51 protein-coding genes and 1 pseudogene (1 of these 52 running past the window's edge) are annotated in these 56807 nt (G+C 62.3%); 19 read left to right on the forward strand and 33 right to left on the reverse strand.

The genetic code is table 11. The features are described from left to right. Positions 1 to 286 precede the first annotated feature (286 nt). Positions 287 to 1213 (forward strand): prolipoprotein diacylglyceryl transferase, encoded by a 927-nt coding sequence (lgt, locus tag CV023_RS09225; protein WP_230745196.1) that lies wholly within the window; start codon positions 287 to 289, stop codon positions 1211 to 1213. Positions 1214 to 1299: 86 nt separating this feature from the next. Here lgt and CV023_RS09230 read toward each other — a convergent pair whose 3' ends face one another. The 4 genes from CV023_RS09230 to CV023_RS09245 all read right to left on the reverse strand — a co-directional run bounded on the left by CV023_RS09230 (position 1300) and on the right by CV023_RS09245 (position 5239). Continuing rightward, positions 1300 to 2172 (reverse strand): siderophore-interacting protein, encoded by an 873-nt coding sequence (locus CV023_RS09230; protein ID WP_230745197.1) that lies wholly within the window; start codon positions 2170 to 2172, stop codon positions 1300 to 1302. A 32-nt stretch (positions 2173 to 2204) separates the two neighbouring features. Further along, a complete protein-coding gene (locus CV023_RS09235) occupies positions 2205 to 3155 on the reverse strand; it encodes an ABC transporter substrate-binding protein (RefSeq protein ID WP_230745198.1) in 951 nt (316 codons plus the stop codon). A 214-nt stretch (positions 3156 to 3369) separates the two neighbouring features. Then, positions 3370 to 4566: a pyridoxal phosphate-dependent aminotransferase gene (locus tag CV023_RS09240; RefSeq protein ID WP_230745199.1), complete on the reverse strand. Its 1197-nt coding sequence runs from the start codon at positions 4564 to 4566 to the stop codon at positions 3370 to 3372. A gap of 316 nt (positions 4567 to 4882) precedes the next feature. Continuing rightward, positions 4883 to 5239, reverse strand: a complete 357-nt coding sequence (locus CV023_RS09245) for a cupin domain-containing protein (protein ID WP_230745200.1) — start codon at positions 5237 to 5239, stop codon at positions 4883 to 4885. Between the two features lie 119 nt (positions 5240 to 5358). Here CV023_RS09245 and CV023_RS09250 point away from each other — a divergent pair. Then, positions 5359 to 6813: pseudogene (locus tag CV023_RS09250) on the forward strand (NAD(P)/FAD-dependent oxidoreductase). A gap of 115 nt (positions 6814 to 6928) precedes the next feature. Next, positions 6929 to 8098, forward strand: a complete 1170-nt coding sequence (locus CV023_RS09255) for a pyridoxal phosphate-dependent aminotransferase (protein WP_230745201.1) — start codon at positions 6929 to 6931, stop codon at positions 8096 to 8098. A 22-nt stretch (positions 8099 to 8120) separates the two neighbouring features. On the opposite strand, the gene CV023_RS09260 is transcribed toward CV023_RS09255, so the two are convergent. From CV023_RS09260 to CV023_RS09275, 4 genes are all read right to left on the reverse strand, one after another. Continuing rightward, positions 8121 to 8813: a homing endonuclease associated repeat-containing protein gene (locus CV023_RS09260; protein ID WP_230745202.1), complete on the reverse strand. Its 693-nt coding sequence runs from the start codon at positions 8811 to 8813 to the stop codon at positions 8121 to 8123. A gap of 93 nt (positions 8814 to 8906) precedes the next feature. Next, positions 8907 to 9317, reverse strand: coding sequence for a hypothetical protein (locus CV023_RS09265; protein WP_230745203.1), 411 nt, complete (start codon positions 9315 to 9317; stop codon positions 8907 to 8909). A gap of 117 nt (positions 9318 to 9434) precedes the next feature. Continuing rightward, on the reverse strand, positions 9435 to 10094 hold the full coding sequence (locus CV023_RS09270) for a small multidrug efflux protein (RefSeq protein ID WP_230745204.1): 660 nt from the start codon (positions 10092 to 10094) through the stop codon (positions 9435 to 9437). A 146-nt stretch (positions 10095 to 10240) separates the two neighbouring features. Continuing rightward, a complete protein-coding gene (locus tag CV023_RS09275; RefSeq protein WP_230745205.1) occupies positions 10241 to 11014 on the reverse strand; it encodes a helix-turn-helix domain-containing protein in 774 nt (257 codons plus the stop codon). A gap of 95 nt (positions 11015 to 11109) precedes the next feature. Between CV023_RS09275 and CV023_RS09280 the strand changes: the two genes are divergently transcribed. Both CV023_RS09280 and CV023_RS09285 read left to right on the forward strand, forming a co-directional pair. Beyond that, positions 11110 to 11859: a haloacid dehalogenase type II gene (locus CV023_RS09280; protein WP_230745206.1), complete on the forward strand. Its 750-nt coding sequence runs from the start codon at positions 11110 to 11112 to the stop codon at positions 11857 to 11859. Between the two features lie 80 nt (positions 11860 to 11939). Then, positions 11940 to 12110, forward strand: a complete 171-nt coding sequence (locus CV023_RS09285; protein ID WP_230745207.1) for a hypothetical protein — start codon at positions 11940 to 11942, stop codon at positions 12108 to 12110. 23 nt (positions 12111 to 12133) lie between these two features. On the opposite strand, the gene CV023_RS09290 is transcribed toward CV023_RS09285, so the two are convergent. Next, on the reverse strand, positions 12134 to 12469 hold the full coding sequence (locus CV023_RS09290) for a biopolymer transporter Tol (protein ID WP_230745208.1): 336 nt from the start codon (positions 12467 to 12469) through the stop codon (positions 12134 to 12136). Between the two features lie 186 nt (positions 12470 to 12655). Between CV023_RS09290 and CV023_RS09295 the strand changes: the two genes are divergently transcribed. Then, complete coding sequence (locus CV023_RS09295; protein ID WP_230745209.1) at positions 12656 to 13120, forward strand: SRPBCC family protein; 465 nt, start codon at positions 12656 to 12658, stop codon at positions 13118 to 13120. 150 nt (positions 13121 to 13270) lie between these two features. Here the strand turns inward: CV023_RS09295 and CV023_RS09300 are convergent, their stop codons facing one another. The 4 genes from CV023_RS09300 to CV023_RS09315 form a co-directional block, all read right to left on the reverse strand. Continuing rightward, positions 13271 to 13723 (reverse strand): VOC family protein, encoded by a 453-nt coding sequence (locus tag CV023_RS09300; protein WP_230745210.1) that lies wholly within the window; start codon positions 13721 to 13723, stop codon positions 13271 to 13273. 36 nt (positions 13724 to 13759) lie between these two features. Continuing rightward, positions 13760 to 14128 carry a nuclear transport factor 2 family protein gene (locus CV023_RS09305; RefSeq protein WP_230745211.1) on the reverse strand — a complete coding sequence of 123 codons (369 nt, stop codon included), beginning with the start codon at positions 14126 to 14128 and terminating at the stop codon, positions 13760 to 13762. A 447-nt stretch (positions 14129 to 14575) separates the two neighbouring features. Continuing rightward, on the reverse strand, positions 14576 to 15253 hold the full coding sequence (locus CV023_RS09310; RefSeq protein WP_230745212.1) for a hypothetical protein: 678 nt from the start codon (positions 15251 to 15253) through the stop codon (positions 14576 to 14578). A gap of 62 nt (positions 15254 to 15315) precedes the next feature. Beyond that, entirely contained in the window at positions 15316 to 15957 is a 642-nt protein-coding gene (locus tag CV023_RS09315; protein ID WP_230745213.1) for a hypothetical protein, read from the reverse strand. 355 nt (positions 15958 to 16312) lie between these two features. Here CV023_RS09315 and CV023_RS09320 point away from each other — a divergent pair, with 355 nt between their 5' ends. Next, positions 16313 to 19492, forward strand: coding sequence for a DEAD/DEAH box helicase (locus tag CV023_RS09320; protein ID WP_230745214.1), 3180 nt, complete (start codon positions 16313 to 16315; stop codon positions 19490 to 19492). A 7-nt stretch (positions 19493 to 19499) separates the two neighbouring features. On the opposite strand, the gene CV023_RS09325 is transcribed toward CV023_RS09320, so the two are convergent. From CV023_RS09325 to CV023_RS09350, 6 genes are all read right to left on the reverse strand, one after another. Then, positions 19500 to 20669: a DUF4041 domain-containing protein gene (locus CV023_RS09325; protein WP_230745215.1), complete on the reverse strand. Its 1170-nt coding sequence runs from the start codon at positions 20667 to 20669 to the stop codon at positions 19500 to 19502. A 233-nt stretch (positions 20670 to 20902) separates the two neighbouring features. After that, positions 20903 to 22165 (reverse strand): hypothetical protein, encoded by a 1263-nt coding sequence (locus CV023_RS09330; protein WP_230745216.1) that lies wholly within the window; start codon positions 22163 to 22165, stop codon positions 20903 to 20905. Positions 22166 to 22618: 453 nt separating this feature from the next. Continuing rightward, on the reverse strand, positions 22619 to 23089 hold the full coding sequence (locus CV023_RS09335) for an XRE family transcriptional regulator (protein ID WP_230745217.1): 471 nt from the start codon (positions 23087 to 23089) through the stop codon (positions 22619 to 22621). Positions 23090 to 23273: 184 nt separating this feature from the next. Continuing rightward, positions 23274 to 24287, reverse strand: a complete 1014-nt coding sequence (locus CV023_RS09340; protein WP_230745218.1) for a cation diffusion facilitator family transporter — start codon at positions 24285 to 24287, stop codon at positions 23274 to 23276. Positions 24288 to 24333: 46 nt separating this feature from the next. Beyond that, positions 24334 to 24912, reverse strand: a complete 579-nt coding sequence (locus CV023_RS09345) for a YdeI/OmpD-associated family protein (RefSeq protein ID WP_230745219.1) — start codon at positions 24910 to 24912, stop codon at positions 24334 to 24336. After that, positions 24909 to 25871, reverse strand: a complete 963-nt coding sequence (locus CV023_RS09350; protein ID WP_230745220.1) for a helix-turn-helix transcriptional regulator — start codon at positions 25869 to 25871, stop codon at positions 24909 to 24911. Before CV023_RS09350 ends, CV023_RS09345 begins: the two co-directional genes overlap by 4 nt. Positions 25872 to 25991: 120 nt before the next feature. Here CV023_RS09350 and CV023_RS09355 point away from each other — a divergent pair, with 120 nt between their 5' ends. Then, on the forward strand, positions 25992 to 26450 hold the full coding sequence (locus tag CV023_RS09355; protein WP_230745221.1) for a VOC family protein: 459 nt from the start codon (positions 25992 to 25994) through the stop codon (positions 26448 to 26450). Here CV023_RS09355 and CV023_RS09360 read toward each other — a convergent pair. After that, the gene (locus CV023_RS09360; protein ID WP_230745222.1) at positions 26435 to 26755 is read right to left on the reverse strand and encodes a CHY zinc finger protein; all 321 of its coding nucleotides are present in this window, start codon (positions 26753 to 26755) and stop codon (positions 26435 to 26437) included. The two genes, CV023_RS09355 and CV023_RS09360, sit on opposite strands and share 16 nt — an antisense overlap. A 103-nt stretch (positions 26756 to 26858) precedes the next feature. Between CV023_RS09360 and CV023_RS09365 the strand changes: the two genes are divergently transcribed. Further along, on the forward strand, positions 26859 to 27905 hold the full coding sequence (locus tag CV023_RS09365) for a DUF2891 family protein (protein WP_230745223.1): 1047 nt from the start codon (positions 26859 to 26861) through the stop codon (positions 27903 to 27905). Positions 27906 to 27959: 54 nt separating this feature from the next. On the opposite strand, the gene CV023_RS09370 is transcribed toward CV023_RS09365, so the two are convergent. The 3 genes from CV023_RS09370 to CV023_RS09380 form a co-directional block, all read right to left on the reverse strand. Beyond that, the gene (locus CV023_RS09370; RefSeq protein ID WP_230745224.1) at positions 27960 to 29480 is read right to left on the reverse strand and encodes an aspartate ammonia-lyase; all 1521 of its coding nucleotides are present in this window, start codon (positions 29478 to 29480) and stop codon (positions 27960 to 27962) included. After that, entirely contained in the window at positions 29480 to 30772 is a 1293-nt protein-coding gene (locus CV023_RS09375) for a flavin-containing monooxygenase (RefSeq protein WP_230745225.1), read from the reverse strand. Before CV023_RS09375 ends, CV023_RS09370 begins: the two co-directional genes overlap by 1 nt. A 222-nt stretch (positions 30773 to 30994) precedes the next feature. Then, a complete protein-coding gene (locus CV023_RS09380) occupies positions 30995 to 31927 on the reverse strand; it encodes a LysR substrate-binding domain-containing protein (RefSeq protein WP_230745226.1) in 933 nt (310 codons plus the stop codon). Positions 31928 to 32083: 156 nt separating this feature from the next. Here CV023_RS09380 and CV023_RS09385 point away from each other — a divergent pair, with 156 nt between their 5' ends. The 5 genes from CV023_RS09385 to CV023_RS09405 all read left to right on the forward strand — a co-directional run bounded on the left by CV023_RS09385 (position 32084) and on the right by CV023_RS09405 (position 37408). Continuing rightward, complete coding sequence (locus CV023_RS09385) at positions 32084 to 32527, forward strand: RidA family protein (protein WP_230745227.1); 444 nt, start codon at positions 32084 to 32086, stop codon at positions 32525 to 32527. Beyond that, positions 32524 to 33207, forward strand: coding sequence for a DUF1028 domain-containing protein (locus CV023_RS09390; protein ID WP_230745228.1), 684 nt, complete (start codon positions 32524 to 32526; stop codon positions 33205 to 33207). Before CV023_RS09385 ends, CV023_RS09390 begins: the two co-directional genes overlap by 4 nt. Continuing rightward, positions 33204 to 34397, forward strand: coding sequence for a M20 family metallopeptidase (locus CV023_RS09395; RefSeq protein ID WP_230745229.1), 1194 nt, complete (start codon positions 33204 to 33206; stop codon positions 34395 to 34397). The genes CV023_RS09390 and CV023_RS09395 overlap by 4 nt, the downstream gene beginning before the upstream one ends. Positions 34398 to 34462: 65 nt before the next feature. Beyond that, positions 34463 to 35833, forward strand: coding sequence for an MFS transporter (locus CV023_RS09400; RefSeq protein WP_230745230.1), 1371 nt, complete (start codon positions 34463 to 34465; stop codon positions 35831 to 35833). A 66-nt stretch (positions 35834 to 35899) separates the two neighbouring features. Continuing rightward, on the forward strand, positions 35900 to 37408 hold the full coding sequence (locus CV023_RS09405; protein WP_230745231.1) for an aldehyde dehydrogenase family protein: 1509 nt from the start codon (positions 35900 to 35902) through the stop codon (positions 37406 to 37408). Between the two features lie 70 nt (positions 37409 to 37478). On the opposite strand, the gene CV023_RS09410 is transcribed toward CV023_RS09405, so the two are convergent. Both CV023_RS09410 and CV023_RS09415 read right to left on the reverse strand, forming a co-directional pair. Further along, a complete protein-coding gene (locus CV023_RS09410) occupies positions 37479 to 38039 on the reverse strand; it encodes a hypothetical protein (RefSeq protein ID WP_230745232.1) in 561 nt (186 codons plus the stop codon). A 106-nt stretch (positions 38040 to 38145) separates the two neighbouring features. Further along, the gene (locus tag CV023_RS09415; protein WP_230745233.1) at positions 38146 to 38757 is read right to left on the reverse strand and encodes a TetR/AcrR family transcriptional regulator; all 612 of its coding nucleotides are present in this window, start codon (positions 38755 to 38757) and stop codon (positions 38146 to 38148) included. Positions 38758 to 38903: 146 nt separating this feature from the next. Here CV023_RS09415 and CV023_RS09420 point away from each other — a divergent pair, with 146 nt between their 5' ends. The 3 genes from CV023_RS09420 to CV023_RS09430 all read left to right on the forward strand — a co-directional run bounded on the left by CV023_RS09420 (position 38904) and on the right by CV023_RS09430 (position 43238). Then, the gene (locus CV023_RS09420) at positions 38904 to 40463 is read left to right on the forward strand and encodes an APC family permease (protein ID WP_230745234.1); all 1560 of its coding nucleotides are present in this window, start codon (positions 38904 to 38906) and stop codon (positions 40461 to 40463) included. Positions 40464 to 40469: 6 nt separating this feature from the next. Continuing rightward, entirely contained in the window at positions 40470 to 42434 is a 1965-nt protein-coding gene (locus CV023_RS09425; RefSeq protein ID WP_230745235.1) for a primary-amine oxidase, read from the forward strand. Positions 42435 to 42584: 150 nt separating this feature from the next. Then, entirely contained in the window at positions 42585 to 43238 is a 654-nt protein-coding gene (locus CV023_RS09430) for a hypothetical protein (protein WP_230745236.1), read from the forward strand. Positions 43239 to 43323: 85 nt separating this feature from the next. On the opposite strand, the gene CV023_RS09435 is transcribed toward CV023_RS09430, so the two are convergent. Beyond that, positions 43324 to 43719, reverse strand: a complete 396-nt coding sequence (locus tag CV023_RS09435; RefSeq protein ID WP_230745237.1) for a RidA family protein — start codon at positions 43717 to 43719, stop codon at positions 43324 to 43326. A gap of 128 nt (positions 43720 to 43847) precedes the next feature. On the opposite strand from CV023_RS09435, the gene CV023_RS09440 reads away from it, so the two are divergent. Beyond that, positions 43848 to 44867 (forward strand): helix-turn-helix transcriptional regulator, encoded by a 1020-nt coding sequence (locus CV023_RS09440; protein WP_230745239.1) that lies wholly within the window; start codon positions 43848 to 43850, stop codon positions 44865 to 44867. Between the two features lie 190 nt (positions 44868 to 45057). Here CV023_RS09440 and CV023_RS09445 read toward each other — a convergent pair whose 3' ends face one another. Together CV023_RS09445 and CV023_RS09450 are read right to left on the reverse strand one after the other, a co-directional pair. Beyond that, a complete protein-coding gene (locus tag CV023_RS09445; RefSeq protein WP_230745240.1) occupies positions 45058 to 46731 on the reverse strand; it encodes an amidohydrolase in 1674 nt (557 codons plus the stop codon). A 42-nt stretch (positions 46732 to 46773) separates the two neighbouring features. Then, the gene (locus CV023_RS09450) at positions 46774 to 48273 is read right to left on the reverse strand and encodes a peptide MFS transporter (RefSeq protein WP_230745241.1); all 1500 of its coding nucleotides are present in this window, start codon (positions 48271 to 48273) and stop codon (positions 46774 to 46776) included. Positions 48274 to 48592: 319 nt separating this feature from the next. Between CV023_RS09450 and CV023_RS09455 the strand changes: the two genes are divergently transcribed. Continuing rightward, the gene (locus tag CV023_RS09455) at positions 48593 to 49855 is read left to right on the forward strand and encodes a DNA cytosine methyltransferase (protein ID WP_230745242.1); all 1263 of its coding nucleotides are present in this window, start codon (positions 48593 to 48595) and stop codon (positions 49853 to 49855) included. Between the two features lie 8 nt (positions 49856 to 49863). Here the strand turns inward: CV023_RS09455 and CV023_RS09460 are convergent, their stop codons facing one another. From CV023_RS09460 to CV023_RS09480, 5 genes are all read right to left on the reverse strand, one after another. After that, entirely contained in the window at positions 49864 to 50619 is a 756-nt protein-coding gene (locus tag CV023_RS09460) for a protein NO VEIN domain-containing protein (protein ID WP_230745243.1), read from the reverse strand. A gap of 91 nt (positions 50620 to 50710) precedes the next feature. Next, complete coding sequence (locus CV023_RS09465) at positions 50711 to 52363, reverse strand: DEAD/DEAH box helicase (RefSeq protein ID WP_230745244.1); 1653 nt, start codon at positions 52361 to 52363, stop codon at positions 50711 to 50713. Positions 52364 to 52533: 170 nt separating this feature from the next. Continuing rightward, a complete protein-coding gene (locus tag CV023_RS09470; RefSeq protein ID WP_230745245.1) occupies positions 52534 to 53745 on the reverse strand; it encodes a ParB N-terminal domain-containing protein in 1212 nt (403 codons plus the stop codon). 1161 nt (positions 53746 to 54906) lie between these two features. Beyond that, on the reverse strand, positions 54907 to 56118 hold the full coding sequence (locus CV023_RS09475) for a CoA transferase (protein WP_269067294.1): 1212 nt from the start codon (positions 56116 to 56118) through the stop codon (positions 54907 to 54909). 9 nt (positions 56119 to 56127) lie between these two features. Beyond that, positions 56128 to 56807, reverse strand: partial view of an FAS1-like dehydratase domain-containing protein gene (locus tag CV023_RS09480; protein WP_230745247.1) — the 3' portion only. The gene runs 178 nt beyond the window's last position; the window shows 680 of its 858 coding nt (coding positions 179-858); its start codon lies off the right edge, out of view; its stop codon occupies positions 56128 to 56130.

Below are 56807 nucleotides of genomic sequence, written 5' to 3' on the forward strand. Positions count from 1 at the left end.
GACATCATCGAGACCCTCTTCAACGATTAACACCACACCTAGAGTGTGAGGGGACAAGTGCGCCCACACCCAGCCCCGGCCCCACGCTCGACTCCGTACTCGGCGACGTTCTGGCTCAATGGAACTCTTACCGCGCCCCATCATGGACCACAGCAACTGAACTGCGCCGTCACCAGATCTTGAGTATCCAGCTCAGCAGCCGCCCACGCTATCAACACTGACTCTGCCGAATACGAACTTCTCAGGCGCATGCGGGATTTCCGGCCCGGAGAAATAGACTGGGCTCATGCCCGCAGTCCTGACTTCCGCCAGCGCGACTACGATGCCGTTCGACATCTCGGCCGCGATCCCCAGCCCGAGCGTCTCCAGCTTCCAACTGGGACCGCTGACGATCCACTTCTATGCCTTGTGCATCCTCGTCGGAATCGTCATCGCGATCATGCTCGCGAATCACCGGCTGACCAAGCGCGGAGTCGAACAGTGGCAGGTCCTCGACATCGCGACCCTGGCCGTTCCGATGGCCATCGTCTTCGCCCGGATCTACCACGTCATCACGCACTACACCGATTACTTCGGACCCGGTCGCAACCCCTGGAACATCTTCGAACCCGGCTCGGTGTGGGCAATCTGGGAGGGCGGGATCGCGATCTTCGGCTCGCTCATCGGCGGTACCCTCGGGGCCTGGATCATGTGCCGTAGGCGCGGCATCCGCCTCACCGCCCTGCTCGATGCGCTGGCACCGGGACTCATCCTCGCCCAGGCCTGCGGACGCTTCGGCAACTGGTTCAACCAGGAGCTCTTCGGACTGCCGACCACACTGCCCTGGGGCCTCGAGATCGATCCGGGCAATCCCGCGATCCCACCGGGCACACCGGTCGGAACCCTGTTCCACCCCACGTTCCTCTACGAGGTGATCTGGAACAGCCTCGGCGCCCTGGCCCTGCTCTTCCTGGGACGACACATCTTCTTCCAGTGGGGACGCCTGTTCGCTGCCTACCTGATCTGGTACGGCGCCGGGCGCATCGTGTGGGAGTCGATCCGTCTCGATCCGAGCTTCGTCGTCCTCGGCCTGCGCACGAACGTGTGGGGCGCGATCGGCGCGGTGGCCTTGGGCGTGATCATCATGATCGTGCAATGGAAACGGCACCCCGAACCGGAAGAATCACCGTTCCTCAAGGGCAGGGAACCGAAGCCGGAGGCGGTGGAGTCCTAGCCGGCACGAGCGCCGCACGCACTTCCGGCGACCCGACCTCCGCCCGACAGCGCAACAGCGATGCTCAACGCGCCGTCCGCGTGCACTCAGCCGGTCAAAGGCCCTCCCGCTCTCCAATACCCGAAGAACGCGATGCGACTCTTCGCGACTCCCAATTCCCTTGTCAGATAGCGCCTGATCCTCACGACCGCATCGGACTCCCCAGCGATCCAGATATACACATCGTCGTCCAGAGTCGCCAGATCCTGACGGGTTCCCCACTCCCGGATGAGTTCTTCCAGTCCGGAGCCAGGGCCCATGTTCGGTTGCCGCACCACGACGTTCGCCGAGGTGGGCAGCAGGTCACCGTCGAGCGGATCCGAGGATTCCGCCAGGATTTCGACCTTCACCCCTCCACCGAGGCTGCTGTGAATGTTCGCCATCGCCGGAAAAGCCGTCTCGTCACCGGCGAGCAGCAGTTTCGCGGCCTCTCCGGGAGACCAATCAAGCCCGTACCCGGTGTACCCATCGCGAGCATCGGGGCCGTTGATGACGAGCCGATCTCCCACCTCGGCGGACTGAGCCCATTGCGATGCGGGCCCCGGCGGATCGTGGATGAGCATGTCGACATCGACTTCACGCTTTGCCGGACGGATTCCCGAGGGCGTATAGGTCCGCAGCACGTTGCGTTCCTCGGCCGGCAGCTGCTTCCACAGCGCATACCAGTGCGAGGGATGCGGAGTCGGGTCAGCCAAGAGACCGAAGTCGGCGAACCTGCCGTCCGGGTGAGGAAAGACGAGTTTGATCCGCTGATCCAGGCCCCACGGGGCGAATTGCTCGAGTGTATCCCCGGTGAATGTGATGCGCACGAAGTTCGGAGTGACTCGGGCGACCGCGGAGACCTCGACCGGGAAGGCGGTATAGGCGCAGGGCCGTGGCACTCCCGCGGCTTGGGTCGAATCCGAGGGCGCAGCTGCCAATGCACTCGGCCCTCGAGGTCGGCTCGCCGCCGTCATCGAGCGTCGAGGTACTTCTCGATGTCGTCAAGGACCTTGTGTGCGCCCTTCGGTCCCACGCCGGAGACCCAATAGCTCGTGTCCACGGGTGTTACAGAGGGGAACGCGTCGGTGTTTCCGCCGACCACTTCGGGGATCGCGGCAGGATCATCGACATCTTCGGCGGTCACAAACACAGCGTCGGCCTTCGCATCGATGGCGTTCTCCGGGGAGAGATCAGCCTGCAGCCCGTCCGCCCAGTCCTGCTCGGGAATCGTGTATCCGACGCATTCGAGCAGACTTCCGGCGAACGATGCGGGGCCGTAGAGACTCAGCGTCGTCTCATCGCGCGGGCGGATCATCTGCGCGGTCTCGCCGTCGATGCCGTACGTGCTTTTGATGCTCTCGCAACGCTCATCGACCTCGGCGAGCAGCGCCTCGGTGTCCTCCTTTCGATCAAGAGCATCACCGATCAGCAGCGCATTGTCCTTCCACGAATCCGCATGACTGGCGATGAAGACCGTCGGCGCGATCGAATCGAGCTCCTCGAACAGCGCCGAGTGCCGAGACTCCGTGCCGAGAATGAGATCCGGATCGAGCGCAGCGATGGCTTCGAGATCGGGCTCGGGCACCGTCCCTACCGATTCGACGCCCTCGACCTCGAGATAGTCCGGGATGCCGTCGACATTGCTGGCCACCGCGGCGCCGAGCGGCGTGATCCCGAGCGCGACCGCCGTGTCGAGTTCGAGTGGTTCCAGGGTGACGACCTTGTCGGTCTTCGCAATAACCTCGGCAACTCCGCGAGCGTGCTCGACCGTGTGGGTGCCGCCGCCCTCCTCCGCCTTCTTCCCATCGCTGGGACCGCCGCAGGCAGCCAGGGAGGCGACGAAACCGACGACGGCGAGGCCGAGGGCCACTGTCTTGGAGCGTGCTGCGAGCGTTTTGGGGCGCACTTCGAGCGAGTTCATGGAGATCTTTCGTCTGGATGAACGGTCGAAACCAGCATCGACCAGGCCAGAGATGAGGTTACCCTGGCCTTACCCGAGATGCATCGTCCGTCTCATTCCCCGGATCTCGCCGAGGTGGCCGGCCGGCAGCGCCGAGGTGGGCCGCCGCCGGCGCCGAGGTGTCTGGCCGCCATCGCCGAGATAGTCGGTCACCAGCGACGTCACCCCAGCCGCCTCACCCCTGCTCGACCCATTCCTTGAGCTTGCCGAGGCCTTCCGTGATATCGGCTTCGTCGATGCCGGAGTATGCCAGGCGGATGTACGCCCGGTCCTCGGCCGTCTGGGGTGAGCCGAAGTGCTCACGAGTGCAGAAGGAGACGCCCGTCGCGTGCAGCGCCTCGGTGGAGAAATCCGCCAGGGTCACGATTCCCTTGGCCGTCATCGCCTCGGTGACATCGGGGAAGACGTAGAACGTCGAACCAGGCACGGCCACGCTCATGCCTGGGATGTCATTGAGCAGCCGACAGGTCGCATCACGACGCTTGCGCAGCACCTCGAGCATCCGTCCCACCGGTTCCTGTGGTCCCTGAAGTGCGGCGATGCCGGCCCACTGGACGTAATGGGTGGTGCAGGATTCGTCGTTGGTGTTCATCGTCGAGATCGCCTCGGCGACCTCACGGGGGGCCACCGCGCAGCCGAGCCGGGACCCGGTCATCGCGAACTTCTTCGAGAACGTGTAGAGGATGACGGTGCGTTCGCGCATCCCCGGCAGCGCCGCGATCGACTTCGACTTGCCCTTGTAGCGCATCTCGAAATAGGCCTCGTCCGAGAGCACCCAGAGGTCGAATTCCTGCGCGATCGCCGCGATCGCCGCGCGCTCGGCATCGGTGGATTCCGCCGAGATCGGGTTCTGCAGATCGTTGTAGATGATGGCCGTCGTGTTCTCGTCGATCGAAGCCCGCAAGTGGTCGAGATCGATCGCGAAACCGTCATCTGTGGGCACATAGCGATACGGCAGAGCGGTGCCGCCGAGGTAGTCGATCTGCGATTCGTAGATCGGGAACCCGGGATTCGGGTAGAGCACGCCCTGCCCGGGATCCATGACTGCCTGGAGGAATTTCGTGATCACCGGCTTGCCACCGGTGGTCACGACCACCTCGGCGGGGTCGATCGTCATCCCTCTCCGCGACCCGATGTCCTCAGCCAGGGCCGCGCGCAGCTCGGGGATGCCGGGGCCGGGGCAGTATCCGGTCTTCCCGTCGCGGATCGCCTTGTCCATCGCCTCGACGATGTGACCGGCCATGGGGAAGTTGAGATCGCCGAGGTGGAACGGATAGACCCGGTTCCCCTGAGCTTTCCAGTCAGCGGCGGCCTGGGCGACCCGGAATGCGGTTTCGGTGCCCAGATCGTTCAAGCGTCGAGCTGTCTTCATTGTCGACTCCTTCGTGCGAGGTGAAGCGCGTGGTGCGCGGGGTTCGGGGATTCGTGGTGCTGATTGGTCGGTGTGTGATGTTTCGGGTGGCGGTGCTGATGGTTCGGATGGATGATGATGTCTCGGACGGCGTTGCCTCAGCACGACGCCGAGGCGGTGCGGCGGCGTTTCCGGTGGTCAACGGTGTGATCACCGTGCCGTACTCACACAGTAGAGGAATTCGGCACCGAGGTTAAGACTCTCACCATCCACAATGCGGACGGCGGGTGTTCGGGCTAAATTCCACGACTCCGCCAGCGCCCAGCGCCAACGGAGCTCACTCCTCGTGGTTGGCGATGAAGAGCTTCCGCAGTGGTCCCTCGTCGATGTACCAGCGCGTCCTCATTCCCTCCTTGAGGCGGACCAAGGATCCAGGATGCAGCTCGACCGCTGAGCGTGCGGGCTCGTCGAACTCGATCCGGCCCCGTCCCGAGACGACGAGGAATACCTCGTCGCCTTCGACATCGCGCATAGCACCTGCGCTCATCTCCCACAGTCCGTAGTCGACGCTGCCGATGGTTCCGAGCTCGGCGAATCCTGTGGTGGTGTCCATCTGTTCCACCCGTTGCCAATCCTCGATCGGATCGTGGATCAGTGGGAAATCGTGGGTATCGATCGGCTCCGTTGCGCTCATGGGGACAGTGTATCCAGCCGGCAGACCTCGCCTTGCCGAACGGAAGTCCTCACCTGCCCAGTCAGTGCATCTGCGTCGGGCATTTACTTCTCCCCCAGCAGTGAGATAGAACTGATTCCATGCCCTATCTCAACGGCGAGTCCTCCCATTGGCTGGCCCTGTCGCCTCCCCACTCCTCGTCCCCTTCGCCCCTCCCCACCGAGAGACAGGACCTCGTCATCGTCGGCGGCGGCATGACCGGACTCTGGTCGGCCTACCATGCCCGCCAGGCTCACCCCGATTGGCAGATCACGATCGTCGAAGCCAAGCACATCGGCTACGGCGCCTCGGGCCGCAACGGCGGCTGGCTCTCGACGCTGCTTCCTGGCAACAGAGCCAAATACGCCGAGGCGGTCGAAAGGGCCCGGGCCACCGATCCGACCGGCCCGGTCGGCTCTGCGGGGCTGAGCGGGGTGGAGTCCGTCCGGTCCTTCCAATCCGCGCTCTTCGATTCGATTGACGAGGTACTCGAAGTCCTCGAACAGGAGGGCATCGACGCCCACCAGGTCCGCGGCGGACACATCGACATCGCCCAATCCGAGGCGGGCATGGCCTGACTGCGTGAACTCTTCGACGGCAACGAAGAATACGGCTATGGCCGCGAGGACATGCGATTCCTTGACGTGGAGGAGACCCGGGCTCATATCAACGTCGACAACGCTCAGGGCAGCCTGTTCTTTCCAGGTACAGCGCGCATCGACCCCGCGCTGCTCACCGAGGGACTCGCCCGCGTCCTGAAGAATCAGGGCGTGAGAATATGCGAGGACACCTCGGCAGGCCATATCGGCAAGGGCCAGGTCTCGACGAATCGCGGCCCGGTCAGCGGGGACACGATCTTCGTCTGCCTCGAGGGCTACTCGGACACCGTGACCGGCGACCTCCCGGGGCTGGAAGGACGTCAGGTCATCCCCGTCTTCTCATCGATGATCGCGACCGAACCGCTCTCCGCCGACGCGTGGGATGCCATCGGCTGGGAGGGCAGGGAATGCCTCGGCGACACCGCGCACACCTTCATCTACGCCCAGCGAACCGAGGACGATCGGATCGCCCTGGGCGGACGCGGAGCACCCTATGCGTTCGGCTCAGGTCTGCCCGGTGATGGCAGGGTCCCCGCCGAGGTGGTCGAACTGCTCCGCACCCGTCTGTCCTCGCTGTTCCCTGACCTCGAGGTCGAAGTCGCCCACGCATGGCGAGGGGCGCTCGGCGTCACCCGGGACTGGTGCGCGGGGATCTTCTTCGACGCCGATCAGCGCATCGGTGTGGCCCGCGGCTATGCCGGACACGGCGTGACGGCGACGCACCTGGCCGCGAAGACCCTGCTGGACCGGGCCTCCGGCCAGTCGACTCCGCTGACAGCCCTGCCGTGGAACGATCACTATTCCGGTCAGTGGGAACCCGAGCCGATCCGCTGGCTGGGCATCCGCTCGATGTATCGGATCTTCAACATCGCCGACGAGTGGGAGCGGGTCACGGGCGCCAAGCGGACCAGCCTGCTCGCCCGGTTCGGCTCACGTCTGGCAGGACTGCACGAGTGACAGGAGGGCACGAGCGACCGGCCTGCGCGGACAACCGAGGCGACACCCCCTCCCCGACACGACACTCTCTTCCCGACCAGACCCTGACACGCCCCCGACACGTCCAAGGAACACGATGACGAACACCCACCCCCGCGTCACGCAGATGGCCGCGAGCTACCCGGCCTCGGACATCAGGAAGATGTTCACCCTGGCACTCGACTACCCGAACGCGGTCAAGCTCACCGTCGGCGAACCCGACTTCAACACCCCTGAGCACGTCAAGGCCGCCGGCATTCAAGGCATCGAGGACAACCACACCCGCTATGTCGCCAATGCCGGCATCCCGGACCTGCGCTCGGCGATCGCACAGAAGTACACGGCTCGTTGGAACCGGCCGATCACCTCGGACAATGTCATGGTCTCCTTCGGTGCGATGGAGGCGCTGACCTTCGCGCTCGACGTCACGGTCGCTCCCGGCGAGGAGGTGATCATCCCCGATCCGAGCTTCCCGAACTACGTCGGCCAAGTCCACCGCCTCGGCGGGGTGTCCGTGCCGGTGGCCGTGACCGAGGACAACGACTTCAAACTTCGCGCCGCAGATATCGCTGCGGCCATCACCGACAAGACCGCGGCGATCATCATCAACAGCCCCTCGAATCCCCTGGGATCGGTGATGGATCGCAGCGATCTCGAGGCGCTCGTCGACCTGTCGGTCGAGCACGGGTTCACGATCATCTCCGACGAGGTCTACGACGAGATCGTCTTCGACGATGCCCAGTTCACCTCCATCGCCGAGATCCGCGAGGGGTTCGACCGTTTCCTCGTCGTCAACAGCTTCTCGAAGACCTATGCGATGACCGGGTGGCGTTGCGGGTTCCTCATCGGCCCCACAGATCTCATCGCACCGATGGCCTTCCTCCAGGAGGGCATCACCTCGTCGCTGCCCGGTTTCGTCCAGGACGCTGCGGTCGCCGCGATCACCGGTGCCCAGGATCCAGTCCAGGAGATGGTGGCCTCCTATGCCCAGCGGCGCGACCTCATCACGGACCGGATCTCCGCGATCGACGGACTGTCCCTGATCCGCCCTGAGGCGACGTTCTACTCCTTCGTCAATATCTCCGAGTGGGGACTGAGCTCGTGGGATCTGGCGATCCGGCTGCTCCAAGAGCAGGAGCTCGCGACGATTCCGGGCTCGGCGTTCGGACCGCAGGGCGAGGGATATCTGCGACTGACGTTCTCCGTGTCCCCTGAGACCATCAACGAGGCGTGCGATCGACTGGAGGCCTTCGCCGAGAGTCGGTGAAAGTCGACGAATCGACGATCGTTCATCTTGCCGAGGCGAGCGCCGAGTTCCAGCTTCCATAGAACTTCCGCACCGCGGCCGCCGAGGGCACCGCGCCCTTGTGCTCGGCGGCGTATTCGGTGTACGACTGATAGGTAGCCGCGGCTTCTCGCGATTCGCAGTCGGCGACGAATGCGGCGATCGCCCTGTCGTACGCCGCGGCATCGAAGCGCAGCTGACCGCGCGCCCGTCCGACCGAACTGATCGCCAGTCCGGCCGCCTTGAGGGCGTCGTTCCAGGATCCGAAGCGCTGCACTGCTGTCTGACTTGTCGGCGGCCAGACACTCGCGCCCTTGGTCGAGCGCGCCCCGATGCGGGTGAGCGCATCCGCTCGCCGCGCGTCGTACTTGGCTGCGGTCAGACTCGGCTTCTCGGATCGGCTGCGGATGAAGCCGATCGCCGAGCTCACCTCGGCCAGCGTCCGCGTCACCGCAGGCGAGTCATCCGGAAGTTGGGAAGCCAAAGCCAGCTCAACCTCGGCGAGGATCTCCTGGTCACGAGGATTGAGCTTCGATACCGCTGCGTCGGCCTTCGTCCCAGCCCCGGCCGACTTCGCATCGGTCCCTGACGCCTTCGCAGCGAACCCCGGTTCGAGGACTTCGGCGGCAAGATAGAGCAGCGCGCCGAGGACGGCCGGCGAGGAGGTGTGGGATCTGTCCGCAGTGTGGTCGTTCATCGTACCCATCCTACGTGGCCGGGCCTGCTCTCTGCGGCCTGACCGGTCCTCCGTGCCCGGCCCTGGCCACTGTGGCCGGGCCGACACCTCGTCTCAGGTCCCCCGCGTCCGCTGGGCCGACCGATCGATCATTGTGCTCAGGGCGAAGAAGAGCCCGCAGACGACTCCGGCCATGAGCAGTGACAGCACGACCGAGTCGACGATGAGCAGGTACCCGCCGCCGAGCACGGCCATCGACGCGAAGGCCGAGACCGCTCGACCCGTGAGCGTGGCGCCCAGATCGCTGCTGTCGAGGATGACGTCGATGAGTCGAGAGACGACGAACCAGGCGGCGAAGACTCCGATGGTCGCCAGAAGGGACTCGTCGAGGCTCAGCCGCATGGGCAGGTGCATCACCCAGCCGAGCAGCGTGGCGGAGAAGGGGACGAGGGTGGGAAGTCCCAGGGCCACCACGACGAGGGCCGAATAGCTGAGGACTTTTCGATGGCGGTAGGCGGTGGTCATGGGTCTTCCTCTCTGAGTTTCTGATGTGGCGGGACTGGCGGGAGCGGGAGTGGCGGGGGTGTGGGTGTGGCCGGGTGTGGGTGTGGCCGGGTGTGGGTGTGGCCGGGTGCGGGCTGCTCAGCCTGCGAAGAAGGCGAGCGCTCCGGTGGCGATGAGCGTCGTCAGCGTCGTCCAGGCCGCGATCGCGATGCCCTGCCACAGCAGGATCCACGAGGTCTTGACCCCCGCGCTGACGAGGATGGTCGAGGTGATCTGGGTGGGAATGGCCAGGGGCCCGAGCAGGCTGGCACCGGGAACCCCGAACCGGGTGAGGAAGCGCTTGAACTTGATCCGCCCCTTGGACTCGGGCTTGCCGTCTTGCCGAGGTTGGGCATCGAGATCGGCCTCGCCTAGGTGGTCGGTGCGGTCGAGGTCGACCCCGCCGAGGTGATGTGGGCCCGTGCCCGCGGTGTGCAGTTCGGCATCGGCCGAAGAGCCGGCGGCCACGGTCGCGGGGACGGCAGCCTCGGCGCTTGAGGTGCGTTTCTCATCGCGACGGGCGACGACTGCCTTACGCGCCCGGGCACCGAGGAGAACGATGACGGTCACGCAGATGAAGTTGCCGATGGCTCCGGCCAGGCCGGCGATGACGGGGTTGAGTCCCGCCCAGACGCCGATGACCGAGGAGATCTCGCCCTCGACGAAGGGGACCGCTCCGGCCATGGCGATGATGACGGGTTGAAGCAGGTCAGGAACATGCGAGGCAAGGCCCTGGAAGAATTCGATGATGCCGTTCATGGTGTCCTCCGAACGTAGACTTTTCGGATTCCCACTCGCTCGAGTCGGATCCGTCTGCTGACTACATTCAGTACAGACTGTGTTCTCGGAACAGGGTCAAGCCCGGATCAGCGAATCCAGGATTCACTCAGTTTTCGCGGCCGAATTCAGGGGCCTTCGGCCTGCTCCTTGGCCACCTGGGCCTGGATGAACTCCAGGAACCGCTCGCGATGTTCGTCGGGGATGTCGAGGTCGGGGAACATCTTGATGAAGGCTCGCTGGATGACATCGACCTGAGCGGCGTTGTAGAGCTCGAGGATTGAGCCGATGATCGCCGCTTGGCTCATCTCGGCATCGCCGCGCATCCCGTGCGTCGGTGCCAGCATCCACGGGTTCGACTCGAGCTGGTCCCTCATGTTCGGCGCGATCGCCTCGGCGAGACGCTCCCGGGTGGCTTCGTCGGCATCCTCGGCGAGGTCATCGATCTCCCGGTCGAAGGGAGTCGTCTGAGACATCACCGTCTTGAACTCGGACATCGTCTTCTCATCGTAGAGACGTGAGTAGAGAGACATGAGACTGCGGTCGGGTCCGGACATGGTGGCGGCGATGTCGATGAATCCGGAGGCCGTGTCGATGGGGGCACCGTGCTCGAGCAGCTGTGCGACCTCCTCGCGAGCACGCACCAGTTCGGCGATCTGCTCCTCGAGTTCTCTGTCGAGATGCTTGAGTGCCAGCTGCTGCTGTTCATGGTCATCGCGAACCGAGTCGATGTCGGAGAGCGGAATTCCCAGCTCTCGCATCCGACGAATCTGCAGGAGCCTGAGCAGGTGCGATGTCCCGTACTGCTTGTATCCATTGCTCATCCGCTCGGGCTCGGCGAGCAGCTCGAGCTTGTGATAGTGGCGGATCGTGTTGACCGTGGTCTCGGTCAGTTTCGCCAACTCGCTGGTGCTCCACCCCACTGGTCGTTCCTTCCAAGAGCTCGGATGAGAACCATTCTATTGGCCGCCCGCCGCCCGCGAACTAGGGTTAACCCATGGATGCAGAATTCGACCGGGGCGGTCGGGCCAGCGCGATCGACGCGGTCGAGGCCTTGGTCTTCGACATGTTCGGGACCGTCGTCGACTGGCGTAAGAGCGTGGCCGCCGATGTCGCAGACCTCCTCGAACAGTGGCTGCCCGGCGTCGATCCACACGAATTCGCCGATGCGTGGCGTGGCGAATACCAGCCGTCGATGGAGCGGGTCCGCAACGGCAGTCGGCCTTTCATCCCCCTCGACGTGCTCCATCGGGAGAACCTGGCGATCGTGCTCGACCGCCTCGGCGTGCCGGCGGGGACCGTGCCGTCCCCCGACCTCGCCGAGGCGAACCTCGCCTGGCATCGTCTCGATCCTTGGCTCGATGCGGTCCCCGGCCTGACCCGCCTGCGCCGTCGTTTCATCATCGCTCCGCTCTCGAACGCCAATGTGCGCTTGGCCCTCGACGTCGCCAAACGTGCCGGGCTGCCGTGGGATGCGATCCTCGGCGCCGAGGTGGCTGGGGCCTATAAGCCGGAACCGGCCGCCTATCTGCGCACGGCCGAGATCCTCGGTCTCGAGCCGGGCCAGGTGATGATGGTCGCGGCCCACAACTCCGATCTCGCTGCGGCACAGGACTGCGGGCTGCGCACCGCCTTCGTCCGTCGGCCGACCGAACATGGACCGGGCCAGACCAGCGATCTCGAGCCAGAAGGTGCGTGGGACCTGGTCGCGGAGGACTTCGAGGACCTAGCGAACCAGCTCCTCTGAGCGCGGCTCAGTTGAGACTTCTCGAAGTGAAACCTCCTGACCTGAAAAGCGCCATTACGGTCAGAGGCCTACACTTGAGTATGACTGAATTCCAGATCGGCGACACCGTCCAGATCATCGACGGCGCGATGAAGCACAGCGTGGGCACAGTCGTCTATCTCGACGTGCCGCGGGAGAAGTACCTCGTTCGCATCGGCGGCTCCACGCAGAACTACTACTCCGCCGATCAGATCGAACTGTTCACCGCCTGAACAGAGTCACTGGCCGAACACGGTCATCCGAGTCGCTCCAGTGCCTCCTCGGCGCGTTCGACTCGATCGGCCAGGGACATGTCCCACCAATAATCACCGCGCTCCCCGAGGCCGTGTTTGGCAGTGTTCACCCGGTCCCGCGCATGCCTGAGCTCCTCTTCGCTGCCGGATCCCTTGGCGGCCTTCACCGCATTTCGAGCTCTGCCGAGATGGCTCTTGAGTTCGTCGACGATCTGCTGGTCGAGCCCGGGATCGGTACGGCGCCAGCGCCGCCCTTTGACGACGATCCATCTGTCCTCATCGACTGCCGACTCGTCTTCACTGTCCGGCAATCGCCGAGGGTCGGGTTCTGCGTCCATTCCCCCACCTTATGCGTCTCCGGATCGATCTTGACCGACTTATCCGCTGATCGCGCTCGGAGTGCAGTCTCGGCGATCCGTGTGAATGACGTGGTGGGCACAGACAGAGGAGAGGCACAGGGTATAGCGTAGACCGCAGGAGCAGATGCTCCGCACATCCCCAACTGCTGAGGAAAGGCGTAAACGATGACAGAGACGAAAATCAGCGCCACGCGAACCATCGACGCAGCCAACGAAGACATCTTCGACGTGCTGTCGAACCCGGAACGTCACGCTGAGATCGACGGCTCGGACATGGTGGTCTCCGATGACAAGACCGACCGCATCACCGCCGTCGGACAGGTCTTCACGATGAACATGCACTGGGACAAGATGGGTGGGGACTACAAGACGGACAACCATGTCGTCGGCTACGACGAGAACAAACTCCTCGCGTGGACCACGGCGCCCAGCGGCCAGGAGCCCGACGGATGGGAATGGGTCTGGGAACTCACCCCGCAGGGCTCGGATTCCACCGAGGTGACGATCACCTATGACTGGAGTTCGGTCACCGATAAGGATGTGCTCAAGCAGGTGAGCTTCCCCGTGGTCAGCGAGGAGGATCTCGAATCCTCACTGGCCAACCTGGCTGCAGCAGTCTCCGACTCCTGAGGTCAAGCGGACAAGCACAACCGACACCGCGGTCGAACGCACGTGGCGAGCACCTTCGGGTGCTCGCCACGTGCGTTCAGCCTGAAACCGGTGGACTCCAGCGAGCGTGGCAGTCTTCAGACATACTCGGACAGGCAGACAACGCTTGGCTCAGGCCACGAAGATGCAGAAGGGGTGCCCGCTCGGGTCGGAGAATACATAGAGCGGTTCAACCGGATCGTCCGTGCGATCGAAGAGCACCGTCGCCCCCAAAACTACCGCCCGCCGTCGCTGTCGTTCGAGCTCTTCGGCATCGGAGACCGTGAAATCGAGGTGCAGCTGCATGGGCACCTTGTCGTCGGGCCACGTGGTGGGGGTGAGTTCGGCGACCTTCTGGACGGCGAGCTTGCGAACCCCGTTGCCGTCGGTGAGCACCAGCCAATCGGCGTCATCGGCGACACTGTCGGCCGCGCGCGACCCGCTTTCGCCGTCCACCTCGACGGTTTCCGGCGGCTCGTCACCGGGCCGGTAGACATAGCCGAGCAGGTGCCGGTAGAACTCGGCGAGCGTCCGAGGGTCGGTGGTGTCGATGACGGTGTGCAGCAGTTCGGGGTAGTCAGACATTGTCGGGCCATCCGCTCATCCGCGAGTCACGCGCCATCAGCTCAGACTCAAAGGCGTGAGCACGGCGATCTTCCATCCGCCATCGATCCGCACCAGCTGGTACATATTCCTCTCACCCAGCACAGCACCGTGATAGTCCCAGGTGACCTCAACCCAAATGCTGTGGTCAGCCGCGGCGGCTATCTCGAAGACGGCATCGGCCTCGGTGACCTTGACGTACTGGGCGAGGGCCCTGGCGAAGAAATCTACGGTCTGCGCAGCCTCGGTGACGACGATGCGCTGTCCCGGAAATTCTATGAGCGCGGGAACCGCGTAGTGCGCGGCGATCGCCTCGACGTCTCGGTCGAGCAGGGCTTTGGCATAGGCGGCGAAGAACTGGCTGACGACATCGCTGTTCTCATCCATAGTACCGAGGTTAGCGCTTCCCGCGGACGCAGAGAATGATCGAGGCAGATTCCCGGGATGTACGGATCTGCTGTCCGAGGCTCTCGCACAATCTCACTTCTGCATGGCTGGACGACGGGGCCGCATCGTCCGCCCGTCTGCGCGGAGCGGGCAACACGGCCCCATCGGCATTGCGGCAGGAAGCTAACTTCTCCTTTCCTGTCGTCCAGCTCTGTAACGCTGGACAGCAAGCACCAGTGCTCCAACCAGCAGCACGAACGACAGACCCCAGAACACGGCAGCGAAATCGTGCAGACCTGGGGCAAAGACGAGGGCCTGGCTGCCGATCGCGAGAAGCAGCAGTGCAACGATCCATCTGACTTTCAGCGGGAGTCTCATATCTCCTCCGGTTGTCGGACTTCTACGATGAAGGGCCAATCACAATACACCGCTCGATCACCCCGTTTATCAGGTGCTCAAGCACTTACCGACGCTTGCTCCACCGATTGCGGTGAAGCCTGCAACACAGACGATGCAACCCACGCCGACTGTCACGGCGCATGCAGAGGCGCAAGTACTGATGATGATCAGTGCGACTGCTGTTGAAACGCCCAGAGCGTTCAGGCAGTCGATGACATCAGGGTCTGCGCCTTGGGCTTCAATCGACTGAGCGTCAACTGCTTCACCGCTCGTGTCAACGGCATTCGTGCCTTGGGAATCTCCGTTGACCCAGGTGGTCACCTGCGCCTCTGATCCGGATGATTGGGTGGCTTTGACTTGCACCTGGTCCGCGAGTTCACCGGTTGCGGGATCGACCACGACACCTGCAAATGAGCCCTCGTCGTACCCTTCACCCGTGAGCTGAACAGCCACCATCAGTGATTCGCTGCCCTCGGGCTGCGATACCTTGGCTTTGTCCAAGTCGGCTCGGGCACCGTGCGGAAGACTCTCGAGTACAGGCGTGGCCGCGTCGATTGCTCTCTGCGCATCGTCGTCACCTGTTTCGAGCATGACCGTCTCCGGCGGCTGAGATGCACTCCCCTCGCTCGGGGATGCCATCGAGACAGTGGGATTGAGTACGGCGACGGACGCGACGAGGAAGGCTGCGATGGCAGTCGTCGCGGGTCGTTTGCTTCGGATCTTCATTGTCTTCTCCTCATCAACTGGCGATCGATGTTGTCTGTGAGTCTCTGTGAGCTGGTCAGCTGTCACTTCTGAGCCTGGTCGATGCAATAGCCGGCGGTGCCGCCGGTCACTCCGGCCGCAGCGGCAATGCAGGCGACGCATCCCAATCCCGCTGTCCCGACGCAGACGGCTCCACAGGCCACGCTGATTCCGGCGACAACCCATGAGGAGATTCCCGCCGAGGACAGGCAGTCATTGAGCTTGCTCCAGAAGCCGTCCGCCTGTGGACTCAGCTTGCCGGAGGAGGCGTCGTCGGACGTGACCTCACGATCCGCGGTCTTCGCGCCGTTGTTCCAGGCTTCGACATGGCCGGAGTTCTCAGACGTGGCCTTCATGACGATTTCTGCTGTTGCGAGCACGTCTCCGTCCGGAGAGACCACGGCACCGATGTTGGAGACACCCTCGACGTCACTCGCGAAGGAATAGTTGACGTAGACGTTTCCGTCGTCGAGCTCCCAGGCTTGAGCGCTGGAGGTATCGATCTCTTCGCCCGATTTCGACACTGACGTCAGATCGGCTTTGGCTGCCAGCGAGTCTGCCCGCTGCGCACTGAGCTGCTGGCCAAGTCTCTGAGCGGGTTGCGTCGAGTCCTGTGCCTGCACAGGACCCGCATTGAGACCGCCGCCGAACACTGCGGCGCACACCACGGCGAGAAGCAGGGTCAACCACCGTCTCATCCTGGTTCGTTGACCTTGTGGCATCGTTTGGTCCGGAGAGCTGCCATTGGTCGCAGTTGTCGCTGTCATTGTCATCTCGTGTCCTTTCCGCTTCATCACCTGCGGCTGCCGAGTTCGCCAACCTGCTCTCGACCCTAAGAAGCGAGTTGTGATGTAGACAACACATGTGAAGGAATTGATGAATACCTCAGCGCTCAGCTAATTCCCGGCATCCGCTGAATCCGCAAGGATCGGGCGACCTCATCATCGCGACATCCGTTATCATTTCGTGACATTCCGTTCAACCGGAGTTCGCTGTTGCGGTTTCGCCGCCGGTGTCAGTTGCCAGTGAGAGGATGGTGTGGTGTACGAGAACCGACCACACGCCGCCAGGAAGAACAAACAGAGCCTCGCCGCAGAGAAACGAACCGCCGCGACCGGCGGCACCGGCATCTCCACCGACTGGCGTGAGGCCTTCGCTCCCCTCGCCGAGGCGGTTCCCCAGCAGCACACGCCCGTGGCCTTGGGCTTCGAGCTCGTCGAGATCGTCGCCCGCACCTGGTTCGAGCCGAAGCACACGAATCTCCTCGACAGCCACGAGGTCACCCCCGGGGCGAATCCCGCCCTGGCGATTCGCCCTCTCCTGCTCAGCGAATCCGGCAACTGGGTGAAGAAGTCCCTGACCTGGCGCACCATCGACCGCATGGCCCGCCAGTTCGACGTCGACCCCCGCCACCAGGAATGGTTCAATCAACTCGCCGGGCTGCGCACCAGAGACAAGACCGACTTCACTCCCGACGGGGCGCCGTACAACCTCGGCGATTTCCACACTCCTCTGCTCTGGGAGCTCTTCGAACAGGGCCGGCACCTCGGGATCGAATTCGTCGGCGTCAATCAGGGCATGGACGTGCGCATCGGCCGCCGGGCGAAGGGCCTCATCGACGTCGGCCGAGTACAGGGTCAGCTGCGTGTACAGCCGCGGACGACGATCGACGAACGCGAGTTCGCTCCGGGCCTGGTCAAACCCATCTGGACGCACGGATTCTTCGGCGTCGACGTCCGATCCGGATTCAGTGTCACACTGGCGCCGGCGGAGAAGCCGACGACCACCTCGGCGCTGCTCGTGTTCTCCTCCCCCGGACCGATCACGATCCCAGCGGCGGAGACCGAGGAGTTCTTCGAGGAGTACTACCCCCAGCTGCGCACCAGCGCCGAGGTGGTCAGCAGCGACGACTCCGTGACGTTCCCGCAGTACCGCGAGCCCCGGCTCGTCCTCTTCCTCACCTACGCCGGCATCGATGACCTCAGCGTGCGCTGGTACTGGGAGTATTCGGGCCCGCGGCGCACCTATCCGATCGCCGCTCCCGGCAGAGCCGGCAATGCGGGGAGCTCGCCGGCCAAGACAGGGACCTCAGCAGGCAGAGTCGGCACCGCCTCGGCGAACGGACTCCGCGATCCCGAGCACGAAGCCGCCGTCCTCGGAGAGGTCAACCAAGTGCTGGCCGATACCTATGAGACCGGCTCGCGGCTGCGCTCCCCCATCGACACCGAACTGCGTGATGCCGACACTGCGGACTTCGTCGTCAACGTCCTTCCCGGGCTGACCGAGATCGCCCACCTCAAGGTCATCGAGCGCGGGAAGAAGCAGCCCTACCGGGAGCTCGGGGGCGAACCGAACGTCAAGATCACCACGGTCGAATCGGAGAAGAACGACTGGTTCGACCTCGGTTTCCAGATCACCGTCGACGGCCACGCGGTCCCGTTCGTCAAGCTCTACAAGGCTTTGGCTGCGGGGACGAAGAAGATCAAACTCGCCGACGACACCTTCCTGTCCCTGCATAAACCCGTCTTCGACCGTCTCAAAGCCCTCCTCGCCGAGGCGGACCTCATCCCCGAATGGGAACCCGAATCCCCGAAGATCTCGCGCCTGCACGTGGGCCTGTGGTCCGAGTTCGAAGACCTCGCCGACGAGTCCGAACCGGCTGTGACCTGGCGCGAATCCGCGCAGGCCCTGGCCGATCTCGAGCACCTGCCGGCAACCGAGGTGCCCGAGTTGGGCGGGGCCCGGATGCGGCCCTACCAAGTCCAGGGATTCCGCTGGTTGGCACTGCTCTACCGGTGCCGCCTCGGCGGAGTCCTCGCCGACGACATGGGTCTCGGGAAGACCTTGCAGACCCTCGCACTCATCCAGCACGCGCGGTCCGAACACGCGCAGGCCGAACACGCGACCTCCACACCGGGCGATTCGTCTTCGGCACCGACCGAGCCGCTGCCGCCCTTCCTCGTCGTCGCCCCCACCTCGGTGGTCCCGAACTGGGTGAAAGAAGCCGCGAAATTCACCCCCGACCTCGACGTCCGTGTCGTGACCGAGTCGACGAAGAAGAGGAAGACGACCCTCGCCGAGGTGGTCGCCGGAGCCGATGTCATCGTCCTCTCCTACGCGATGCTCAGGCTCGAGGAGGAGCCCATTTCAGAGTTGGAGTGGGCCGGCCTCATCCTCGACGAAGCCCAGTTCGTCAAGAACAGCTCTTCGCAGGCTCACCAGGCGGCGCTGGCGGTCAACGCTCCTTTCCGTCTGGCGCTGACCGGGACTCCGCTGGAGAATTCGCTGCGCGACCTGTGGTCGCTCTTCGCCATCACCGCGCCCGGTCTCTTCCCTTCGGCGCATCGCTTCGACGACGAGTACGTGCGGCCCATCGAAGGCGGGGAGAATCCGGGCCGGATGCTGCGATTGCAGCGACGGATCCGCCCGTTCATGATGCGCCGGTCGAAGGACCTCGTGGCCGCCGATCTGCCCGAGAAGCAGGAGCAGGTCATCACCGTCGAGCTCAGCGCCGCACACCGGAAGCTCTACGATCGGGTGCTGCAGAAGGAGCGGAAGAAGATCCTCGGCTTCATCGACAGCGACTACGACAAGCAGCGGTTCATCGTCTTCCGGTCTCTCACGCTGCTGCGCATGCTCGCGCTCGACCCGAGCATCGTCGATGCCGAACACGCTGAGGTTCCTTCGTCCAAGCTGACCGCGATGCTCGAACGCCTCGACGATGTCCTCGCCGAAGAGCACCGGTCGATCATCTTCAGCCAGTTCACCTCGTTCCTGTCCCATGTCGCCGCGGAGCTCGATCGCCGAGGCGTCCCCTATGTCGTCCTCGACGGTTCCACCCGCAATCGCGGGCGGGTCGTCGAGGAGTTCCGCACGGGGGTCGCGCCCGTGTTCCTCATCAGCCTCAAGGCCGGCGGGTTCGGTCTCAACCTCACCGAGGCTGACTACGTCTTCCTCATGGATCCGTGGTGGAACCCCGCCTCGGAGAATCAGGCCATCGACCGAGCGCATCGGATCGGGCAGACGAAGAACGTCATGGTCTACCGGTATGTCACCGAGGGCACGATCGAGGAGAAGGTGCTCGCCCTGCAGAAGCGCAAGGCCGAGCTCTTCGACTCACTCATGACCGAGGGCGGCACCTTCGCCGGCCGCGGACCCTCCGGCCAGGCGTTCAGCCAGACCGTCACGGCCGAGGACATCAAGGGGCTACTTGGAGGGTAGGTGCCCCCTATCCCCTTAGTTCGCGCGGACGTGCCGGCCACTTGGACCATGACTGTCTGAATTCCGCAGCCTCCGCGGTATCGGTGAATTCCAGCATGTTCCCGACACGCTCCATCAGAACTAGTCTTACCTCCTCAGGAGTCGCAAAGAAGAACTCTTTTCTGGGGTTCGCCTGGTTCAAAGCACGATCAGCGAAGAGTTTGTGGAGTTCGTTTTCAAGGGTCACTGCGTCCTCTGAGAAAAACAGAGTATGCGTATCAAATCGGAACGGGACAGAAGCGCCGCTCAGTTCGGAAATCCGCTCAGATGGCTCAAGCCTCCGCGTCAAACCGATCTTCACCACGCCTCGACCGAATGCGCCCTCATTCGAGATCACGTAGATGTAGCCAGCTCTGATATTTGCTGCCCGGAAGTCATTGTGCTCGATTGCTTCGTCAATGACCGCTAGGCGCTCATTCAATGCATCATCGGCCTGCCCCTGTTCCTGAAGAATACGTAAAGTATTCGTCAGGTGGGTCTTCTCTTTGTCGAGACGCTTGCGCTCTTCTTCAAGTTCCTGTTGAACCTTCCGCTCTTCCCGGAGACGCTGTCGTTCTTCCCTTGCCTCCTCGCGCTCTTCCTGCTTTTTCATCAGCCAGTCAGCGGTCAGCTCAACCTCGTGCACGCGAAGGTCGTGGTACTGGTCACCGATCTGCATCTCCATCAATGCACCCAGTTTGGTGATGGCATTTCGGGTTGCTTCGAGCCTCCGAAGTGCCGTTCGAAGATTTCCTGCCCTGAGTGATCGGATCACATTGTCAGCTTCGGCATTGTAGGCGCGCAGCATGAGCCTCCCCAGATCACTGGAGAGCTTCTTCCCCTGCGCCAAGGAATTGTTGAACGTAAACAGTTCTGAACGGGTTATCGCCCTTTTGCTCTTTACCAGGGCAGCAATTTGGCTTTCAATCTCGCGAAGCCGTTCTTTGTATGCAGCTGCTGACTCGAGTGGGTGATGATACCGGTAAATACCAACGTCTTGGAGCACCTCTTGGTCGTTCAGCTCAACTAGGTCGGTTGACCGCGAATGGAGTTGCTGCTTGAGCCCCAAGTTTTCGGCAGCGAGAGATTCCAATTCCGCCTGCAGGTCTGGCACCGAGACCGGAGGGCTACTTGGGCGCGGCGGAACTTGATCGCTCACCGGCTCTGACCCGATGTGCCTTGTCGTCTCACTACTTTCAGTACCTACGTGTGAATCTGCGGCATTATCGCTGGACTCGATTGAGGCACCCTGGTCTTCAGCGATCCATAGTTGCCAGCCTGGAGGCGGTGGCGGCCATGCAGGATCCGGAGCCCACGATGCGGGTGGCCACCATCCCTTCGGCGGCGCGGGCCAGCCTGGAGGGGGATTAAAAATCAATCCACCGTCATCTGTCATTTAGTTGCCCGTATGCCATCGACGTCAACAGGAACGAGACCCACAGGATTCTTAGAAACCGTAGCGCCGAGATACTCCAGGGTTGCCGCAGGAACTACTGCCGACAGTTCCAGGGAGTTGAAAGTTTCGCGGCCAGCTGCCACTGCCGCCAACGGCACAAACTCGTTTCTCCCGGTCGCTGGATTCAGGGTCTCAGTCGCCACCACAAGTGAGATGGCTTGGATCAGCTCTCGCCGGTCACCTTCGAATACTTCATGCAAGGTACGTAGCGCCAGCGAGTGGACTATCCCCGTGTACCGATCTTTGATGGCCTTCTGTGAAAGCGATGTCGTTGTAAGTTCGTCTGAGGTCTTCACATAGCGGTAGTTCTTGACAGTTTGGATCTCCGACGGACCAGGAATCAACACCTGCATGGTCAGCTCAGCAGTATTGGGGTCGAATTTGGACGAGTGTTCGACGTTGAACCCTTCGGGGTATGAAGAGTTCGTCAGGATGAGAGAGATGTACTCTTCGACTCGTTCAGGGACGCCGTAACTGAGTTCTGAGATGAACTCGTCCAATTCAGCGTTGAGTTTGTCGACTTCGTTCTGTCGGCTCTCGCACTCCTGCTTATACAACTGCAGAGCAGTCTCTAGCCGTGCAACTCTTGTTGCCTCTGCTTCTTCATATTCTCGCTCTTGCGCTTCCCGTCGCGCCGGCAGACTAGCAACTTCACGCTGCCAGCGATCAAAATCTGCCGAGTACTGTATCTCCACTTCCATCTGGGCCTTTGCATGCTTTTTCTTGCGCCCAAACAGTCCTTTTGGCTTCGGTACTTCAGCCCTTTCAGGCCATGCGGGGTCTGGGATTGGCGTTGGCCGTTGCAACGGCTGACGCAAGTCTTCGCGCTCGAACGGTGGATGTTCCACCTTCATTCGGAAGGTTTCAAGATCAATATAGTCATCGACGGGCAACGTCGCAGCTAGGATGCCGTCGAGCTCCGCGTAGGTTGCCGCCAGTTCGTCGTTGAGCCTTTCGACCTCTGCTTGACGTGAAGCCACATAAGCTGCGGCTGCTTCTCGCTCCAGTCGCTTCTTTTCAGCTGCTGTTGCCTTTGCAGCCGCAACTCTCGCACACTCTTGCTCTCGCTGCGCCTGTTCTAGTCGCCTATTCGCCGCGGCGCGTTCACGTTCTCGTGCACGCTGCCGCTGGTTCTCTTGCTGTGCTTGAATGCGCATCTGTCGCTGGACCTCAGCAACAAAGCCTCTGCGTCGAGCCATTGCCATTTCCTCCTACTGTAAGAGCCTCAGACTATCCAACTAGTCAGATTTCAGAAAATGGTTTCTAAATGACGGACTTACTATCGATACCTCGCGCCAAAGCCAGCACGAAATAGGTGGCCGACCAACTGACCACAACTTCTGAAGAGTGCCTCTTTCTTGCCGTTCCGACCCCACGCCGCAGCTATGTCTCCACGCTCCACGACGACGGTTGCGTAACCAGTCGGGGAGCAGACCACGGGACAGCTAGATTTCATCTCACCTAGGTTCGCGAAACCAGTGAAGGGGCTTCCGTTCTAAGTCGTAAAGCAGCTCGCAAGCCCTCTTAGTCACTATTCAGCAGGTTTCGATTCAATTGAAGAACCCTTCGGGTGTGCATCCTCCATGCACCGCAATGATTTGGCTGCCTCTGAGCGGCAGCGAGGCTCCATAAGGACTCATTTCGTGGAAGCCCTACAACGGAACGGCCTCCTCGGCTGCTGTCCATCCAGGAGGAAAGGGCTTCGTGTCGACGATGACGTCTGCGGGAAAACCGGTGATCTGGCGAACGCAATCAACGAAATTGGCGATGTCGAACGCGGTCGTTCCCTTGCCCGGAGTGACGAGAAGGTCAATATCACTGTCGAATCCGTCATCACCCAGGGCGACCGAACCGAATATCCGGACGTTGCGCAGATCCCGCCGGGCAGCCTCCTGACGGATCTCTGCGTAGCAACGTTTCAGGGCGACATTGGGCCGATAGTCCGCGGCCTGCAACACGCGCTCGAGCATGTCCGGATCGACACTCAGCACACCCGATTCCATCTCGGCAATGACGCTCTCGGCGAGGTCAGCTCGACGAGCGAGCTCAGCTTGGGAGATATCAAAATCGAGCCGCGCTTCGCGGATGAGAGCGCCGGGGTTGTGCGTGCGGAAACGTCCCATACGAACGAATATAGTCTGGTGTAACGGTAGCGACCATGCCCTAGGGCCCTACTTTCCGAACATTTACTTTAGGCACCCTAAAGTAAATATTCCCCTCGCGATCATGGGCTTATCCCCGCTTAACAAGCCGTAACGGCGCTACCCACTTCGGCGATCACGACCACCGCCCCAGCAAACGACCCAGTCACGACAGCTGTTCGGGGCCCGTGTCGGTGCTGCCGAACTTGAGAGGCTCCCGCCCCGGGGCCGAGGGAGTGAGCACGACCTCCTGGATCATTCGCAGCCTCTCGAGCTCGACCTCGGCCTCTCGCAGGCGTACGGCGAGCGCGCTCTCCCGGTCATCGCCGGTGAGGTCGACGGCCGCGACGACGTAGACGCGACCGGCGCCGACGAACTCGATGTGGAGGTAGGAGACGCTGGCGATCGCTGGGTTCTCAAGCATTGAGGCGAGGAGGTCATCGCGCACCGCGGGGCTGACGGTCTCGCCGACGAGGAATCGGCGGTTGCGGTCCATGAGGACGACGGCGACGATGCCGAGGAGCACTCCGACGAGGATCGACCCGATCGCGTCGAAGGCGGCGATGCCGGTGATCTGGTGGAGTGCCATGGCGAGCAGGGCGATGGCGATGCCGATGAGCGCCGCGGCATCCTCGGCGAACACCGCGCGCAGGGTCGGGTTCGATCCGTTCATCACGTAGTCGACGGTGTGGCGGCGCAGCACGAGGGCGCGGCCCCGGGCCTGCCTCACCGACTGGATGAAGGAGAAGCCCTCGAAGAGCGCCGAGACGCCGAGGGCGATATAGCCGACGAGGTAGCTGGTCTCGGATTCGTCGGCGGTCAGCGACTGGATGCCGTGCCAGATCGACACGGCCGAGCCGACGGAGAAGAGCCCGAAGGCGGCGAACATCGACCACACATATGCCTCGCGTCCGTGCCCGAGCGGGTGCTCGGCATCGGCGGGCTTCCCGCCACGGCGCTCGGCGATGATGAGGAAGATCTCGTTGCCGGTGTCGGCCCAGGAGTGCGCAGCTTCGGCGACCATCGCCGCAGACCCGGTGAGCACGGCTGCCACCGTCTTGGCGATGGCCACGAGCAGGTTCGCGACGAAGGCGATGATGACCGTGAGCAGACTGTCCCCACCGGAATCCGTCGACTCTGCAGAGTGCTCCTTCGTGTCGGCGCGGTCGTGCTCGTCCATGGCTGTTCCTCTCGCGCGGTCGTCTGGGGTGTCACTCGGTCCCAGCTTACGACCGCGATGCCCGCAGCAGGCGGTCGACGAGTCGAGTGATGGTTCGGGCGCGGGCCTCGTCGCTGCGTGCGGTGAGGATCGGCAGCATCGCCTGGAACCGCTGTGCTCGGGTGAGGGCATCGAACGCCGCCGAGGCGGCAGGCGCCTCGGCGAGGGTCGTGGCCAGATCCTCGGGGACCGTCACCTGCGACTGTCCGAGGTAAGCGCGGTCCCAGCGGCCATCGGCCTGCGCCGCCGCCACCTCGGCGCGGCCGCGTTCACGCAGTCGCCCAGCGGACTCGAGGCGCTCGATGATGTCGACGTTGCGCTGTGACCAGGTCGATCGCGGTCGGCGGGGCGTGAACCGTTGGACGTAGCTCGTGTCATCGAACCGGCGGCGCTGCCCGTCGATCCATCCGCTGCACAGTGCCTCCTCCAGAGCATCCTGGTAGTTCAGCGAGGTCGGCGTGGTGACCCCCTTCTTCGCAAGCAGCACCCCCACACCGTCGCTGGAGTGATCATTGGCCATCAGCCAGTCGTGCCAGGCGTCGAGGTCGGCGACGATGAGCGGTGTCTCCGGGGTGGTGTCGGTCATCGGTGGGACCTCCTCAGTCGGTTCTCCAGGGTTCTCGCCGCATCGATCAGCTCACTGGGCCCGTGGATCCGGAAGTCGCGGTCGAGTCGGAGCACATGGGCGAGCAGGCCGGTCCACGACCATGAGCCGAGGGTGGCCCGAGACGTTTCCTCGGTGAGCGCCTCGACGTGGGCGTCGTGGAGCCAGCGGGCCACCTCGGCGGCGGGGGCGTCGATGTCGAGAGTCCCGATGCACGGCCACCGGTCTTCGGTGTCCGAGCCTTTGAACCGGGCCTCGAGCAACGCCGTCGCACCGCCGTCCGGCAGTTCCCGCGGCCGGAAGCGCGGTCCGGTCGGGATGCGCGGGGTGATCCGGTCGACGCGGAAGATCCGCCAGTCCTCGGCGTCGAGGTCCCAGCCGAGCAGGTACCAGCGGCCGGAGCGGGCGATGATGTCGTGCGGTTCGACCCGCCGAGGCGGTCGGCTCGTTGCTGTTCCGTCTGCACTCCCGGAGGCGTGGTCGAAGCGCAGCACCATGGTTTCGCGCACGGCGGTGCTGATCGTCTCGATGACGCTCGGGTCGGCATGGTCGTCCCCGTCGGTGGTCGTGAAGGCCAGGTGGTCGATCCGTGTGCGCAGTCGGGCCGGGAGGAGCTGACGGATCGTCGCGAGCGCACGGTCGGCCGCCTCGTCGACTGCGACTCCGGTCTGCGGGGAGTTCTGCAGCGCGATCGCGATGGCCACGGCCTGCTCGTCGTCGAATCTCAGCGGGGGCAGTTCGGAGCCGGCTTCGAGTCGGTAGCCTCCGTCGGGTCCTTTGAGGGTGCGGATCCGGTAGCCGAGTTCGCGCAGCCGGTCGACGTCGCGGCGCACGGTGCGTGTGGTCACGTCGAGGCGTTCGGCGAGGACGGCACCGGACCAGTCCCGCCGCACCTGCAGCAGCGAGAGCAGGTCGAGCATGCGTGACGAGGGTCCGGTCATGGTTTCAATTGTGCCGCAGGTAGAGGACAGGATCTGTCCTCTACGGCTGTGAGAGTGAGCCTCGGCGGCGCTCAGGCCGCCGTTGACACGATGCAGGCGACTGCACGGAGAGGAACACTCATGACCATCTCGACGACCACTCATCTCAACTTCACCGGCACCGCGCGTGCCGCCCTCGACTTCTATCGGGAGGTCTTCGGCGGCGAGGTGCAGGCGACCACCTACGGTCAGCTCGGCGCACCGGAGGGCTCCCCGGACGCCGATCGGATCGTCTTCGGCAGCCTCACCTCGGCGAGCGGTTTCACCGTCATGGCCTATGACATCCCCGGCAGCTCTCCCGCCGAGGCGGCGCCCGCGCCGGGTGCCCGTCGCGAGCGGGGGATGACGATCACCGACCGGCCGTTCTTCCTCTCGGTGCGCGGTGAGACCCTCGCCGAGGTGGCCGCGTACTGGGAGGGGCTGAGCGCGGGGGCCGCGATCATCGAGCCGCTCACCGCCTCCGAATGGAGCTCCGGCTTCGGCATGCTCACTGACCGGTTCGGCGTCACCTGGGTGGTGGACGTTCAGCCGGCGAAGTAGAGATCCGAGTGCGCCGCGCAGCGGGGATTGAAGGGTGCAGTGCATTCCGGGCAGGCGTCGACGCGTTTGTACGTCTCGATCGTCAGTTCGGTCCGGCACATTCCGCAGAGGATGGCGGGCTGGTCCCATTGATCGCGGGGCCATTGTTCGGCCGGGTGGTCGGCGCATTCGGAGTGGCAGTGGTGGCACGGGTAGTACCTGTCGCAGCAGGCGAAGCGGATCGCGATGATGTCGAGTTCGGTCGAATAGTGCTCACACCGGGTGTGCTCGTCAACGGTCTTGCCGTAGACGCGGACGTCTGACATCGCGGTTCGCCTCCTTCCCGGTGGTTGAGTCTCTGCGCTTCCAGCCTAGCGGTCTGCCAGGGTCGTCCGAGTAGAGTGGGGACCCCCGAGCCGAAGAGGACCCATGACATCCCCCGACGATTTCGTTCACCCATTCGCCGAGGTGGCCCTGGCCAACATCACCCGTGACTACCCGTTTGCGGCTCATCACACGGCGAACAGCCTCGCCGACATCGTGCCGGCTGTCGAGAAGAATCCCGCGTTCGCGAATTCCTATGACTGGCATTCGAGCGTGCACATGCACTACCTGTTGGCGTCCCTGCTCGGCACCGAGGCGGGACGTCAGGCTTCGTGGCGGGATGAGGCCATCGAGGTGCTCACCTCGCATCTGAGCGAGGTGAATATGCTCGCCGAGGCGGATTTCCTCCGTGGCAATCCGTCGTGGGAGCGCCCGTACGGGTGGGCGTGGGCGGTCGAGATCAATCGCGCTTTGCACGCAAGTGATGTTCCGGAGCTGCGCGGGTTGGCCGAGCACACGCAGGTGCTCGCCGATACGGTCTTCACCCTCGTCAGCGACTGGCTGCCGAGGGTCGCCGAACCGGTGCGGCATGGGGTGCACTCGAACACGGCGTTCGCGCTGCGGCGCATACTCATCGCGGCCAGAGCTGCGGACCGCCACGATGTCGTCGATACGATCGCCGGTGCCGCGCGTCGCTTCTTCGCCGAGGACCAGGCGTGGAACTTCCACCAGGAACGCAGCGGTCACGACTTCCTCTCCCCCGGGCTGTGCGAGGCCGACCTCATGGCCGTCCTGCTCACCGAAGATGAGCTCGCCGTCTGGCTGCCCGGCTTCCTCTCTGAACTCTCGCCCGAGTCACCGGCGCTGACCCCGGTCGAGGTTCTCGATCCCACCGACGGTCAGCAGAGTCACCTCTATGGTCTGGGGTTGTCAGTCGCGGCATCGGTCATGCGGTTGGCACCGCGACTGCAGCGCATCGGCGAGGCCGGCGGAGAGGGCTCCCCTGGTCTGGCCGATCAGGCCAAAGGCATGCTCACCCGCGTCGACAGGCTCATGGCGCCAGGACTCGAGGCCGCCGTGTCGGACGAGTACATGTCCTCGCACTGGGTGGCGACGTTCGCGTGGGAGGCGCTGGCGCTCAAGTCGAGCTGATGCACCCCGGAATCTCGCGGCTTGCGCGAACTCCTGGGGAACACCGAACCCATCTCACTCGGCAGATGACGCCCCAGGAGCCGCAGGCACCACCGGAATCTCCGAGGTCATCTCATCGCGGGGAACAGCCTCGGTGCTCTCGGCTGAGTTCTCGACACTATGATCGGCGGGCAATCCGGTCAGGCGCTCCGGCTTGAGGATCTCCTTGAGCTGGGCTCTGTCGAGGAGCCCCTGCGCCACCACCAGATCGGAGATCGGCTCATTCGTCGCCAGTGCCTGCTTGGCCAGCTGCGCGGCCGGCGCGTAGCCGATGACCGGGGCGAGCGCGGTGATGACGGTGACGGAACGGGCCACGGTGTCCTCAAGCGCCGCCTCGTTGGCGGTGATGCCGTTGACGCAGTTGATGCGGAAGGTCTGGCACGCGCGTTCGAGCCACGTGATCGACTGGAACAGCGAGTGGGCGATGACCGGTTCGAAGGCGTTGAGCTGCAGCTGGCCGGCCTCGACGGCCATCGACACGGTGACATCGGCTCCGGCGACCGAGTAGGCGACCTGGGAGACGGCCTCGGGAATCACCGGGTTGACCTTGCCGGGCATGATCGAGGACCCCGCCTGACGGGCAGGCAGGTTGATCTCACCGAGACCCGCCTGCGGCCCCGAGGACAGCAGGCGCAGATCGTTGGCGATCTTCGACATCTTCAGCGCACTGCGCTTGAGCGCCCCGGAGAAGGTGATGAAGGCACCGGTGTCCGAGGTCGATTCGACGAGATCGCCGGCGGTGACGAGCTCAAGCCCGGTGATGGCACGCAGGTGTTCGATCACCGCTTCCTTGTACCCGACCGGTGCGTTGATCGCCGTGCCGATGGCCGTGGCACCCATGTTGACCTCGCCGAGGAGAGCGACGGCCTCTTCGAGACGCTGCACATCCTCGCGCAGAGTGGTGGCGAAGGCCGTGAACTCCTGCCCCAGGGTCATCGGCACCGCGTCCTGGAGCTGCGTCCGACCGACCTTGATGATGTGTGAGAATTCCCGTCCCTTGGCAGCGAAGGCATCGGCGAGGAGCGTAAGTTCGCTCAGCAGATTCTGCAGCGAGAAGGCCAGCGCGATCTTGATCGCCGTCGGGTAGGTGTCGTTCGTGGACTGGCTGTGGTTCGTATGATCATTGGGGTTGATGAACGAATAGTCGCCCTTCGCATGACCCGCGATCTCGAGGGCACGGTTCGTGATCACCTCGTTGGCGTTCATGTTCGTCGAGGTGCCCGCGCCGCCCTGGATGACGCCGACCGTGAATTGGTCGTGGAGCTTGCCGCCCTTGATCTCCTCACAGGCGGCATCGATGAGGTTCGCCCGCTGTTCGTCGAGCGCGCCGATCTCCAGGTTCGCCCGTGCCGCCGCCTGCTTCACGCAGGCGAAGGCACGAACGAAGTCCGGGTAGACGGAGACCGGCCTGCGCGCGATCGGGAAGTTCTCGCCTGCTCGGGCCGTGTGCACACCCCAATACGCTGACGTCGGGATCTCGAGGCTCCCGATTGAGTCCGTTTCCGTGCGGGTGGGTGCTAAAGAGCTGTCGGTCATCACGATGCTGCTGAGGCGAGCGCGGTCTGGTGGTCCGGCTCATAGTCGCGGTACTTCCGCTGGATCTCGATCTGGTCGGCGAGGTATTTCGCGTCGTGCCACACTCCCCAGATGAAGCTCGAGCCGCGACGAGACAGCCACGGCAGGCCGAGGAAGTACATACCGGGAACCGGGGTGACGCCACGCTGCTGAACCGGGTAGCCGCGCTCGTCGAGGACACCGTCGACGGCCAGCCAGGAGTAGTCGACACCGAATCCGGTCGCCCAGATCACGGTTCGCACGTCGGCCTCGGCGAGGTCGAGTTCGAGGATCGGGTCGGACACGCACTCGGGATCGGCACCGAGCTCATGGGCTTCGGGCTCCGGAGGAAGGTCGAGCCCATTGCGTTCGATGTACTCATCGGCCTCACGCAGCAGGGACAGATAGTTGTCATCACCGCGGGCGATGTTCGCCGCCAGGTCGGAACCGATCTGCAGCTTGCCGTCCGCATAGGAATTCGCCCGGCCCAGCAGTGTGATCCCCGAGGCCGCGAGATTGCGGAAGTCCACGGTGTGTCCGCCTTCGGCACCGCTGACGGCGATGGTGACGTGATCGGCTCCGACGGGAGGGGCGGCCAGATCCCATTTGCCCAAGGCTCCGAGCCACCAGCAGAAGTCGCGGTTGCGGTAGGCGCGCGGCGGGCGATCGTGGGGTCCCACTGCCAGGTAGACCTTCTTGCCGGCCTTCTGGATCTCGGCGGCGATCTGCACACCCGACGATCCTGCGCCGACGACGAGCACGGCGCCTTCGTCGAGCTGCGCGGGATTCTTGTACGAGTTCGAGTGGATCTGAGTGATCCCCGAGCTTTCGTCAATGATCGTCGGAATGACCGGAGTCTGGAACGGACCCGTCGCGGCGACGACATAGTCAGCCGCAATGGAGCCCTGATCGGTCTCGACGAGGTAACCTCGGGCGTTCTCGCGTTCGGTCACTGAAGTCACGGTGACCCCGGTGCGCACCGGCAGATCGTTGCGTTCGACCAAGGTCCGGAAGTACTCGGCGACCTGGTCCTTGGTGGCGAACCCATCGGGGTCGACGCCGTCGAACTCCTGCGTGGGGAACCGATCGTGCCAGGCCGGCCCGTTGGCGACGAGGGAGTCCCAGCGCCGAGACTGCCATGCCTCGGCGATCCGATTCTTCTCCAGGACGATGTGCGGCACCCCTCTGGACTGAAGATGCTCGCTCATTGCGATTCCGGCTTGGCCCGCGCCGATGATGACGACTTCGGTGGTCTCAGTTTCCTTGCCCGGCATGGGACACTCCTGTTCTCGAAAACCGCGTCTGATAAGCAGATACGGCACTTGCGTCTTTGCTCGTGGGGCGATGGTGCGCCTCGCCCTCTCGTGTTCCAGCAAACCGCAGACGAGAGTGTCAATGCCAATAGTTGTTGACGGTCAATTGCATCTATTGGATAGATGCAGCCGACAGGAGTCAATCATTTCCGGGTATCTTGATGTTCGGCCGAACAGCCGCCCTCAGGCGGAATCCTCACTCGGGGCCGCCTCGGAGAGGATCTCGCGCATCACCGCGGTCACGGCCTTCGCCTTCGCGGTCCCGGCCGCCTGCCACAGGGCGGAGACGACGAGGTGGAGGCTCGGTGCCGGGTCGGCGATCTCGAGGATCGAGGTCTTCGCCCCGGTGTAGGTCTGCTTGATGTCGGGCCGCTGATTGAGGATCGAGAATCCCAGGCCCATCGCGACCATCGAGCGCACCGTCTCGTAGTTCGAGGAACGGTATTTGACCTTCGGGGTGATGCCGGCGGTGCGCAGAATGGTGAGGAAGTACTCGCGGCTGTCGGGCAGGTCGAGGAGGACGAGCGGGTCCTCGGCGAGCGCTGAGAGCTTCACCTTCTTCTTCCCGGCCAGGCGATGGTTCGTGTCGACGATGACGTGCGGACGCACCTCCCCGACCCTTTGGGTCTGAATGCCGTCGGCGTCGGTGAGGTCGTAGTTGAGTGCGAGCTCCGCCCGCCCGCTGCGCAGCGCGGCCAGGCACTCCTCGTGATCGCCTTCGACGACATCGACCGTGAGCTCCGGGTGCCGTTCGTTGAGCCGCCCGATGAGCTGGGGAAGGATGAAGGGGGCCAGCGTCTTGAAGCAGGCCAGGACGATCGTGCCGCGGACTTCCTTCTGCCCGGCCTGGATCGACTCGACCGCGTCGGTGATGAGCCCGAAGATCTGCCGGGTCTCGTGGAGCAGTCCTTCGCCGGCCGGGGTGAGGACGAGGCCTTTGGAGTGCTGGCGGACGAAGAGCGGAGCGCCGAGAGCCTTCTCCAACTGATTGATCGCCGTGGACACCGCCGACTGCGCAATGTGCAGCTCCTGACTCGCCGTCGTCATGTTCAGAGTCTTCGCGCACTCCGCGAAGTACGAGAGCTGGGTGAGCGTGATCGAGAATCTGTGGACCATGGCGGCCTCTCCGTCCTGGAAATCTATTTATCAGATGGAGCCTCTAGATAATAACTATTTCACAGATACTCCGATGTTTCACAGAATAGAACCACAGACCCGAACGGCGCCACACCCCGTTCGTCACAGACCGATCCGCTCGAAGAGGAGACTCCCGTGGCCGAACCCACGCACACACGTCTGAGAATGTTCAACACCAAAGAGACCTACCCCGAACAGAATCTCGACAACGATCTGTGCCAGGCCGTCGTCGCCGGTGGTGTCGTCTATCTCCGCGGGCAGATCGGCCAGGACCTGGAGACTCGCGAGTCCGTGGGCATCGGTGACGTCACCGCGCAGGCGGAGAAGGCGATGTCGAACATCGCCATGCTCCTCGAAGAAGCGGGCAGTCGGCTCGAGGACATCGTCAAGGTCACCATCTACATCATCGATCCCCGCTACCGCGAGGACGTCTACCGCACCGTGGGCAAATGGCTCAAAGGCGTCTACCCCGTCTCGACCGGCATCGTCGTCCAGGCCCTGGCCCGCCCCGAATGGCTCGTCGAGATCGACGCCACGGCCGTCATCAGCGAACCCGCCCCCGCCGAGGTGGCCAAGTGACCTTCTCCCTCCTCCTCCACGATCCCGACACCGGTGAGTTCGGTGCCGCGATCGCCTCGTCCTCCCCTGCCGTATCCGCCCGATGCCTCAACCTGGCCGACGGAATCGGCGGAGTGAACTCGCAGAACGTCACCGACCCCCGCCTCGGCGGACGGATCCTCGACGAGATGGCAACCGGGAAGCCGGCGCAGCTGGCCCTCGATTCCATCGTCGACCAGGTCGAGTCCGAGATCATCGCCTACCGCCAGATCCTCGTCATCGACGGCGGCGGCAACACCGCTGCCCACTCCGGTGCCGAGGCGCTCGGGATCTTCGGTGCCCGCACTGAGCAGAACGCTGTGGCCGGTGGCAATATGCTCAAGTCGCTCGACGTCCTCGACGCCTTCATCGAGACCGCACTGGAGTCAGAGGGGCGGATCGAACACCGACTCTTCGAGGCCTTCCAAGCGGCCTTCGCCGCCGGCGGAGAGGCCGGACCTGTGCATTCGGCCGGGCTCGCCGTCGTCAGCGACGCCGGCTGGAGGGTCACCGACCTGCGCGTGGACTGGGCCGAGGAGGACCCCATCGGCGAGCTCGGCGAACTCCTCGACATCTGGATGCCCCAGCGCGAGGACTACATCACCCGCGGCCTCAACCCCGTCGCCTCACCGTCCTACGGCGTCCCCGGAGACGACCGATGAGCCAGTCCACCGATGTCGCACGGGCCACGGAACCGAACGCCGATTCGACGACGACCGCGGATCCTTCCCTGAAGGACCGGATCGTCGCTCGCCTCGCCGAGGCGCGCCCTGCCCTCGTGGACCTGTCGAATTCGCTCCACGACGATCCCGAACTCGGGTGGCAGGAGTTCCGCTCCTCCGCCTCGGTGGCCGACGTCTTGGCGGGTCACGGCTTCACCGTCGAACGGCCCTACCTGGGACTCGAGACTGCGTTCCGGGCGAGGTTCGGCACCGGTGACCTCACGATCGGGTTCCTTGCCGAATACGACGCCCTTCCCGGCCTCGGCCATGCCTGCGGGCACAATCTCGTCTCCGCCATGAGCGTCGGCGGGGCCATCGGCCTGGCCGACGTCGCAGACGATCTGGGCATCAGCGTCGAGGTCATCGGCACTCCTGCAGAGGAGGGCGGCGGCGGCAAGATCGAACTGCTCGAACGCGGAGCTTTCACGAACCTCGACTTCGCCCTCATGGCTCACCCCGCTCCTGTCGACGTCGCCGAGGCGAAGCCGTTCGCGGTCACCCATTGGCACGTCGAATATACGGGTCGGGCGGCTCATGCCGCGGCCTATCCGGAGCGCGGAATCAACGCCAACGACGCCTTTCTCGTCGCCCAGGTCGCCCTCGGACTGCTGCGCCAGCAGCTGCCGAAGACCGTGCGCGTCCACGGCGTGATGACCAATGGCGGGGAGGCCCCCAACGCGATTCCGGCGACAACCGAAGGGCGCTGGTATGTCCGCGCCGAGACCACCGAGGAACTCCTCGAGGTGGAGAAGCGGGTCATCGACTGCTTCGAGGCCGGAGCCCTGGCCACGGGTGCGACACTCCAGATCACCCCGGAGAGCAAGCGGTATGCGGAGATGCGCACCGACGAGGACGCACTTGAGTCGTATCGGGCCAATGCCACCGCACTCGGACGGAACTTCGACGTCGACCCAGTCGCGGCCACGATGAACCGCGCCTCGACGGACATGGGCAATGTGTCGCAGATCGTCAACGCCATCCATCCCTATATCGGAGTCGGCGGGGAGGCGAGCAACCATCAGGCCGCCTTCGCCGAATCCTGTGTCGGTCGAGAAGCCGAACGCACACTGCTCGACGGTGCCACGGCACTGGCGTGGACCGCAGCCGACGTCAGCACTCGACGGGCCTGATCCATCCGCAACACCACGACAGAGGGTCCGAGGCTGGACCTGAGGTTCCAAAGGAGGAACTCGATATGACCGGTGCACACCCTGCCGATGCGACTGACCTGGCCTATAAGAAGGGGCTGCAGAAGAGCGTCGCCGCCGGATCCATCGGCGTGCTCGTCCACTGGTTCGACTGGGCCGTCTATGCCTATATGGCGACGACGATCGCAGCGATCTTCTTCCCCGAGGGCGACGAGACCGCCGGATTGCTCGCGACCTTCGCCGTCTTCGCGGTCTCCTTCCTCGTCCGGCCGCTCGGTGCGATCATCTTCGGCCGCCTCGGTGACAAACTCGGACGCAAGGTCACGCTCTCCGTCGTCATCCTCGCGATGGCCGCCTCGACGCTGGTCCTCGGCATCCTGCCGACCTACGAGACGATCGGGATGCTCGCACCGATCCTCCTCGTTCTCACCCGCATCGTCCAGGGCCTGGCCGCCGGCGGTGAGTTCGGCAGCGCGGCAGCATTCCTCGGTGAGTTCTCGCCCCGGAAGCGCCGCGGCTTCGGCTGCAGCTGGCTCGAATTCGGCTCCCTCCTCGGGTTCCTCCTCGCCTCTCTCGTCGTCTTCGTGCTCACGCAGGCACTCAGCCCCGAACAGGTACTCGCCGGGGGCTGGAGGATTCCGTTCCTCATCACCGTGCCGCTCGGCCTCGTCGGCCTCTACATCCGCCGCAAGATCGAGGACACCCCGGAGTTCGAGGCGCTGCAGAAGATGGAGACGGTCTCCGAGTCACCGCTGCGTGAGGTCTTCAAGCGCAACCCGAAGCAGTTCCTCCAGACCTGCGGCATGGAGATCTTCATGAACGTCACGTTCTATGTCGTTCTCGTCTACCTGCTCACCTATCAGGAGACCGAGCTGGGCTTCGACGCCGGCCGGGCCGCCCTGCTCTCGACACTGGCCTCGGCGCTCGGACTCATCATCGTTCCGCTCTCGGGCATCGCCTCGGACAAGTTCGGACGCAAGCCTGTGCTCATGACCGCCGCGATCTCCCTCACGGTGCTCGCCGTCCCGCTGTTCATGCTCATGCAGATCCAGTCCGAGCTGGCCGCGTTCGTCTCGACCTTCGGGCTGGCGTTCATCCTCGCCATCATCCTCGGCACCCACGCCGTGACCGTTGTCGAACTCTTCCCGACGCGGACCCGCCAGACCGGGCTGTCGATCGCCTATGCGCTCACGGCCGCCCTGTTCGCCGGCACCGCGCCCTACGCGCTGACCTGGCTGATCGAGAACACCGGCAGCATGCTCAGCCCCGGCTTCTTCCTCGCCGTGGTCGGCGTCGTCGGCATCATCACCGTGGTCTCGATTCCCGAGACCAAAGGCGTCGACCTCCTCAAGGACGATGATCTCGATACTCCCACGGCCATCTCGGCGCGGACGGCCACCGACCCGGCCGCATCATGAGCGGCGGTCCCCGAGCATCGTCATTTCCGACCATCTGAAGCAACCCACACGAATGGAGCACCACTCATGACCGACACCATCTCAGCACCGACGGCCACCACGACCTGGCATGACAAGGCTGCGAACCTGAGCATCGACGGGCGCCCCGTGATCAACGGCGAGCGTGTGGACGCGCTCTCGGGCCAGACTCAGGCGAAGACGAACCCGGCGAATGGTGAGACGATTTCGCAGCTCCACCTCGGCGGGCAGGACGATGTCGATGCCGCCGTGAAGGCGGCACGCACCGCCTTTGAGTCCGGTGAGTGGTCGCGGGCCTCGGCGACGCATCGTCGTGAGGTGCTGCTGCGGCTGGCCGATCTCATCGAGGCGCGAGCCGACGAGTTCGCTCTTCTCGACACCCTCGACATGGGCAAGCCGATCGGGGAATCCTCGACGATCGATGCCCCCGGATCCGCCGCCCTCTACCGGTTCTACGGTGAGGCGATCGAGAAGACCGCGGACGAAATCCCGGTCACCCCGGCGGGGTCGACGGCCTTGGTCACCCGCGAGCCTCTAGGCGTCATCGGCATCATCGTGCCGTGGAACTACCCGCTCGAGATCGCGACGTGGAAGATCGCTCCGGCCCTGGCTGCGGGCAATGCGCTCGTCGTCAAACCCCCGGTCGAGGCCTCGCACTCGATCCTGCTGTTGGCCGAACTCGCCGCCGAGGCAGGAGTTCCGGCGGGCATCCTCAACGTCGTCCCCGGTCGCGGATCGGTCGTCGGCAAGGCGCTGGGCATGCACATGGACGTCGATATGCTCGGCTTCACCGGATCCACCGAGGTGGCCATGCAGCTCCAGCAGTATGCGGGGTCCTCGAACATGAAGCGTCTGGCCCTGGAGGCCGGCGGGAAGAGTTCGAACATCATCTTCGCCGACTGCGACGACCTCGAGGCGGCGGCGAGCAAGTCGGCATTCGGTGCCTTCTACAACCAGGGCGAGGTGTGCTCGGCGAATTCGCGCATCTTCGTCGAACGCCCCGCCTACGAGAAGTTCCTCGAGCTGTTCACCTCTGCCGCCGATGGCTTCCAGCCCGGTGACCCCTTGGATCCGGACACCGCGATCGGGTCTCTGGTCTCGGAGAAGCACGCCGATCAGGTGTGGGAGTGCGTCGAGGAGGCTCGGGCCGATGGCACCATCGTCAAGGGCGGCAACCGCCCGGAGATCAACGGCTCGAAGGCGTTCATCGACCCGACGATCGTCACCGGCCTGCCCCCCGATCACCGACTCCACCAGCACGAGATCTTCGGACCCGTCGCCCTCGTCACCCCCTTCGACACCGAGGAGGAAGCGATCGAGAAGGCGAACGGAACTCCTTATGGCCTCGCGGCCTCGCTGTGGACCGGCAGCATGTCCCGAGCCCACCGAGTCTCGTCCCGTTTGGTCGCAGGCACGGTCTCTGTCAACACCGTCGATGCGCTGGGCTTTACCACGCCTTTCGGCGGCTTCAAACAGTCCGGATTCGGCCGCGACCTCTCGGTCCATGCCCTGGAGAACTACACGGACTTCAAAACCACCTGGCTGCAGTGGGGGTGAGCATTTCCTCCGCTTCCCGCGCCCGACTTCGGCTGAAAGTGGGAGACGCCCGCACCGGGATCGCTGGCGACTATTCTCCGGCATTCCTGAGGTTGTGAGCTCTCAACGCTTCCGTTTCCGGGTCTCCCAAGCCATGGAAGGCCACTCGAGTCTGCGTGAAGAGCTCCGAGTTGTCATCATCGTCGACTGCCTTGGACGATGTCATCCTGATAACCGCAGGCGCATGAGCAGGCGCCAGCCATAGCTGGAGAAGGATATGGTCTCTTGCCCGATGGTCCGGATCGATCAGCTCGTCGGAAGCCGATTCGTCTCGCCCATAAGTGTGAACGCGCACTCGATAGACCCGTCCGCTCTCGAGCTTCGGTGATCCGACCGCAGGTTCACTGGATCTAACGCAGTCACTGAAGAGTCCGATGAGCTTCACAGGCTCGTCATTAGTCGCCTGTGCGCTCAATTCGACGACATCGTCCCAATGCTCGGCCGGTTTGATGGGACCCCGTTCGATGAGTTCAACACTCACGTCGACAGGCCCGTACATTACCCCGGTGTGAACGGTCAGAGCACCCTCGCTATCGACCGAAACTGTCCCGCCCAACATTGAATCCGCCAGCGACGGTGCGCTCATCGGCATGAGACAGAGTCTCCAATGTTCAGCCTGCGCTCCTTGCCGATGCATGTCGTTCGCCATTTCAGATCATGAGGCATCGAACGCATCGGTCGCGAATACTCATCCGACATCACGGTAGCCGCTTTCCCAGCAGACACCCTGTCATCACCTCGGCGTTGGCAAGGATCAGCCGGAAGATCTCATCGACCTCAAGCGGCGTTCCGCCCATGAAGTGCAGGCCGTAGGCATCCTCCATCGCCACGAGGTTACTTGCCGCCGTCTCGGCCGACAGCGTCATCGTGAATTCGCCTGCCTCCGCTCCTTCGCTGAGCACGTCGACGTAGAGAGAGACCTCGAGCCGATACAGGTCGGCCATCAGCTCGGCATGAAACGTGTCCCGGTAGGCATGGGTGTGCAGCTCGTTGAGCACCTGGAAGTCGATATCGTCTCGCGACGTCGGGATTCCACTGCGGATGGTTCGACGCAGCTTGAGTCGCGGTTGATCGTCGTCGACGCTTGACTGCCTGCGGTTCCAGTAAAAGCGGGAGACGGCATCCTTGTGGACCTCGCGCACCAGGTCGCCGAGGTCTGGGTAGTAGTAGGCAACCGACCCGGCACCCAGCTCGGAGTACGCCGCCACATCGATCGCACGCAGACCGTTGAGGCCCCGCTCGACGATGGCCCGCTTGGCCGCGTGGACCAACTGTTCACGACGCGCCTTCTGATTCTTCGGTCTCGCCATACCCTCATTATCTCCTGAAGTGATTTAGATCAACACTGATCGCTATGCCGAATCCTCCACTTTCCTCTGTTCAACGCCGGTCGTCCGTGCAATTCTTTTGGGTATAGCCCAAAGAATCAAATGGACGCCCACTCACAAGGAGGTGGATGGTGTCTTCACACGAACACACAACCGCTTATGCGGACGAACAGAAACAGCATCTGAAGAAAACTCTCGGACGCTTCGACATCGTGCTCATCGTCATGTCGGCCGTGCTCAGCATCGAAGTCCTCGCCGAGACGGCAGGCTTCGGCGCAGAGACTTTCACGTGGACTCTCGTCCTCGCCGTCTTCTTCCTCGTGCCCTATGCCCTCGTCTTCGCCGAAACCGGCAGCACGTTCGTCGGTGAGGGCGGAGCCTACATCTGGGTCCGGCAGGCCTTCGGTCGTCCCGCCGGTGCGATCGCCTCGATCCTCAGTTGGGTCACCCAGCCCGTGTGGGTCGGGGGCTCCATGGCCTTCCTCGCCACCGGGACGTGGAACCAGTTCATCAGTCCGATCGATGCCGGCTCCGTTGGTGACTGGGTCTTCAAGATCGTCTTCATCTGGATCACCGTGCTCGCGGCGATCGTCTCGCTGTCGAAGGCGAAATGGCTTCCGACTCTCGGCGGTGCCCTCAAGGTCATCTTCATCGCGTTCTTCCTCGTCACCACGATCATCTACGCGTTCGAACACGGAGTGCAGCCGCTGCATCTCTCTGACTTCAGTCCCACGTTCGGTGGCTTCCTCGGCCTCGTTCCCCTGCTGCTCTTCTCCTACCTCGGCTTCGAGGCCTCGAACAGCGCCTCCGACGAGATGAAGAACCCGAAGAAGGACATCCCCGCAGCGATCGCACGCTCGGGCTTCATCTCGGCACTGTGCTACCTCCTGCCGGTCCTCGCCATGCTCCTCGTGCTGCCGCAGGAGACCATCACCGGAATCGGCGGACTCCTCGATGCGGTCAAGACCGTGTTCGCCGTCTACGGTCCGGCTGCCGACGTCATGGTTGTCCTCGCGGCACTGATGTTCGTCATCATCCTCGCCTCACAGGGCGCCGCCTGGATGATCATGAGCGATCGCATGCAGGCTCTGACCGCGGCCGACGGGGCGTTCTTCGGCGGATTCTTCGGCAAGATCTCCCGCGGCCTCGGCACTCCGGTCAACGTCAACCTGCTCTCGGGCACCGTGGCCACCGTCTTCCTCATCGCGGCCATGCAGCTCAGCGGTGACGCCGGTGCACTCTTCGGAGTCGTTCTCTCGATCTCCATCTCGACATTCCTGCTCAGCTACCTGCTCATCATCCCGGCGGCGATCAAGCTGCGGTGGAAGAATCCGGACATCGAGCGTCCTTTCCGCGTACCGGTCGGCAATGTCGGCTTCACCATCCTCGGCGGAATCGCCTTCCTCTGGGTGCTCCTCGGGTCCTGGGTCGCAATCTTCCCGGGAACACTTGAGAGACTCTTCGGACTGGAGTACAACTTCCTCGACGAGTGGGGCGTCGACCAGGGACCGTTCACCGCGCTTACCCTCGGCACCCTCATCGTCCTTGCCGCCCTCGCGATCGTCGGGTACGTCCGCGGCGCGAAGATCCGCGCATATCGTCCCGCCCTCGACCCCGAGACCCTGCAGGCCGGTCTCGACGTCAATCTCGAAGACAACGACAATCTCAGAACTCAGGAAGGTGTCTGACCAATCATGACCACGACTACAACGACCGGTACGGTCTCCTCGACCACCTCTCACCCGCTCGACCGTCTGACCGGCGAAGAGATCGAACTCAATCGCGCCATCATCGTCGACGCCGGCCACGTCAGCGAGCACACGCTGTTCGCTCTCGTCAGCCTCGTCGAACCCGATAAACGTGACGTGATCGCCGGAGCCACGGGGCTCGACCGTCGTGTCCGCTCCCTGCTCATCGAACGCGGCAGCGGTGAGCAGACCGAGGTCCTCGTGTCCCTGACCGAGCGCAGGGTTCTCCTGGCCCGCGTCCTCGACGTCGCCAACGAGGGCCAAGCCCCGATCACGATGACCGAGTATGAGTCGGCCGAGCAGCTGATCCGCAACGACGCCACCTTCCGTGCCGCAGTCGAGGCTCGCGGCATCACCGACATCGAGACGGTGCGCATCTGCGCGCTGTCCGCCGGTCGCTTCGACATTCCCGGCGAGGAGGGCCGCCGCCTCGTGCGCGGTTCTTCGTTCATCCAGTCGGACCCGCAGGACAACGCCTGGGCGCACCCGCTCGAAGGACTCGTCGCCTATCTCGATCTCAACACCGGCGAGGTCATCGACGTCGTCGACACCGACATCGTCCCGGTGCCCCAGGAACGCTTCGACTATCACCTCGATTCGTGGCTGCCCGAACCTCGCACCACGCAGAAGCCGATCGAGATCTCACAGCCCGAAGGCGTGAGCTTCTCCCTCGACGGCGACGTGCTGACGTGGGAGAAGTGGCAGGTCCGCCTCGGCTTCGATCCGGTCGAAGGCCTGGTCCTCCACCAGATCGGCTTCGATGACAACGGACAGCAGCGCCCCATCGTCTACCGCGCCTCGGTGGCCGAGATGGTCGTTCCATACGGCGACCCGAGCCCCGTCCGTTTCTGGCAGAACTACTTCGACGCCGGCGAATACTCGATGGGCAAGAGCGCGAACTCGCTCGAACTCGGCTGCGACTGCCTCGGCGCGATTCAGTACTCCGACGCCGTGCTCGCCGACGAGCAGGGTCACGCACGCACGATCAAGAACGCTATCTGCATCCACGAAGAGGATGCGGGCATCCTGTTCAAGCACACCGATGAGTTCACCGGGGCCGTCGATGTGCGCCGCAATCGCCGCATCGTCATCTCCTTCTTCATCACCGTCGGCAACTATGACTACGGCTTCTACTGGTACCTCTACCTCGACGGCACGATCGAACTCGAGTGCAAGGCCACCGGCATCGTCTACACCGCGGCCTACGGTGACGAAGCTCAGCGTCAGCGCTGGTCCTCACCGCTCGGCGACGAGGGGCTGGGCATGCCCTTCCACCAGCACATGTTCTGCGCGCGCCTGGATATGCAGGTCGACGGCATCGAGAATGCGGTCGACGAGCAGGAGGTCGTCCGCGTTCCCTTCGGTGACGACAACCCGTATGGCAATGCGTTCACCCGCAAGCAGACCCGCCTCACCGAGGAAGGCGGCAGGCTCGCCAATGGCGAGGCTGGGCGAGTCTGGCACATCGTCAACCCGGAGAAGCAGAACCGTCATGGGTTCCCTGTCGGATACCAGCTGCACATGCCCGACGAGCCGACGATGATGGCTGCCGAGGGCTCGTCGATCTCGAAGCGAGCAGGCTTCGGGTCGAAGCACGTGTGGCTGACTCAGTTCGACGAGAACGAGCGCTTCCCCTCGGGCACTTATCCGAACCAGAACGCGGGCCAGGGCACCATCACCCAGTGGGTACAGCAGCAGCGCCCGGTCGACGGTGACGACATCGTCATCTGGCCCTCGTTCGCGATGACTCACTTCCCGCGCCCCGAGGACTGGCCGATCATGCCCGTCGACCGCCTCGGATTCTCGATGAAGCCCTATGGCTTCTTCGACCAGAATCCCGCACTCGACGTGCCGCGGCCCCAGTCGGGCCATTGCGCCTCAGAGGGCGGCAGCTCCTGCGAATGCGGCTGAGCACTCAGGCTAGGGCGGTGTTCGGACACAATGGCTCGAACACCGTCCTTTCCCGTACTCTCACTCCTACCAGGTCGTCTGTTCGAAGGCGTGGATGACCGAAGCCCAAAGGAGGGCGAACTCCGCATGAGTCCCATCGCATCCATCCTCATGGTCGCCGCCGCGGTGCCCTGCGTAATCGGCTCCATCACATCGCGGAGTCGACTGTCGATCACTGCGTCGACAGTGATGCTGTTGGCCATGGTCGACTTGGCATTCGTGAGTCTTCTTCCGCCGGTCCTCTGGTCGGGGCTGCTTCTCCTCACCGGATTGTGCCTAGCAATGAGGCTCGGGTCGAGATTGAAGGCGCAGGCGGAGGAACAGTCGATGGCCGCCCTGCCCGACAAGGTTCTCGTCAGCGCCAACGCTGCTCACTCCCTCGCAGACAGCCCCATGGACGGCTCCTCCGAATCGTCGTCCTTGGAGCGCCCGACCGAGTGGCAGAAGGCCCGCCCGTTCCCTCGGCTCGGAAGAACGTCCGCGATCCTCTCCACGGCTGCCTATCCGATCATGGCGTGGCAGGTTCTCAATCACGGGGCGCATCATGCCGCCGGCTCGGCCGCAGGCGCGCATTCCGCCCATCAGCACCATGGGAGCGCTTTCGACGGCTCGTTCGTCAGCGGCGTCATCACCCTGAGTGTCATCGGCGTCTCGCTGCTGCTCATTCTCTGCGCGGTTCAGGCACTCGCGCGCAAGCGCCCGGGCCTGATGCTTGAGTCGCTTGGCATGGCCACGATGGTCACCGTCATGCAGTTCATGCATTGACCCAATCTCGAACTCCAACCTCGCCGAAGTGGTCCGACAAACGATATCGTCGGACCACCTCGGCGTTCGTCGAACCACTGCCCAATCAGTCCACCGCAGTTCCTTCGAGCTCAACCACCTGGCCGGGAACCGCGAGCCGAGTCACGCCGAGCATTGTCGTGGTCGGAGCGACTCCGGCGGCGCCCAGACGACCCGAGAGCACACCATAGTGTGGAAAGAGCGCATCCACATCGGTGGTGTAGACATTGACCCGCACGAGATTGGGCAACGACATGGCGGCTTCGTTCAGTACCGCTTCAAGGTTGTCCACAGCCAGGGCGAGCTGTGCGGCGATATCACCCTCGTGCTCGGGCCTGCCATCAACGCTCATCGCCGTCTGTCCCGATATGTACAGCGTTCTTGTGCTGCCGGTGACGAGCTCTCCTTGGTTGAAGCCCATCTCCTGCGACCATGTCACCGGGTTCACTGCTGTGCGTTCCATTGCTGCTCCGCTCGATCTCTGATGAAGCGCTCCGGCGACTCGACAGTCACCATCCCCAACGCCTTCAAGTGACAGACTTCCAATGAAACACGACATCTCATGTCGTGATTTCTGGTAATACTGAAGCCATGCGTGCTGATCGGTTGGTCTCGATGGTGCTGCTGCTGCGCCAGCGAGGTCGGATGACGGCGCACCAACTGGCTCAGGAGCTGGAAATCTCCGTTCGCACGGTGCTGCGCGACATCGACGCTCTGTCCACCGCAGGGGTTCCCGTCTACGCCGACCGGGGACGGCACGGGGGCTACTCTCTGCTCCCCGGGTTTCGCGCGGAACTGACTGGGTTGAGTCATCAGGAAGCGCTCGCTCTGCTCACCGCCGGTTCCGGACGGGCGGAGAAAGCCTTCGGGCTCAGTTCCGAATTGGCCTCGGCAATGCGCAAGGTTGTCGATGCCCTGCCTGAGAGTAATCGTGCGACCCTGAACGACGCAGCCGCTCGCTTCCTGTTTGAACCCGAATCGGACCTGCTCTCGCGATCCACCGCCAGGGAAAACCTACCGGAGAAGGTGATGGCCGGGGTCCGGCAGGCAGTCCTCTCGGGACACAGACTCCGCTTTAAATACGAGGCACCGGACAAAGCAGCTCGCTGGCACACGGTCGATCCGATCGGTCTCGTCACCGTCCGTGAACGCACTTACCTGCTGGCCACGAAGTCCGGGGCCGATCGTACTTACAGATTGTCACGCATGCTGGAGGCAGAGGAACTGCCCGAACCAGCGGATCGACCAGACCAGGTCGACCTTGATCGTATCTGGAACGAACGGTGTACCCGGTTCTTGTCTGAGGGTCACATCTCGGTGACACTGAGGATCGATCCCAATCGACGTGGTGACCTGTTGACCAACGTGCGCGCGGTCCTTGCGGAGATGCCTGAGCCCGACGGATGGATCCGTTTTGAAGTGACCTTCGAGGATCTCCGACATGCACAGTGGGCGCTTTGGCAGATGGATACCGCCGCCGAGGCACTCAGCCCCGAAGAGCTGCGCAGTTCACTTCGCGAGCGTGCCGAGCGATTGCTCCGCCACTACAGCGACTCACCGACTACGAAGCAACAAGACGAATGTGCAATGCAGCTAAACGGACGGCAATGATGTCGATGTCGAGCTCGGTCGAGTGGTGTTCGCGTCCGATGTGGCCGTCGACCGCCCTGCCGAAAGCTTGCGGTGCTTTCGTCGTCACCTTAGCCGTACGTTCGCGGGAAAGCCTCGTTTCCAGACTAGTCGCCGGAGGATTGGATCGGTCGACGAGCACCTTTAACTCGCCGCCGGCCTAAACGGTGACTCAGCCCCGCGAATACACAACCTCTCCCGCCGACACCGTCGTCTCCACTAGGACGTCGCCCAGGTCCCCCACCGCAACCTCGAACGGATCCCGGTCGAGGATCGCAAAGTCTGCTGACTTGCCGATTTCAATACTTCCCGAAACATCGTCATACCCATTGGCATAGGCGGCATCGAGCGTGTAGGCACGCAGTGCTTGCCCGACGGTGATCTTCTCCTCGCCGAGCAGCGGCTCGTGCTGCGCAATTTCGTCCTGCCCGTGAGGATCATTGTGCGGGGCCGTCCGGTTCACCGCAACGTGCATGCCCCAGATCGGGTCAGGGCTCGAAACAGGCCAATCACTGCCGAAAGAGAGCCGGACGCCCGCGTCACGCATCGAGGCGAAGATGAAATGGTGCGACTGCTGATCTTCGTGCAACAGCGGGAGTTTGGTGTCGACCAGGACGGAGTCACGACGAGCCCACAGCGGCTGCACATTAGCGATGATTCCAGCCTCAGCCATCCGAGCCAGCTCGGCCGGATCGGCGATGTCGAGATGGGCCACCTGATGGCGGCGCTCCGACGACGGGCCGCCGTTCTGAGTGAGGGCGTCGACGGCAAGCTTGAGCGCGTTGTCACCCACGGCATGGATGTGGATGTCGAAATCGTTGGCTTCAAGCCCGCTGACGATCTCGTTGAGCTCCTCGGCCTTGAACATGAGCAGTCCATGTTCATGATCGTGACCGCGGTAGGAGCGTTTGAGCGCACCGGTGAGATTCTCGCAGACCCCGTCGAGCATGATCTTGACGACCGTGGACTGCAGACCACCTCGACGTCGGTCACTGTCGAGGCCTTGGATCGCGGCCCGCCGTTCCTTGATGGTCTCGATCTGCTGGGCATAGGGCACCGTGCGATCCCACCACAGGGCGGCCGTGACCTTGCTGGCGAATCCGCCGTCCTCGGCGATCGAAACGTACGGGTGGAAGCTGTCGACCGGTGACCCGGTGAGGACACCGACCCCGGCATCCTGCCAGCCGACGATGCCCAGCGAATGGAAGTACTCCTGTGAGTTGCGCAGCGCCCGTTCCACATCCGCCGAGGTGCTCGCCGGGAACAGTCCCGTCACCAGTTCCGCCGCCGCTTCGAAGAGCAGTCCGGTCGGGTTGCCTTCAACATCTTTGACGATGCGTCCGCCATCGGGGTCCGGGGTGTCGCGGGTGATCCCGGCGACCTCGAGGGCGCGGGTGTTGACCCAGGTGCCGTGGGCGTCATGGCTGGTGATCGAGACAGGACGGTCGCTGACGACGGAGTCGAGGTCACGGCGATGAGGGAAACCATCGGTGAAGACGTCGCCGTACCAGCCGGATCCGAGCACCCAGTCATCGTCTGAATGCTCGGCAGCGTACTTCGCTATGCGGTCAAGGTAGGGCTCGTAGCCGTGGATGTCGTCGAGGTTGCACTCGACCAAGCCCAGCCCGCCGAGGACGGGGTGGGCGTGCGCGTCATGGAATCCGGGAATGAGGGTGCGACCTGATAGCTCGACCACCTCGGTGCTGGAGCCGGTCACCTCTTCACAATCGGCCTTCCCCACCGCGACGATCGCTCCCCCGTGGACGGCCACAGCCTCCGTCGTCGGCGTCGTGGGATCAAGGGTGTGGATGGTTCCGCCTCGGTAGACGCGGTCGGCAATCGGCATGAGGTCACTCCTTGGTGGTAGGACGGTCAAATGGTTGGAGCGTCAGGCAACGCCGAGGCGGCGCAGCGGGCCGCGCATTCCGTAGAGGAAGCCGGCGGTGAGCACACTGATCACAGTCATGAAGGTGAAGAACCCGACCTCACTCGTTGAAGAGTACAACTGGCCCATGAAGCCGGAGAGGCTTGCGCCGGCAGCGGTGGTCAGTCCCCACAGGGCCATCATCTGGGAGTTGAAGGCGACTGGGGACAGCTGAGAGGCCACGGACAGGCCGATCGGTGCATACATCACCTCGGTGATTCCCATGACGATCATGCCGATGATGACTGCAATGAGAGGGACACGGCCGGTGAAGACCAGCGACAAGACCGCGAAGAGTCCGAAGGTCAGCGTCATTAGGACGAAGCCGAGGGCGAGTTTCGAGACCGTGCTAGGTACCTTGCGGTTGGGTCGGGTAGCGAGCTTCTGTCCGTACGCTGCGATGATCGGTCCGGCGATGATACCGGCAATGACTTCGAACGTGCTGATGTAGGCGGCAGGCATCGAATAGCTGCCGATGTTCAGATTGACGCGGGTATCAGCGTAGATGGCGAAGGTGGTGAAGAGCTGGAGAATCATGGTCCAGAAGATGGCGCCGGTGATGAAGAGCGGGATGAAACCCTTGACCTTTGTCCGCTCGTCGGCGGTGACCTTCTTCGAACGGAACATGACGATGAAGTAGAGGACGGAGACGACGAGGATTGTCCCGAGCACATAGTTGTTGAGGTTGCCGGTCGACATGATCCCGGTGCTCACCAGGACGGCGATGACTGCGAGCAACGCGATGCCGAAACCTGCGGCCTTCCATGTGTCGGCCGAGCTGATCGGGTTCGGCACGATTGTCGACTCGACGGGAACCGTTTTGCGGCCGAGGAAGTAGGTGATGAGTCCGATGGCCATGCCGACGGCAGCAGCCCCGAACCCGTAGTGGAATCCGAGTTCGACCTGCAGATACCCAGTGGCCAGCGGTCCGAAGAGCGCACCGATGAGGATGCCGGTGTAGAAGATCGCGTACCCGGAATCTCGCCGAGGTAACTGTTCCTTGTAGAGTCGACCGACCATGGCGTGGGTGTTGGGTGTCAATGCGCCCGTGCCGATCGTGATGAGTGCGAGTCCGGTGAGCAGCCCCGGGAGTCCCGGGATCGCTGCCAGACTGATGTGGCCCGACATGATGATGACGCCGCCGACCATGACCATGGTCCGTGCCGGGACCAGTCGGTCGGCGAACCAGGCTCCGACGGGTTGGCCGAGGTAGACGGCACCGCCGTAGGCACCGGCGATAGCCAGTGCTTCGGTCTCGGACAACCCGAGTCCTCCGTCGCCTGCGGAATAGTAGATGTAATAGGCGAGGATGACCTGGAGGCCGTAGAAGCTGAAGCGCTCCCACATCTCGATCGAGGAGAGGGTGAAGAGCCCGAGGGGTTGTCTCTGTTTTGGTGGTGTGGGTCGCTCTGTATCGTGATTTTCGGCAGCGCCAGCGGCACCGGCGATCTGGGATTTGGACATGACTTCCTCGGCATGTTGGGTGCTCTGACGAGCAGTTTTACGCCAGGAGGCCCGGTCCCATCTTTGGTGAAGGATGGCTTCTGGCTATCTCATTTTGAGCCTAGTGACGCTCGTTCGCGAGTTCCAACAGTCGTTCTAGATGGTCGCTGTCTGATTTTCAGATGGTGGGTGCGAGTGCAGCAGCGCAGATCGCAGTCCAACCTTGCCAAGGTATACCTCATAGTAATCATCGGCACTAGCTGTACTCACCGAACGAGATTTAATGGCATAAGATTGATTACTGGGTATTGTCACCCACGTTTGAGCTGTCGGAGGAAACATGTCGCTGTCTGTAGTCGAGATTTGTGCTGGCGCAGGTGGTCAGGCACTCGGTTTAGACCTCGCAGGTTTTCATCATCGTTTAGCTGTTGAAATTGACGGGCATGCAGCCGCAACGCTCCGCCACAATCGCCCAGACTGGCATGTAAGGGTGGGCGATGTAGCTAATTCGACTGTTTGGAATCCTGCAGATTTCGCAGGTGTAGACCTGCTTGCAGGCGGAGTTCCATGCCCACCGTTTTCGATGGCAGGCAGGCAGCTCGGAGCACAAGACGAACGCGATCTGTTTGCATGGTCAGTCGAGTCGGTGAAAACGATTCGACCACGAGCTCTACTCTTAGAAAACGTGAGAGGGCTCTCCATGCCCCGCTTCGCAGCCTACCGACAGCGAGTTAAAGACCGCCTGCTCGAGTTAGGCTATTGGTCTGACTGGAAGCTGCTGGAAGCGAAAGATTTCGGTGTGCCGCAACTGCGCCCACGCTTCGTGCTAGTTGCCCTCAATGCCAAAGATGCCCCTTATTTCAAGTGGCCGTTGCCAACAACAAACACTCAAACGGTCGGCAGTGCATTAGAGCCCCTCATGGCAGCCAACGGCTGGGCTGGAGCTAAAAGGTGGGCCACCAAAGCAAGTACTATTGCCCCCACCATAGTCGGTGGCTCCAAGAAACACGGCGGCGCCGACCTTGGACCAAGTCGGGCCAAAGCTGCCTGGCTCAAGCTTGGTGTCGACGGTACCGGCGTAGCCGACAGCGCTCCGGGGCCCGATAAGCCCTTTGATTTCGTTCCGAAATTGACGATTGAAATGGTCGCTAGAATCCAGGGATGGGATTCCATCGACTACCCCTGGGCATTCCAAGGCAAGAAAACTAGCGTCTACCGGCAGATCGGGAACGCATTCCCTCCACCAGTTGCGCGCGCAGTGGGTACGTCAATAGCCAGCGCGCTTAATCACGAAGGAGCACCCAGGGACCTTAACGAGGTCATCATAGATGAAGTTGTTCACGATCCGATCTATCAGGTCTTGAAATCAGCGGACACGCCGCTTAGCCCTACCGCGGTAATGAAGATGGCGCGGGTGAGCATGAGTCGTGACGAGTTCATGAGCCATGTGAAGTTATTGCAGAACGACTTCGAAGTCGAAGTCCACGGCACGAACAACCGCCCAACCTTCAAACTGGGACAGTTCAGAGGGTTTACAGGGCAGGTTGAGCACGCACGGCATGCTGCTTTCCTTGACAGAGCGAGTCGCTCGCGCATTAGTTAGTTCAGCACCTATGGGATCCACCAAACGCCTGGAGAATTCCCGCGAACCCGGACGGATCCGAGCTTCAACCCGCTCGTCAGATGCTCTCGTGAGAAGAGCAATTGTGTGCTCGCCCACCGAGCCACGGGAGGAGTGTCAATTGGGACGTTTTGATGCACTACAGAGCATCTGACTGTTGCTATATCTGCAATTTTTAGCTCGTCCGTAAGTCCAACAGTGACCAATTTCCAACTTGGATCGCGAATAGCGACCTCGTATTCATTGCGGCTCAAAAATACTTTGAGCGATCGCCTCTTTTTCGTGCTTTTGACCTCCAGATGGTGCTCGTCACCATCAGCTATTACCTTTAGATCGAACCCGGCACCATCGTCATACGCTGAGACCTGTTCAACAGCTTCTGCCCCGGCCTTTAACAGCAACTCCGCAAGAGCGGATTCGCCCGCTGCACCGACAGCGGCCCTGGTTTCCAGATCTACTTTGCCATATGCCCGTCGAACAACTTCAGGAGCGCGATCGTCGTGGAGGCCGAGTACTCTCAAGAGCTCAAGCACACCTATCGGAGGGTCGCCGATCGCTTCATCGATTACGTTATCTTCCATCCAAGATGGAGCGTCACCAACCACGACGCTAATGGCAAGGGCAATTCTTAGCTGTTCAAAATCTAGGGTAAGTAGGTCAGACCGTAGCCCCTCCGTTTGAGAATGCAATTCCCACTTTTCCAACAGCTCATATCCGCGAGCATATTGATCACGGGAGAGGTCCATGTAGCGAGCATCATTCCATAGAAACGATTTGGCTTGTAGATGTGAGCCGTTCCGTAGCAGGTCTAGCCAACGACATGCTGCCTGCAGAGTCTTAGGCGGGACGGTCATATGTCTTCAAGTGGTTCAATAGGGCCGCAACGTCGTCTCTATTCATGCCTTCAGACTGTGCGGGAACGTCATCAACGTCAACAAGTTGCTCTACATATGGATCGTTGAGGATGTCCAATTGAAAACGTACCTTCGTTTCGAGACGTTCATGAACCACCTCATCCACCGTGTCTTCCGCAATTAATAGCACCATCCGGGTCTGAATATCGCTCGCCAGTCCGAGACGATGAATTCGGTCGAGAGATTGTAGATACCGACCCGCGTTATAGTCGCGATCAAGATAGATGGCTTCATGACAGACTTGATGCAGGCTGACCCCTTCACCCAAGGTCGCGGGATTCGAGAGCAAGACCCAGGATGTCGGGTCGTTTCTGAATTTCGCCAATTGGTCTTCACGGTCCTTGGTACCGCCATGAACGATTGTCGGATTCAGTCCGTGTTCATCGAGTAGCGCGTGTAATGATGTCAAGTTTCTGACGAAAGTCGACCAAACTATTGTCTTTCGACCGGCATCCCGATTCTCGTTCAGGATAGCCAATGCCTCACGATACTTTGGAGGAAACTCCAACGACGGTAAATCTCGCAACAAGGAGTCAAGAGCACCGTCAATAGCAAACTGCTGGGACTCGAATTTGAACTCCAGAGGGTCGTATCGAGATGGCCCCAAGGACAACAATGCTGGTGAGTCTGCAGCCATCAACAGTCTCGAAGACGTCATGTTGAGGACGGCCGGGTCCGCATTTCCTGCAGTCCTAGCGCGTGAAAGTTGTATCAGAGCCTCATATACCTGACGGTGAATACCCTCGAACTTCACTCGTCGCGGCTCGATATTCGCTGTCGGAAGATGGAGGTCGTTTTTAGTTGTTCGAACGTAGAACGGCGCGAGGCTTTGACTGGCTTCTTGCAGACTGCTGCCAGAGAGAGCTCCCTCGACTCGCCTACGCCCCATGCCTGGCCAAACGAATCCGAACAAGTTGGACAAATCTTCTGGCCCATTGGGTGCTGGCGTTCCGGTAAGAATCAACCGCCCTTTGGCATAAGGGGCAAGCGTGTAGCAGGCTCTCCCCCACGTGCCGGAGGCACCTAACTTCATACGATGAGCCTCATCCAGTACCAACAGGGTCGGTTTTTGTCTGAGGTGTCGCGCAAGTGCTCCTACAAGATCAGCTAACCGCTCGTAATTGACTAGAACGATATCGGTCTCAGGAATAGTCTTCCCAGCAACCAGCCCGATTGACGGTATAGATCCTGGCTGAAAGCTCTCAATAGACTCGCTCTTCCAAGCCTCAAACGCTGATTTCGGGCAGACAACCACCATCTGCTCGATCTTGCCAGACTGCCGTCGTGCCTCAAAGTAGGCAAGTGTTACCCGAGTCTTCCCCGCCCCGGGTACACTAAAGTTCGCGCCGTGAGATAGCGTAAGGAGCCCAGTCAGATCGCGTAACTGAAATGGACGTAAATCAGAACTCCACGGTGAGCCCGGTCGACGCGCTTCGCTAATGCCATCCGCTAGGCGCCCCTTGCTAGTCCCAAGATCGGCTGATTCGGTCACATCTCCGAAGTTCCCTTGAAGGAGATCGAGCAACTCTTGGTCCCAGTGCACTTGGTCATCTGACCAGTCGGCAAGACGTTCCAAGCCGTAGAACAAATCTTCGAGGTCTACCGAAAAGTGACGCCGGTTTATCGTTGTCGCGGTCGGAAACCGTGAGCGAGTACGAGTGAAGCGCGAGCTCGTTTCCGGTGTCGGAGAGTGAAGCACAAAGTCCACGCTCGAAACCCGTGCGCCCAAACTCAGTTCAAGCCTAGTCACGACTCCGAGACCGCCTTAAAAAGCCACGAAACACCATCACTGGGACCGCTATCAGTCACTGCCGGCTTAACGTGTTGAGCCAGACGCGTTAGTTCCTTCTTGAAACTCCTCAAAGCGTTATCTAGTTCCTCAGCGTCAAATGCGCTAACAGCTTTGGAATCCGCAATGGCCGAGATGGCTGCCCGAATATCTTCAGTCGCATCCTCTAACGATTGAATCGGGGCGTCTTGTGTCTTTTTTAAACGAGCGTTCTTCCCAGCCGCAGTTAAACCGTCTTCAAGAGCGGCTTCGAGTTGGCTGATTGTGCTTGCCGATCTGGATATTTCTTCGGCAGATGCCTGAGCTGTCGACTGTTTAATTGCACGTGACTTGAGGGCTAGATCAGTCACTGTCGAAACTCGTTGAGTTTCGCTACTTGGTCCAGCGACTTTCAACCCACCTGGTATCCCCGGCACATTGACCTCTGCTGGCTGGTACGCATTGGTAGGTAGTACTGTCGGAGCGTAATTTTCGAGAAAATTCTCGTCAATCAGTCGCGCGTCTGTCTTCGACTTATCCATCGCGGTGGCTAGCATGCGTTGTTCGACCAGACGTTCCGCCTCATCTCGCTTGCCCTTCTTGGCCAATTTTGACCATGCGCGATGCAATTCCTCAAGCTTGCCTTGATGAATCTCGAAATCGATGAGTCGCATACCGACTTCAGTTCCATTCTCCAGTTTCACTTTGCTTCGCTCAATAGCTTCGCGGATCTGACTAAGAATCCAAACAGAACGCTCGTATGAGCTGGCACGCATTCTAAAATCTCTTTGAATCTCAGTTGGATCGTCTCCACGAGCAATCCGGCCATCTATTGCCAGCAAATGATTAACGAATGAATAATCGCGTTTGTGTTCTTTACGCAGCTGCAACACAAGCTCTATAGCTTCGGTATCTGCCTCAGCTGCGTCGCTAGGTAGGACCGCCACTACGATCTGATGTTTGCCCAACTCCCGCAATGCTACGCATCTTGTATTTCCATTGATCAATACCCCGGATTGAGTCACGATCCCCGGTTCTTCCTGGCCATATTGACCAAGAGATTCCTTGAGCTCCTTGAAAGCACTATCTTCGTGCTCAGGGTTGGCCGGGTCTCTTGAAAGCAGGTACTGGAGATAACTTTGAGCCTCTTCACCAAAAGGCTCATTTTCCAGGGCCTTCTCACGGTCCATGTGTAAAGACTTTTGCGCGCGAATTCGATGTGTGTCCGGATTCAGTACGAGACTTTCAACTGGAAGTGTGATGACGGGAAGTATTTCAGGAACCCCGCGGAACTCAACTGTGAGTGTGCGTTGTTCTCCGGCTTTTTCCGCTCGCGCGGCGAGGCGCTGCTCAATCAGGTGCGACGCCGCAGTTGCATTAGGTGGCAAGTACCCCATTTAGACCTCCGATGATCCAGTACGATAGGTTTCATGCTACTTGAAGTGATGCCCCGCTTGGCGATGTTTCGGAGCTTGTGATGGTTCTTCCTGATTGGCGGACTTTTTCTGGCGGAACCATGAAGAAGGCTGCGCTTTGGCTTGCCGCCATGGTTGGCGAAGGCGAAATATTTACAAAAGATGAGCTTCGTGACGCACTTCCCGGAGTCAGCCAAATCGACCGTCGCGTTCGAGACCTACGCGACCATGGTTGGATTATCCACACCCGTTCCGAAGACCTAGACCTCGAGCTCAATGAACAACGACTGGTTCACATAGGAGCACATGTATGGAGCCCCGAATATAGACTCCCAACCAAGAACTCGGCTCCAACCTCTAAGCAACGACGTGAAGTCCTAGAGTCAAGCAACCACCGCTGTGTTGCATGCGGAGCCACAGCAGGCGAACCATACTTCGACGATATTCTCTCAACCGCTAAGTTGACAGTCACTGGGTCTCAGGATCATGGATGGATTGCTGTATGTCAGCAGTGCAAAAGGGGAGGTAGTCTTCCTACCTCACTGGCTGAATTCCAATTGGAGTACTCCGCCCTTACAGAGTCTGAGAGGGACCTATTCGCCAAATGGACACGCATTGGCTCCCGTGAGAGCACCCCTCTTGATCGCGTGTGGGATAAGTATCGTCACTTGGGCCAAGACGCACGTTCGGAAGCCCAATACGTCATCGATACCGCCGGGTACTTCTATGAACGTTGATGGAGGACGTGCAAGTCCGTAACCAGAGTTACCGCCCAGCTCAGTTTAGGATGAGTCAACTTTCTACTAGCGTCACTCTTTGATTAGTAGTCCTGCGGGGCTGCCCAGCTATTCCTACCCGTGAGGTTGTGAACAAGAGCCGCTGTATAAGGGGCGCCGGAACTCTCAGCGCCCCGAAAGCTCAAAGTTCAGCTCATTGTCAGTTCCGCGAGTCGCTCGTCGCGGATTCCCGCAGACCCGTAAGCTCGTCGTCGCCGAGTCCTAGCACCTCGGCGAGCACTTTTTCGGTGCTGCCACCGAGCTGCGGCGCAGGAACCGCAGCACCCGCTGGCGACCCACCGAACGACAGTGGCACCCGCGGCGCCATCACAGTCCCGACCCCCGGCTGCTCAATCTCTCCAAACAATGGGTTCTCCAACGAACACCTGGGATCAGACTGCACCAGCTCCTCAAACGTCTGGAACTCCCCCTGCAGAACCCCGGCCTCACTCAACGCCGAGGCAGCTTCTGCCGCCGTATGCGCCGCGAACCACGGACGGACCACTGCGTCGATGGCTTCGCGAGCTTCGAACCTTCCACCCTCAGTGGACAGATCCACATCCAACAGCGGCCCGATCATCTCGAGCTTCTCGGTCAGATCAGTCGCTTTACCCAACCCACGCCAATGTTTGTTCGAGATGACGGCAACCATGATCTGACGGCCGTCCGAGGTCTCGAATGACTGCCCGTAGGCGCCATAGAGTCCATTGCCCAAGGGCCCGCGCGTCTTCCCCGTCGCCTGCACCTCGGCGATGTAGCCGAGGTTGCCGACGGTCGCGAGCATGACGTCGGACAGGGCGAGGGTGATCTCCTGGCCCATCCCCGAAGAACGGCGATCCAGCTCGGCGGCGATGATTCCGTTGGAGATATAGAGACCAGCGGCGATATCCCACGCCGGCAGTGCATTATTCACGGGACGATCGTCTTCACCGGTGATCAGGGGAAAGCCGCTCGCCGCATTGACCGTGTAATCAACCGCCGGCGAACCGTCGTGTGACCCATTGAGCCGCAGCATCACAAGGTCCTCGCGATGTTGAATAAGGTTCTCATAGCTCAGCCACCCCCGGGCAGGCAGGTTCGTGACCAGGGTGCCCGCCTCGGCGATCAGCTGCGTCGCGATCTTCTGTCCCTCCTCGGACTTGAGGTCAAGGGTGACCGAACGCTTCCCCTTGTTCAGGGACGCCCAATAGATGCTCGTGCCATCTTTGCTGATCGGCCACCGATTCGCGTCGATGTTGCCGCCGATCGGGTCGATGCGGATGACATCGGCACCCAGCTGCGCCAACGTCATTCCGCCCAGCGGGGCAGCGACGAACGCGGAGATCTCGACGACCTTGAGGCCGGACAGGGGCGCGGGACGGGTCTCACTCATGGATGCTCCTCAGTTCTTCGTTCTCACGGTCGCCGCGATCGCGGTCTTCCCATCAGTGGCGATGGCCTCCAACTCGTGCACACCAGCCTCTGTTTCTCGTCCGACGAGGTGGATCTGCTCGCGGCAGAACAGGGATGACTTCGCGCGGAAGTCGTAGCCGGTCACGGTCGCGTCGGGGTGGTTGGTCATGAACGCATCCAACAGCAGCGTCGCTGTCAGCGGACCGTGCGTGACCAAGCCCGGGTAGCCCTCGACGCCGGTGACATAGGGGTGGTCGTAGTGGATGCGGTGGGAGTTGAACGTCAGCGCCGAGTATCGGAAGAGCATGACCTCGTCCGGCCGCACGGACTGCGACCAGTCCCAGCCGGTGGGGACGGTTGAATCCGCCCGTGGTGGTGCGGCAGTGGATCCCTCCGGCGCCGAGGTGGCCTCCCGGTAGACGATCGTGTGCCGATCCGTCGTCGCCAGGTGACCGTCGGCGGAGACGTCGTGGCGGAGGACGACGAAGCACAACGGTCCGGTGCTGCCGTTCTTCTCCGTGACCGATTCGATCGTCGTCGTCCGCGACAGCTCCTGCCCGGGCAGGATCGGGGCGTGGAATTCCAGCGTGCTGCCAGCCCACATCCGCCTGGGCAGCGGCACCGGAGGCATGAACCCACCGAGAGCCGCATGCCCATCGGCGCCGAGCT

Origin of the sequence: Brevibacterium sp. CCUG 69071 (genome assembly GCF_021023135.1) — a bacterium.
Classification (GTDB): Bacteria; Actinomycetota; Actinomycetes; order Actinomycetales; family Brevibacteriaceae; genus Brevibacterium.

What these genes read in the sequence shown, in the direction of transcription:
- CV023_RS09460 (WP_230745243.1), bottom strand. Translation starts at nt 50,619, where the DNA reads ATGGACCTCTCCCGTGATCAATATGCTCGCGGATATGAGCTGTTGGAA.
- CV023_RS09365 (WP_230745223.1), top strand. Translation starts at nt 26,859, where the DNA reads ATGACATCCCCCGACGATTTCGTTCACCCATTCGCCGAGGTGGCCCTG.
- CV023_RS09330 (WP_230745216.1), bottom strand. Translation starts at nt 22,165, where the DNA reads ATGGCTCGACGCAGAGGCTTTGTTGCTGAGGTCCAGCGACAGATGCGC.
- CV023_RS09345 (WP_230745219.1), bottom strand. Translation starts at nt 24,912, where the DNA reads ATGACCGACACCACCCCGGAGACACCGCTCATCGTCGCCGACCTCGAC.
- CV023_RS09245 (WP_230745200.1), bottom strand. Translation starts at nt 5,239, where the DNA reads ATGAGCGCAACGGAGCCGATCGATACCCACGATTTCCCACTGATCCAC.
- CV023_RS09350 (WP_230745220.1), bottom strand. Translation starts at nt 25,871, where the DNA reads ATGACCGGACCCTCGTCACGCATGCTCGACCTGCTCTCGCTGCTGCAG.
- CV023_RS09470 (WP_230745245.1), bottom strand. Translation starts at nt 53,745, where the DNA reads ATGGACCGTGAGAAGGCCCTGGAAAATGAGCCTTTTGGTGAAGAGGCT.
- CV023_RS09300 (WP_230745210.1), bottom strand. Translation starts at nt 13,723, where the DNA reads ATGTCTGACTACCCCGAACTGCTGCACACCGTCATCGACACCACCGAC.
- CV023_RS09305 (WP_230745211.1), bottom strand. Translation starts at nt 14,128, where the DNA reads ATGGATGAGAACAGCGATGTCGTCAGCCAGTTCTTCGCCGCCTATGCC.
- CV023_RS09360 (WP_230745222.1), bottom strand. Translation starts at nt 26,755, where the DNA reads ATGTCAGACGTCCGCGTCTACGGCAAGACCGTTGACGAGCACACCCGG.
- CV023_RS09445 (WP_230745240.1), bottom strand. Translation starts at nt 46,731, where the DNA reads ATGCCGATTGCCGACCGCGTCTACCGAGGCGGAACCATCCACACCCTT.
- CV023_RS09280 (WP_230745206.1), top strand. Translation starts at nt 11,110, where the DNA reads ATGGATGCAGAATTCGACCGGGGCGGTCGGGCCAGCGCGATCGACGCG.
- CV023_RS09255 (WP_230745201.1), top strand. Translation starts at nt 6,929, where the DNA reads ATGACGAACACCCACCCCCGCGTCACGCAGATGGCCGCGAGCTACCCG.
- CV023_RS09475 (WP_269067294.1), bottom strand. Translation starts at nt 56,118, where the DNA reads ATGAGTGAGACCCGTCCCGCGCCCCTGTCCGGCCTCAAGGTCGTCGAG.
- CV023_RS09420 (WP_230745234.1), top strand. Translation starts at nt 38,904, where the DNA reads ATGGTGTCTTCACACGAACACACAACCGCTTATGCGGACGAACAGAAA.
- CV023_RS09440 (WP_230745239.1), top strand. Translation starts at nt 43,848, where the DNA reads ATGCGTGCTGATCGGTTGGTCTCGATGGTGCTGCTGCTGCGCCAGCGA.
- CV023_RS09260 (WP_230745202.1), bottom strand. Translation starts at nt 8,813, where the DNA reads ATGAACGACCACACTGCGGACAGATCCCACACCTCCTCGCCGGCCGTC.
- CV023_RS09375 (WP_230745225.1), bottom strand. Translation starts at nt 30,772, where the DNA reads ATGCCGGGCAAGGAAACTGAGACCACCGAAGTCGTCATCATCGGCGCG.
- CV023_RS09415 (WP_230745233.1), bottom strand. Translation starts at nt 38,757, where the DNA reads ATGGCGAGACCGAAGAATCAGAAGGCGCGTCGTGAACAGTTGGTCCAC.
- CV023_RS09355 (WP_230745221.1), top strand. Translation starts at nt 25,992, where the DNA reads ATGACCATCTCGACGACCACTCATCTCAACTTCACCGGCACCGCGCGT.
- CV023_RS09430 (WP_230745236.1), top strand. Translation starts at nt 42,585, where the DNA reads ATGGTCGCCGCCGCGGTGCCCTGCGTAATCGGCTCCATCACATCGCGG.
- CV023_RS09395 (WP_230745229.1), top strand. Translation starts at nt 33,204, where the DNA reads ATGAGCCAGTCCACCGATGTCGCACGGGCCACGGAACCGAACGCCGAT.
- CV023_RS09285 (WP_230745207.1), top strand. Translation starts at nt 11,940, where the DNA reads ATGACTGAATTCCAGATCGGCGACACCGTCCAGATCATCGACGGCGCG.
- CV023_RS09295 (WP_230745209.1), top strand. Translation starts at nt 12,656, where the DNA reads ATGACAGAGACGAAAATCAGCGCCACGCGAACCATCGACGCAGCCAAC.
- CV023_RS09240 (WP_230745199.1), bottom strand. Translation starts at nt 4,566, where the DNA reads ATGAAGACAGCTCGACGCTTGAACGATCTGGGCACCGAAACCGCATTC.
- CV023_RS09425 (WP_230745235.1), top strand. Translation starts at nt 40,470, where the DNA reads ATGACCACGACTACAACGACCGGTACGGTCTCCTCGACCACCTCTCAC.
- CV023_RS09235 (WP_230745198.1), bottom strand. Translation starts at nt 3,155, where the DNA reads ATGAACTCGCTCGAAGTGCGCCCCAAAACGCTCGCAGCACGCTCCAAG.
- CV023_RS09270 (WP_230745204.1), bottom strand. Translation starts at nt 10,094, where the DNA reads ATGAACGGCATCATCGAATTCTTCCAGGGCCTTGCCTCGCATGTTCCT.
- CV023_RS09410 (WP_230745232.1), bottom strand. Translation starts at nt 38,039, where the DNA reads ATGCCGATGAGCGCACCGTCGCTGGCGGATTCAATGTTGGGCGGGACA.
- CV023_RS09405 (WP_230745231.1), top strand. Translation starts at nt 35,900, where the DNA reads ATGACCGACACCATCTCAGCACCGACGGCCACCACGACCTGGCATGAC.
- CV023_RS09400 (WP_230745230.1), top strand. Translation starts at nt 34,463, where the DNA reads ATGACCGGTGCACACCCTGCCGATGCGACTGACCTGGCCTATAAGAAG.
- CV023_RS09335 (WP_230745217.1), bottom strand. Translation starts at nt 23,089, where the DNA reads ATGGGACGTTTCCGCACGCACAACCCCGGCGCTCTCATCCGCGAAGCG.
- CV023_RS09265 (WP_230745203.1), bottom strand. Translation starts at nt 9,317, where the DNA reads ATGACCACCGCCTACCGCCATCGAAAAGTCCTCAGCTATTCGGCCCTC.
- CV023_RS09380 (WP_230745226.1), bottom strand. Translation starts at nt 31,927, where the DNA reads ATGGTCCACAGATTCTCGATCACGCTCACCCAGCTCTCGTACTTCGCG.
- lgt (WP_230745196.1), top strand. Translation starts at nt 287, where the DNA reads ATGCCCGCAGTCCTGACTTCCGCCAGCGCGACTACGATGCCGTTCGAC.
- CV023_RS09340 (WP_230745218.1), bottom strand. Translation starts at nt 24,287, where the DNA reads ATGGACGAGCACGACCGCGCCGACACGAAGGAGCACTCTGCAGAGTCG.
- CV023_RS09310 (WP_230745212.1), bottom strand. Translation starts at nt 15,253, where the DNA reads ATGAAGATCCGAAGCAAACGACCCGCGACGACTGCCATCGCAGCCTTC.
- CV023_RS09435 (WP_230745237.1), bottom strand. Translation starts at nt 43,719, where the DNA reads ATGGAACGCACAGCAGTGAACCCGGTGACATGGTCGCAGGAGATGGGC.
- CV023_RS09290 (WP_230745208.1), bottom strand. Translation starts at nt 12,469, where the DNA reads ATGGACGCAGAACCCGACCCTCGGCGATTGCCGGACAGTGAAGACGAG.
- CV023_RS09450 (WP_230745241.1), bottom strand. Translation starts at nt 48,273, where the DNA reads ATGTCCAAATCCCAGATCGCCGGTGCCGCTGGCGCTGCCGAAAATCAC.
- CV023_RS09455 (WP_230745242.1), top strand. Translation starts at nt 48,593, where the DNA reads ATGTCGCTGTCTGTAGTCGAGATTTGTGCTGGCGCAGGTGGTCAGGCA.
- CV023_RS09370 (WP_230745224.1), bottom strand. Translation starts at nt 29,480, where the DNA reads ATGACCGACAGCTCTTTAGCACCCACCCGCACGGAAACGGACTCAATC.